Origin of the sequence: Campylobacter devanensis (genome assembly GCF_002139915.1) — a bacterium.
GTDB classification, from domain to species: Bacteria; Campylobacterota; Campylobacteria; order Campylobacterales; family Campylobacteraceae; genus Campylobacter; species Campylobacter devanensis.
Genome location: NZ_CP018788.1, coordinates 1,038,086 through 1,095,756 on the forward strand (window position 1 = coordinate 1,038,086; position 57,671 = coordinate 1,095,756).

Below are 57,671 nucleotides of genomic sequence, written 5' to 3' on the forward strand. Positions count from 1 at the left end.
ATGAGCCCCTTTGGCTCAATGAAGATTGATTCTAGCAAGCTAGAAAAGCTATCAATAATTGTAAAAAAAATCAATGATAATCTTAGTCTAAATATGGAAGAAAACTCGCAAATTCAAGCTATTATAAATATCTCTGAGAAACTACTAAATAGCACCAAGCTACAAAGCGGAGCAAAAAATAATAATAAAGATGATTTTACAAAACTTTATAATGATGAATTAAATGATATTTTAACAGATAATTATAATGATGCGCAATTTGGTGCTTTATACGGCCAACTATTGAATAATCAAACCTATATAGATGAAATTTTCATACCATTTAGAGATAATATTTATGATATTTTAGAAAAAAGATAGGTGAAAATTTGGCATAAATGGCGGATTTTCATCGGCTCTTAGCCTTGCTTGCGGTTATGAAATTTGAGTTAAATCGCATTAGAAAAGTTATTTGAAATTTGATTTTAAGAGAAAAACGGCCTTAAAATCAGCGTTTAAAGTATTTAAAGCATTATAAAAAGAGATTTTAAAAATTAAAGAAAATTTAAAAAATTAAAAATATTTTAAGAATTTAAAAAAGAAATTTAAGTGGTGGGTTTACCAGGACTCGAACCTGGGACCATCCGGTTATGAGCCGGATGCTCTAACCAACTGAGCTATAAACCCACTTGAAATAAGAGTTGAAATTATACAGAATAATTCCTTAAATCTATATAAAACAACTCTAAAAATTAAAATTAGACTAGATAAATTTATCTTTAAAGCTGACTTTGTTTATCTCTCATTTTATTAAATTCATCATCGATAACAGATGAATTTGGCTCTTGCGACATTCTTTCTAACATATTGTTATAGCGATTTACCAGCCAGATTACAAGAGATGATAGCAAGAATGCAGGCAATAATTCATAAACTATACTTGAAAGACCAAATAATATCCATAAAAGTACCGTTACACCACCGATTATAATTCCAGCAAGCGCAGATAAGGCGCTCATATGACGTGAATATAGACTAAATAATAAAACAGGTCCGAAGCTCGCACCAAATCCAGCCCATGCATTACCCACAACTCCAAGTACTGTATCGCTAGAATTAAATCCAATAATTGTAGCAATCACAGCTACAATTATAACCGAAATTCGCCCCGTCAATACCTGAGTTCTATCGCTTACATCATGTTTATAAAAAGCAAAGATAAAATCCCTAGTAACAGAACTAGCGCTAACTAAAAGCTGAGATGATATAGTACTCATAATGGCTGCTAAAACTGCTGAAATAATCACACCTACAATAAATGGGTGAAATAAAGTGTCACCAAGCTTTAAAAATACAGTCTCTGGATCGGATAAAGGATTGCCATTTTGCGAAAAATATACAAAACCAATAAGCCCACTAGCCATTGCACCAACTAAGCCAATAACCATCCATGAAATTCCAATGCGTCTAGCCGAGCTAAGCTCTTTAGCATCTCTAATAGCCATAAACCGCACAATAATATGCGGCTGACCAAAATAACCAAATCCCCAAGCCAAAAGCCCTAAAATACCTAAAAATGTCTGTCCGGCAAAGATATTTAAATGGTCATAATTTGCTGCGTGACTATACTCATTTAAAAGCGCAAAAAAGCTTGAGCCTTCTGGAATATCAATACTAAAATATGCTAATAATGGGATACAGACCAACACTAAAAACATTAAAATACCTTGGAATGCATCAGTTAGACACACAGCCTTAAATCCGCCAAAAAATGTATAAAATACCACTATAAATAGAGTTACTGCGGCACCAAGAGTAAAATCTAAACCAAAAAAGCTCTCAAATGTCTTGCCTCCTGCGATGATACCACTACTTACATAAAGTGTGTAGAATACCAAAATAAAAATTCCTGAAATTATGCGTAAGACTTTTGTTTTATCCTTAAATCTATTTTCTAAATAATCAGGAATAGTAATGCTATCGCCAGAAATTTCAGTATATACCCTAAGCCTACTGGCTAAATACTTATAATTCGCCCACGCACCAATGCTAAGTCCTATAGCAATCCATGCATTACAAATTCCACTTAGATACAACGCTCCAGGCAATCCAAGAAGCATCCAACCACTCATATCGCTAGCACCAGCACTTAATGCGGTCATAAATGGCCCTAAAGAGCGATTATCTAGCAAGTACTCATTTAAATTTGACTTTTTATTATAAGCTAGGCGACCAATCACCAAAAGCACCGCAAAATATAGCCCAATAGCTAAATAGGTAGTAAAATCCAAATTCTCTCCTTATTTACTGTTTTTTTTCTTTAAATATTTTTCATCTATATAACCCATATCTGCAAGCTTGTCAAAAATTCTAGCAAGTATCGGTCCAGCCGCACCTCCACCGCTTGCACCATGCTCTACTAATACAGTTACTATATATCTAGGATTCTCGTATGGAGCATATCCTGTCATCCATGCATGTGAGCGCTCATAGTATTCCATATCAACCTCTTTTATGCGCACCTTATCTTCTTGACTAATTCCTACTACTTGAGCAGTACCTGATTTAGCCGCTATGGTAACCTTTGATGGGCTTAATACTCTAAATCCTGTACCGCCTGGAATATTAGCTACTGCATGCATTCCTTCCCTTATATATTTTAGAGCTGATTTTTCTTTTTGGCTTAAAATATCTCTAGCATGCCACTCTTGAGGCACTCCATTGATACTACCAATAAAATGCGGTGTAACATCATGCCCCATTGCAAAAATTGCCGTATCTCTAGCTACTTGCATAGGAGTTGCTAAGAAGCTACCCTGACCTATACTAGTATTAATAGTATCACCTTGATACCATGGCTGATTTAATCTCATCTTTTTCCACTGAGCATCTGGAACAATTCCTATATACTCATTTGGCAAATCAACTCCAGTTTTAACTCCAAAGCCATAGCGTCTAAGAACTGGCGCCATAATATCAATTCCTACATTATATGCTCCACGATAAAAATATGTATCACAGCTATCACGCAAAGCCTCGACTATAGTCATCATCTCAGAGCCATAATTTTTCCAATTTCTAAATTTTCTATCACCTAGCTCAAGATATGGATCACAAAGTATCCGTGATGTTGGCGCATATTTTCCACTCTCAAAAAATGCCATACCCATCGCCATCTTTACAACACTTCCAGGTGGATATAGGGCATTTATTAATTTATTAGTAAATGGATGATCTGGATTATTCATCATCTCATTCCAATCGCTTTGACTAATACCAGTTACAAATTGATTCAAATCATACTCTGGCAAGCTTGCTGCTGCTAAAATAGATCCATCAATTCCATCCATAACTACTACCGCACCAGCTGGACGATCAAAAGCTTGATATAAGTACTTTTGTAATTCCAAATCAATAGTTAAAGATATATCAGTACTGCTTGGCTTAATATAACCAATCTCTTCTACAACCTTATTTAGTGCAGTAACCTTGGTAGTTCTTTGACCTTCTACTCCTTGTAAAATTTCATTATAATAGCGCTCAATTCCACTACGACCTGTATAGTTAGTCAGTTTTGAAAGCGGATTTGCCTCTATATCTTTTAAATTTGCCCTACCAACATATCCAATAACATGGCTAGCTAACTCACCTAATGGATAATGACGGATAGAAACTGGATTTACCGAGGTATTTTCACGCAAATTTAGCCTAGCAAAATGTGGTAAAACTCTATCATAATCTAAAAAATTTACAACATTTACAAAATCTTGTGAATAGGGAGAGTCGTTTTTGATATACTCTCTTTTTAGCTTTGTAGCATTTAAATCTGGAAACACTGAGATTATAAAGTTTATCTCATCATCTAATACTTTTAAATTTCGTCTTAAATGTGGCTTAATAGAGATCTCAAATCCTAATTTATTTACTGCTAAAGGCTGGCCATTTTTATCTAAAATTTGACCACGAACCGGAGCAATATCTTCAGTTTTTATTGCATTTTTTTCGGCAATCTGCTCATAATACTCATTTGATTTAATACTTAAATAATAGATACGAGTAAGCAAAATAATCCATACAAGAACGATAATTCCATATACAATAGTTAGCCTCATAGCACCCGCCCTCTAAATATTACAAGTGCTATTAGTGATTCTATCGCAGCATATAGCAAATACTCATAGCTTAGCTCAAGACGAGGCTGATTAAGTATATAAAGTGCAATATTACTCATAACCAAAGTAAGAATATAGCCTGAAAATACATATATAGTTATTAATAGCTTTCTCCATTTGATATTTGTCTTTAGCCAATCATCAAAAAGATAGTAAAATAACAACCATGCTAAAAGCACCGAGCAAAACTCAAATCCATTTAATTGTTCAGCAAAAAATAAAAAGGCTACAGTTAGATACCATCTTTTATCTTTTACCCCAAGCGTTCGCTCAATCTCATCACTAAGTATTATTAAATAAGCAAAAAATATCCCTATAAGAGATGGTAAAAATAGCGATGTTAAACTAAATATCTCATAGCCTATAACAGATATACAAAAAAGGCTAAATCTTAGAGATTGTGAATTAGTGCTATTTCGTTGCATACTGGAAAGTGTTTGCATTTTATGCAATCGGCCCAAATTTTTTGCGCTGGAAGCTTCTCTTTAGAAATTTCTTCAAACCCTAAGTTTTTAAAAAATTCACTTCTATAAGTAAGAGTAAAAACTTGAGCAATCTCAAGCTCTCTAGCCTGAGCTAATAAGGCATTTACTAGTCCACTACCTACGCCTTTGCCTCTATAGGATCCATCAACTATCAAGCTTCTAACCTCAGCTAAATTTGCTGCGTGAATATGAAGAGCGCTATATCCAATGAGCCTATCATCATCAAAAGCCAATGTATATGAGCGAATATTAGTAGCTATCTCATCATCACTTCTAGGCAAAATCACCCCATTTTCAATCTCAGGACGAACCAAAATCTGCATACTAGCTATATCTTTTAATCTTGCTTTTTTATACTCTATCATTTTACACCAAATACTGCATTATATATCGCTTTTGTCGTTTTATCTATACCGGTTTTTTTACTACTTGAGACCAAAATCGCAGCTGGATCAATCTTTAAAACAGCTGACTTTTGACTCTGATTTAGTTTATCTGATTTTGTGTAAATATTTAATACATTCTGGTCAGGTCGGACAAATTCATTTAGATACAAACCAAGATTTTCATCTTTTTGCAGCCCCGCATGTCTAGAATCTATCAAATGGATAAAAGCCTTTATACTAATGCGTTCACGCAAATATTTATCTAGATTTTTTTGCCATGCATTATGCATACTTTTACTAACTTTAGCGTAACCAAACCCAGGTAAATCCACAAAAATCAATGGAACCTTATCCTCGCCATTATCGACTATAACCTCAAAATAGTTAATTAGCTGAGTTTTACCTGGTGTAGAGCTAGATTTAGCCAATCCATGGTGATTAGTTAGTGCATTAATAATAGAGCTTTTACCAACATTACTACGCCCTAAAAACGCCACTTCACTTATACCAAACTCAGGAGAATCATCAACTCCTTGAGCTGAGAGTAAAAACTTAGCACTTACGATTCTCATTTATCTTCTACCTGAAATATAAATTTAACTGGCTTTTTATCCTTGCTTTTGACACTATAAACACCTTTTAACTGATCTACTATAATTTCATCACCAAAAATTTTCTTATCACTATCAACTTCATGCAAAAATGCACTACCTTTTAAGGTGTAAATTTGCCCTTTTGGCTCATAGGTTAGTAAATCGCCACTACCATTATACTTTTTACCATCTAGTAAAATACTAAATTTGGCATCACTTATTGCCTCATATTTTTGCGGTTTTCGATTTTTATCAAAGTAAATTTTAACACGATTTGCAGTTAATGTATCGCTTTTACCTTTTTTAATTAATACATTACCTACAAGTTCTCCAAGTCCTACTTTCTCATCAGCATAGAAGCTATCAGCACTTACTTCGACCTGATTTGCACTTACTACACCATAAAAGAATGCAACAACTATAAAAGATTTAACTATTTGTAAAACCAACCTTTAACTCCTTTTGCAACGATATGATTACTATCAAGTGCATATATCACGCTTTTTCCTACTATTTTATCACTATTTTGCAATAATTCAAATGGGACACTGCTTAATAATGTTTTCTCCATCATTAGATACTGAATTTCACTAGAGTTGTATCGCAAATTGGTATCTAAATTTAGATATCTCACATCGCCAAAAAATGTTATATTATTATCTTTATAAATAGCCTCATTTGAGGTGATGTTGTGTCTATCTTTTTGGATAAAGGTAACATTTGGCTGAATAAATTCATTATAATCATCATAGGCTATAACACTTTTAGATGTAAATTTAGCATATGTATTTGTAGCATTTATCTCATAGCTTATTACTCCATCTGCTTGCATATTTGCTACCTTTATACTGTTACTTTGCAGGCTAGCTTCATATGGGTTTTGTAACATTAACGCCACTACGCTCATACTAAAAAGAGCCACAACAAAATAAAAAATTTTTATAGCCAACGCCCAATCCACTCATCACGTAAATTTTCTCTATCAATGATAATTTCTATCATCTCTCTAACTGCACCATAACCGCCATTTTTACTTAATTTTATATCTGGAGTAAGCGCTTCAAAAGCATCATTTGGTGCAAAACTAATAGCTACATTTTTTAACAATTTCATATCATTTAAATCATCGCCAATAGCAGCTGCATTTTCTAAACTTAGTCCTTCTAATTCTAAAATCTCCTTAGCCTTAGCAAGTTTATCGCTTACACCTTGAAAACAATACTTAATCTCTAGCTCTTTGGCTCTATCAGCTACGATTTGAGAGCTTTTACCTGTAATTATGGCCGAAATTTTACCCATACGATTCCACTGTTGTATGGCAAATCCATCTTTTACATCAAATCTTTTAAATTCATCAGATAAATTAGTCTTGTAAAGACCACCATCACTCATACATCCATCAACATCTAAAAATATTATCTCTATCATAATACGCCTTTGGTGCTTGGAATTCCTATCTTATCATTTTTAGCCACAGCCCTACGAAATGCCACAGCAAAAGCCTTAAATGTAGCTTCTGCTATATGGTGAGAGTTTGTGCCTCTTTGCTTGATTATGTGCAAGGTAATGCTTGAATTCATTGCAAGTGCTCTAAAAAACTCCTCTACAAGCTCACTATCAAAGTTCCCAATCTTTGGATTCATCTGCGATTCATAGACCAAAAAAGGTCTATTAGATAGATCCAAAGCACACTCCACAGCAGCCTCATCCATAACTACAACTGCATTGCCGTATCTCTCCACGCTACCAAGCGGATATAGAGCTTCCTTGATAGCTTGACCTAGTACGATACCGCAATCTTCTACGCTATGGTGATCATCTATATGTAAATCTCCTTTGCAATAAAGCTTAATATCCATTAAAGAGTGCTTTGCAAATGCAGTTAACATATGATCAAAAAATCCAATACCAGTATCTATATCGCCATTACCGCTTCCATAAATTTCAAGCTCTAAACTAATATCAGTCTCTTTTGTTTTTCTTTGTTTTTTTATCATTATATTTCCTAATCTCTAGCTATAAACGCACCTTTAAACTGACCACTAGATATGAAATCACGAGCTTCAGCTTCGCTTCTAAATCCTGTTAAAAATACCCTATAAATTGGCTCACCATTTAAACTATACTCACGAACTGTTGTTTTATAAATTCCGTTTGTATTATTATATTGAGTTTTATAGGTATTTGCTCCAGCAAGGCGTCTAAATGCACCAATTTGCACCATAAAATTACCGCCTGTATATGTGTGGGTTTTAGCCGTTTTATTAGCCGGAGTCTCAACCTGTCCGTAAAATCCTATAACTTCAAGCTTTACTGGAACTGTTCCATCAGCAATCATAGCAATTTCTAAAGCTGCGGCTTTAGATAAATCAATAACCCTACCAGCTACAAATGGTCCTCTGTCATTTATTCTTACTGTGGTTGTTTTGCCATTTTTTAAACTTGTAACTTTAACCATTGTATTCATTGGCAAGGTTTTATGAGCTGCAGTTAGAGTATGCATATTATATGTTTCGCCATTACTTGTTTTTTTGCCATGAAAATTTGGTCCATACCAGCTAGCAATACCTGTAGCTGTATCACCTACTTCTACTACTGTTGGGTAATATGTTTTACCATTTATTGTATATGGTCTCATTGTAGATTCTTGATTGCTAGCACCACCATTTGGTATAGTTTCAAAATCTGAACCTGAGTAGTTTGAACCATATCCTGAGCCTAAATAGCCACCTGAATACCCCGAACCTGAGTAGTGTGGGATACTCTTTGTAGAACATCCGCTAAATAATGCACCCGCTAGCGCTATGACTGATAATTTAGTGAGGTATGACAAGATTTTCTCCTATTGCTAATTTCATATTTGTTTTGCTATTTGCCTTTATAATTTCATCTACTTCTACGCCAAATTTACGTGAAATCATTCCAAGTGTATCACCCTTTTTAACCTGATACTCATAGATTGTTTTAGCATTTGCTGGGACGGCAAGTTTATAGTTTGATTTTATCTTACTTACATTATTATACTCTTTAATATCGCTTGCTTTAATATTTAACTTTTTAGCAATAATTTCAAAAGTATCACCTTTTTTAGTATTATAAATTTTACTCTTTGACCCCTCTTTATAATTAGCGACAAACTCCTCTTTTTTAATTGTTGGGATATAAATATAATAAGTCTCCCTATTTGGCGGAGTAAAGCTGTATCTTAAATGAGTATTATATTTGCTAAGATTTTCTAAACTAAATCCGATAGATACAGCCACATCTCTTAAGCTAGTTCCACCTGGAATTTCAACTCTTTTAATACCTATATATGTAGCTGAATTTAGCATTGAACTATCTTTTGAGATTAGAAAATCACTATCATTTGCCACATATGCCATCATTATAATTTTACGTAGATAATCTCTGCTTTCTAACGAAAGGTACTTTTTCTTTGGGTTTAAAAGCACCATTATATCATCACTTCCAGCTAATTTTATAGCTTTGCTTAATTTTCCCTCTCCTGCATTGTAAGCTAAAATAGCTAGATACCACTTGCCAAACCTATCTTTTAATCTTTCTAAATAATCAATAGCAGCGTGCGTCGCTTGAAGTGGATCTCGTCTCTCATCTACATATTTATCAACATTTAGATTATGTAATTTAGCGGTGCTTGGGATAAACTGCCAAATTCCAGCTGCTTTAGCTCCAGAGGTTGCTCTATTTGATAACTTAGATTCTACAATAGCTAAATATAATAAAAAATTTGGAGCATTTCGCTCTTTTAAGACATCTTTTATTATAGCAGCATGCTTATACTCTTTAGTTATTGTATTTATAAATTCTTTCTTTGTCATATCCATTCGAACATTTTTAAGTAGTAAAAAATGCTCATCGTTTATATATTTTGGGTCAATATCAAGCTCTTTTAATACCCTAATTTCTTTTTGAAAATTATCATCTGAAACCATAAACCCAAATGAGCAACTACAGCTTAAAAGTATAAATAAAACTATGGCAAATATTCTCATCTCTCTCCTTAAATTCCAAATAATCTATTTGCATTTTGCGTTGTAATACTCTCAACATCGCTCCTGCTAAGTCCTAAAATATCAGCCATTTTATCAGCTACATATGTCGTAAATGCTGGCTCATTTCTCTTACCTCTATGAGGTTCAGGAGTAAGATATGGAGCGTCAGTTTCAAGCACAAGTCTATCAAGCGGAATCTTAGGTAAAATTTCAACTAATTTTTTTCCATTTTTAAAAGTTAAAACACCACCTATTCCATAATAAAATTTACTGCTTAATTCAAGCAAGATAGGACTAGCATTAAAACAATGCAAAACTCCGCCAACTAGCCTACTTTCGTACTCTTTTAAAATTTTTAGACTATCCTCGTTTGCATCTCTAATATGCACAATAAGTGGCAAACCAAGTTCCACGGCTAATTCGATTTGACTGATAAAAGCCTCTTTTTGTTTGGCTTTATAACTATCTATATCTGTTGCTGGTAGTCTAAAATAGTCTAGTCCACACTCGCCTATAGCTATACATTTTGACTCTTTAGCAAATTTACGCAAAATATCTATATCATACCCATCGATTTCATATGGATGCACTCCAGCAGCAAAGTATATATTTTCATTTGAATTTGCTATTTCTAACGCTTTTGGCAGATCATTTATATCTGCTCCTGGAATTATAATCTTTTGCACTCCGCTATCAAATGCACTTTTTATTACGCTACTAATATCATCAAATCTAGCATCATCTAGATGACAATGTGTATCTATAATCATAAAATTTCTACCCTATTTTTACCATTTAATTTTGCTTTTGTTAAAGCTTTATATCCTATATTTATTGCTTGATCAATTTTGAGTGAATTATCAAAAAGACAAACTCCTACTGAAATAGTTGGGCGAATAGCTGAGGCGACTACTAAATTTGCAACCTTTGATCTAATTTGCGCCATAATTCTTACACTCTCATCAAAGCTAACTTTATCTAAAATCACACCAAATTCACCACCGCTAAGGCGCGCTACAATCATTCCTTTTAGCTCATTTCTAAGCATAGATGCCACATGCGCTATAACTCTATCGCATAGATCAAAGCCAAATTTAGCATTTATATCTCTTAATCCATCAATATCAATAATTGCGATGCTAAATTCTGCTTTTCGCTCTGCTAAATTTTTTACATAATTAAAAAAATAACGCCTATTAAATAACTTTGTTAATGGGTCATATTTTTTATATAGTTCGATATTAATCTCATCTTGCATAGCTTTTAGATTGCTATCTACTCTATATATAATCTCCTCTTTACTAAAAGGCACAGAGATAAAATCATTTGCACCATTTTTTAGAAATTTTGCCGCCACATCATTATCGCTAGCTGCTACTACGATTAAGCCTAGATGATTTTTATCCTTTGTTTGGCGAATTTGACGCATTAAGTCAAATCCATTGATAACTGGCATATTATAGGCTGTTAAAATTAGTTTAATATCTGGATTATCCTCTAAATAATTTAACGCCTCCTCGCCATGTGCTGCAGTAAAAACTTTATAAAGTTGCGAATTTAAAATCTCTTTTAGCTGATTTCTCACGCTCATAGACGGCTCGACTATCATAACCTTATAGCTACGATTTCTACATAGTCTATTAATTGTTTCAAAGATATAATTAATCGCATCAAGATTATCTTTTACTACATAATCAACAATATTTTTTTGCATAAAGAGCTTTTTTAAATTCTCATCTACACTACCAGTTAAAATAATAGCTAAGATATTTTTAGATAGTACATAATCAACCACTTCACCATCTGGTGCATCAGGTAAATTAATATCAAGTAAAGCAATAAAAAAGTCATCATTTTCCTCAATAGCCTCAATCGCCTCTGCGTAACTATGTGTTACTACGATATCCATATCAACATGTGCGTTCATCTTTTTGGCTATTAGCTTAGCTAAAGCTTTATTATCCTCGACTATAATGACTCTCTCACGCATGATAACCCCATCTTAATTTAATATTCAAAGTCTTGATTATACTCAAATTAGACTTTAACACTCATTAAAGCAATAACTTCTTAGCAAATTCAGTCGCCTCTTGCGTTATACTTTCACCACTTATCATACGCGATAACTCCATTACTCTTTCATCCATATTTAACTCTTTTGCAGTAGAGCCTTTTATATCTTTTTGTACTAAAAAGTGATGATGGGCTTTTGAGCTAAGTTGAGGCTGATGTGAAATAGCAAAAATTTGATATAAGCTTGATAGTTCTATCAATACATTTGCTATACTCATAGCCTCTTTGCCACTTAGATTAGCGTCTATTTCATCAAGGATTAACACTCCACCACCAAGACCGCTAATCTTAGCTTCACTAGCGATAAAAGCAAGTCTTAAACGATTTATCTCTCCACTACTTAGGGTTTTTAAATTTGAACTATTTAAATTTATATCTACTAAATCAGCACCATTAATATCTAAATTTTTACTATTTAAATCCATATCAATCTTATCCATATATAGATCTTTTAAATAGCTATTTATCATAGTTTCTAACTCTTTTATAGCTTTAAAACGCTCTTTTGTTATAGCTTCTGAAGAGCTTTTAAGCTCATTTGATAATTTTGTAAATTTAGATACTAAATCAGATTTTTGAAACTCTATATTTTCATAATGGGCTAATTCACTCTTTCTTCTTTTTAATATCTCTAGACACTCTTCTATACTTCCATATCGTTTTATTAAAGCATTTAGACTCTCTATGCGATCTAAAATCTCCTCAATGTCCAATCCTTCAAACTCATCAAAATCCACGCTACTTCTAGCTATTTTAAGCTCATTTAAAGCATCGCTAAAAAATCCACTATCAATCTCGCTAATATGCAAAGCATCCATTACTGCCTTTTCATAGGCAAATACCATCTCAGCCTTACTCCACGCCTCTTCTATCTTATCTTTTTTGCTAAGGCGTTTTTTAATAGCATTAAGCTCTTCAAATTCTCCTACCTTAGGAGAAACTTGCTCGATCTTTTCTATCTCAAATTTAGCAAATTCTCTAAGCTCATCTATCTTTTTTTCCTCTTCATTAATATTATCAAGCTCTTTTTTTATAGATATAAATTTGCTAAATTTTTCCTTAAATTCAGCCAAATTTTGGCTATAATTTTTAGATTTTTTACTAGCTAAAATATCCAAAAGCCCAAGCAATCTAGCATTTTCAAACTCGCTAATCTCTTTAGCGCTTAGATATTTTAAGTGGCGATTAGCTATTAAATTTAGATTTTTTTTAGATATTGATTGATTGTTTATAAAATATCTTGTACTCTTATCTTTTAAGAGTTTAAAGCAGTTTATACTCTCTTCTTCAATCCCAAACTCATCAAGCCCAAGCCTACACTCCACATCGGCTTCAATAAGCCTAGCATCACTATCTTTGTAGCCAAAAACGCTTAATATCGCCCCCATCAAAACGCTCTTTCCAGCACCACTCACACCAGTAAATACACTAAGCCCAGAGCCAAATTTAAGCTCTAATTCATTAAAACTTAAATAATCTTTAAGATAAATTCTCTCTATCACTGCTGACCCCATCTTAATTTCTCTTTTAATACACCAAAATAGTCCCGCCCCTTTTGCCTTAGCAAATTTACTCTAATATCACTCACACCGATATCCACACTATCAAATTCAATCAAATCAAATCTATCTTGCCCATCTATTAGCACCACCACATCATCATTGCTTCTAAACTCCAGCCTAAACTCCCTAGGCAAGACAAGCGGCCTTTGAGTAAGGCTATGAGAGCATATCGGCGTAACGCTATAAGCATCACACAAAGGATGGATAATAGGCCCTCCAGCGCTCATATTATACGCAGTTGAACCCATCGCAGAGCTAATTATCACCCCATCACCAAAATATGAATTAAAATGCTTTGAATTTAAAAACGCATCAATATGCGAAGTGGTATCTATTTTTTTACGCATTAAAACAATATCATTAAAGGCTAATTTTGTAGTTATTTTGCCATTTTTATTAAAATTTGCTCTAAGCATATATGGACGCTCAACATCATAAATTCCAGCCAAAAATTGATCTAAAAATCCACCAAATCCATCCAAGGTAGAATCAGTCAAAAATCCCAAATGCCCAGTATGCACACCATATACATAAACTTCACTTCTAGCTGCCTTGCGACATGTAGCAATAAAATTACCATCGCCACCTAAAGAGATAATAACTCTAGCTCTTTTAGTTAGCTCATCAAACTCATATCCCTGCACGCCAAGACTACTAGCTACATGAGATTCAAATATCACATCAATTGAGCGACTTTTTATAATCTTTATAATCTTTAATAACGCATCTTTTTGCTCTATTGGATCTCTAGTTGTAATTGCTATAGTATTTAAATTTTTATGAATTTTAGACATAACTCTCCCCTAAAAGCCAAATTCTACACAAAAAAATATAATATAAAGTATAATAATAAAATGAAATTTAACTTTACACGCTCACTAGTCAAAATTTCTAATAAAAGTTTTATAAAATTTAATGTATAATTGCCACTTTTTACAAACGAAAGGATTAATATGCGGAGTCATTACTGCACCGACTTAGACGCACAAGATATCGGTAAAAGCGTCAGTCTATGTGGTTGGGCAAATTCATACCGAGACCACGGCGGCGTTATATTTATAGATCTTCGTGATAGAAGTGGAATTATCCAGCTTGTATGCGATCCAGCAGACAGCAAATCAGCACACGAAATAGCATCAAAAGTTAGAGATGAATATGTCCTAAGAGCCAAAGGCAAGATCAGAGCTAGGGGTGAGGGACTAGTAAATCCAAAGCTAAAAACCGGCGAGATTGAAGTCATAATAGATGAGCTAATCATTGAAAATGAGAGCGCTCCACTACCTTTTGTAATCGGCGATAACAGCGTTGGTGAAGATATCAGGCTTAAATATCGCTTTTTGGATTTAAGAAATGAAGATAGCCTAAGCAAATTTCAACTTCGCTCAAAAGCTAGCATAGCGTGTAGAAATGCCCTTGATAGACTAGGATTTTTAGAGGTTGAAACCCCTATGCTAACTCGTGCTACACCTGAGGGCGCAAGGGATTATCTAGTGCCTAGCCGTGTTCATCCTGGCGAATTCTACGCCCTACCACAAAGCCCACAGCTCTTTAAACAGCTATTAATGTGTGCTGGATTTGATAAATACTTTCAAATCGCAAGGTGCTTTAGAGATGAAGATTTAAGAGCTGATCGCCAACCTGAATTTACTCAAATTGATGTTGAAATGAGCTTTTGCGATCAAGAAGATGTGATAAAAGTCGGCGAAGAGGTGTTAAAAGATATATTTGCAGCTTGTGGGCATAATATCCAAATTCCATTTAAAAGAATGAGTTATAAAGATGCTATGGAGCTTTATGGTAGCGATAAGCCTGATCTTAGATTTGATCTAGCTATGGTTGATGTAATCGATATCTTCGCTAAATCAAATAATCAAATTTTCAGCACTCCAGCACAAGATCCAAAGAAAAATAGAGCCAAAGCTATAAAAGTCCCAAATGGAGATAATATATTTAGCAAACGCCAAATGCAAAGATTTGAAGAATTTGTCCGTAAATTTGGCGCTAAGGGCTTAGCATTTATCCAAATAAAAGACCCAAAAGATACAGCCGGACAAGATAACTGCGTAAATTTTGATGGACTTAGCCTAAAAGGGCCACTAGTTAGATTTTTTGATCCAAGCGATCTAAAAGAGCTAGTTTCTAGAATAGATCTTAAAATCGGCGATGTCGTATTTTTCGGTATCGGAGAGAAAAAAACTGTGCTTGATTATATGGGGCGATTTAGAATTTTCTTAGCTAATGAGCTTGGTATAATAGATCAAAAATCATTAGAATTTTTATGGGTTGTAGATTTCCCTATGTTTGAGCAAAATGATGATGGTAGCTACTCAGCGATGCACCATCCATTTACAATGCCAAATAACCCAGATGAGCCAAATTTAGAAGATATCACGAGCATAGCTTATGATGTTGTCTTAAATGGTGTTGAGCTTGGTGGTGGAAGCATTAGAATTCACAAAAATGATATCCAACAAAAGGTCTTTAAACTTCTTAAAATAGATGAAAACGAACAAAGAGAGAAATTTGGATTTTTACTTGATGCGCTTAGTTTTGGTGCGCCTCCGCATGGTGGATTTGCCATAGGCTTAGATAGACTTATTATGCTAGTTACAAACTCATCAAGTATAAGAGATGTTATAGCATTCCCTAAAACTCAAAAAGCCTCATGTCTAATGACTCAAGCCCCAAGTAGCGTAGATACTCATCAGTTAAGAGATTTAGGATTAAGATTAAGAGAAAAGGAAAAATAATGAAAAAGCTATTTTTAATAATAGGCGCCCCAGGCAGCGGAAAGACTACAGACGCTAGCATAATAGCTAAAAACGACTCTAAATTTAGCCACTACTCAACAGGCGATCTATTAAGAGCTGAAGTCGCTAGTGGTAGCGATCTTGGTCGCTTGATAGATAGCTTCATCTCTAAAGGCAATCTAGTCCCACTAGATGTAGTTGTAAATACCATAGTTAGTGCTATCAAATCCAGCCCTACAGAGTATATTTTAATAGATGGCTATCCACGAAGTGTAGAGCAAATGTTAGAGCTTGATAAGGTCTTATCAAATACAAATGATGTTAAACTAAGTGGCGTTATAGAAGTAGATGTAAGCGAACAAGTCGCAAGAGAGAGAGTCTTAGGTAGAGCTAGGGGCGCTGATGATAATGATGAAGTCTTTAATAATAGAATGAAAGTCTATCTAGCCCCACTTAAAGAGATTAGAGATTTTTATAGTAGCAAATCCCTACTTCGCAATATCAATGGCGAACGAACCATCGAAGAGATCGTAAGCGATATGGCAAATTTATTAAACACTATGATAAAGGAGTAAATTATGGATATAAGCAAAATCAAAGCTGGCAGTAATCCAGATAAACTAAACGCAGTAATCGAGATCCCATATGGATCAAATATCAAATACGAAATAGACAAAGATAGCGGTGCTGTCGTAGTAGATCGCGTGCTATACTCAGCTATGTTTTATCCAGCTAATTATGGATTTATCCCATCAACTCTAGCTGATGATGGTGATCCAGCTGATGTTTTAGTCTTAAACGAATATCCACTTCAAGCCGGTAGCGTGATACCTTGTCGCTTAATTGGCGTTTTGGTAATGGAAGATGAGAGCGGTATGGATGAAAAGCTCTTAGCAGTCCCAGTAACCAAAATCGACCCTAGATATGATGGTATCAAAAGCATAGATGACCTACCAAAAGCCACGCTTGATAAGATCAAAAATTTCTTTGAAACTTACAAAATGCTTGAACCAAATAAATGGGTAAAAGTCAAAGGTTTTGAAGATGCTAAAAAAGCTCAAGATATCTTAGACAAAGCTATCAAAGCTTACAAATAACCTTAATGTGGCAAAATCTTGCCACATTAATTAAATTTAAATTATCAACTAAAGGATTAAAATGATAATCTGCGAAGAGTCCTATCCAGAGATTTTAGACATTATCGCCTCCAAGCTCACAACTGCTGATATAGAGCTTTTATTAGTTGATAGCGATGCTATGCATCAAATAAATTTAAAAGAGCGCAAAATAGATAAAACAACAGATGTTTTAAGCTTTCCGCTCCACTATATCCCACATTTTCCAATCGGCTCAATAGTTATAAATACAGACCTAGCAATGACTAAAGCCAATGAACTAGGACACACAATAGATGAAGAGATAGCTCTACTTTTTATTCACGGATTGCTACATATTTTAGGATTTGACCACGAAAATGATGATGGCCAGATGAGAAGAAAAGAGATAGAGATTATCACAGAATTAAATTTACCAAGTAGCCTAATAGTGCGAACTTTGGATGAGTAGGGACTAGCCCTACTATCTTTTAGAATCTACCATTTAGTGATAGATAGTATCTTCTACCTTCATCTACTCTATCATATGTATTTACATATGCATCTTTACCTTTGTTTTTATAAGTTTCAAATCCATCTGTAAAATCTTTATCAAATAGATTATATACTCCAGCATTTAGGCTCCAATTTTTATTTATCTCATATGAAGCACCCAAAGAGGCTAAAAATACATTTTGATAATACTCTCTATTTATATTATCATTCCCCATATATCTATCTATCTGCCACTCACCTTTTATCCATGGAGTGATTTTTTTAGTTATAGAGTAGTCAGCTTTAGCTACTATATTATGCTTTAAGCTTCCCTCTTCTGGTTTGCCTATGCTATCTTTAGTAGCGCTATCTTTAATCTCAGTATCTAGATATGTATAGGATAAATTTAAATTCATATCACTAATAGGTCTAAGTCCAGCGCTAACTTCTACACCCATATACTGCACTTCACCATGATTTATAGCTTGAGAGCATGAGCTACCTCCAGTAGCACTTGCATTACAATTTCCTATATTAGGTATAGCTTCGCCTTGATTGTATGATGTGCTTGAAATTTTATCTTTAAAATCAGTAATAAATCCAGTTACAGCCATATCAAATATATCATCACTATAGCCCATGCCTAGCTCATAGTTTATCGATGTCTCCTCTTTTAGATCTGGATTACCGTATGTTGGGGTTTTGCCTTGACCGCTATAGTTATACTCTCCAGCTATTAGCTTATTTGCTGTAGGAGCTTTAAAACCTGTTGATACACCACCTTTAAATGTGAAGTTATCATTTAGATTATAGACTAGATACGCTCTTGGAGAGATATTATTACCAAATGTCTCATGGTAGTTATATCTAGCACCTAGTGTTAATCTTAAATTTTCTAATATCGAATACTCATCTTCAGCAAATGTCGCTATAGCATACTGGCTAAATCTGCTTGGACTAGCTATCTTATCTTGCATTTTTTCTAGTTTATACTCAGCCCCAACGCTTAATATATTACTTTGACCAATTGGAATCACAGCCTTAGTATCAGCTATATAGTCTTGAGCTAAGATATCTCTATTTTGTCCTTTATATGGATTTTGTGCTACAACTAATCTACTATCATTAGTTACGCGGTTATACTGAATACCTGAATTTATAGTAAATCCATCATACACACCCTCATGCGTTAGATAGGTTACTAACTTTTCTACATCCATAGTTGGTTCATAGCCGCCTTTTGCTCCTACTGTACCAAGCTGCCCCTCTCTATTATCATAGTAATTTCTAGCATAATCTATATCAAATGTAAATATATTTGCATCATCATGCATATAGTTTAATCTTGTGCCTATATTATAGTTATTAGCCTTTGTTGGGCTTTCACCTTGACTTCTATCTAATTCTTTACCATGTTCATTTCTATATATTACATTTGATTGCTCTCTATAGCTTTGTGCATATCTAAATGTAGCGCCTAGTTTATTCTCTATTAATGGACCATCGGCATAGATATTAAATCCATATAAATTTCCCCACTGATTATCCTCATTTATTAAGGTATTTAATCCAAATGAAGCGCCCCACTCATCGCTAACCTTTTTAGTGATGATATTTACCACGCCACCTAATGCCTCTGAGCCATATAGGGTACTCATAGGTCCTTTTATAACCTCTATTCTTTCAATACTAGAAAGTGGCGGCAAAAATGCGTTCATCACCTCACCAAATCCATTTGGTCCTATATCGCCACTAATACCTTGACGTCTTCCATCGACTAAGATTAGTACATATCCATTACCTAAACCGCGTATAGATATATTATTCGCACCAGTTTTGCCAGGTGCTGATATATCAACTCCTGGTATATCAGATATAGCCTCAGCTACATCTCTATATGGCTTTCTTTCCAAATCTTTTTTGGTAATGACATTCATTGTTGCTGGAGCTTCTTTAATCTCTTGAGAGAATCCCGAAGCCGTAACAACCACCTCATCTAATGCATATTTATCGCTGGCTAGAGCACAATTTGATATATATGCGATTGCAGCTACAGAAAGTAAATATTTTTTATTCATAAATTCACCTTTAAAAAATTAATAGTGAAATTATATGATAATAATTATTAAAATAGATTTAAAAGCAAGCCAAATTTAACTAAATTTAAATATCAAATAAATCAAAATATTATCTAAGTTATTATTTAAAATTCGATTCAAAAGCCTAAAAATAGATACTTTTGATTATAATTTAATAGATGAATTTAATAATATATCAAGTTTAGCTAATGTATAATTACAAATTATCCGTCTAAATTTCAAATTATAAGGGGAGCTTATGAGTAAGCAAATCGAAGGGTTTCTTGGTATAAGCGAGGATCGCAAGAAAAGTAGAATTCCTGCAAAACTCGATCTTATTCAAAGTGGAACTGGGCTATTCCTAGGACTATTTATGTGGGCACATATGCTGTTTGTATCTACCATACTATTTGGTGAAGATGTTTATAACCAAGTTGTGCATATTTTAGAGCTTAGATTTATGTATGATAGCCCAAATATGAGCTATGTTACTAGCTTTTTGGCAGCCTGTGTGCTTGTAATCTTTTTTGTCCATGCTGCGCTTGGTATGAGAAAAATGCCTATCAATTTTAGACAATGGCAAATTTATCGTGCTCACGCAACTCGTATGAAACACGAAGATACAACACTTTGGTGGATTCAGGCTTGTACTGGGTTTATTATGTTTTTCCTTGGGTCAGCGCACCTAATCATCATCATCACAAATTCAGATCAAATCGCCCTACTAGCTGATGGCACACTTGGATCAGCTGAGCGTGTTTATAGCCATTTTATGTGGTTATTTTATCTAGTATTGCTTTTTGCTGTTGAACTTCACGGAAGTATCGGTCTATACAGACTATGCGTGAAATGGGGATGGTTTGAGGGCAAAGATGCCAAAGCAACTCGTAAAAATCTAAAAAAAGCTAAATGGATTTTAAGCGTATTCTTTATAGCTCTTGGACTATTAAGCCTTGGGGCATTTCTTAAAATCGCTATGAACTAGGAGTATAGTATGAATGTAAAATATTATGATGCATTAGTAATCGGCGGTGGTCTAGCTGGTTTAAGAGCTGCTGTAGCCGCTGCTGATAAGGGTCTTAGCACTGTAGTTTTAAGCCTATGTCCTGTCAAAAGAAGCCACTCTGCTGCCGCTCAAGGCGGTATGCAAGCAAGCCTTGGTAACTCAAAAATGAGTGAAGGCGATAATGAAGATGTGCATTTTGCTGATACTGTCAAAGGTAGCGACTGGGGATGCGATCAAGAAGTTGCTAGAATGTTTGTCCAAACCGCACCTAAAGCAATTCGTGAGCTTGCTAGTTGGGGCGTGCCTTGGACTAGAATCACAAAAGGCAAAAGAAGCGCTATCATAAACGCACAAAAAACTACAATTGATGAAAAAGAGAGCGTACATGGTCTAATCCATAGCCGTGACTTTGGCGGTACCAAAAAATGGAGAACTTGCTTTACTGCTGATGCTACTGGCCATACAATGCTATTTGGTGTAGCAAATGAAGCTTTAAAACGCAATGTAGAAATTCATGACCGCAAAGAAGCTATAGCTCTTATACATGAAAATAACCGCTGCTATGGTGCGATTGTACGTGATCTAGTAACTGGTGAAATCACAGCTTATGTGGCCAAAGGCACCCTAATCGCAACTGGTGGCTATGGCAGAATTTACAAACACACTACAAATGCCGTAATCTGTGAAGGTACAGGCGCTGCTATCGCTCTTGAGACTGGTATTGCTAGACTTGGCAATATGGAAGCCGTCCAATTCCACCCAACTCCAATTGTCCCAAGCGGTATATTACTAACTGAAGGCTGCCGTGGTGATGGTGGGATATTAAGAGATGTTGATGGATATCGCTTTATGCCTGATTATGAACCAGAGAAAAAAGAGCTAGCTAGCCGTGATGTCGTTAGTCGCCGTATAATGGAGCATATCAGAAATGGCAAAGGGGTTAAAAGCCCTTATGGCGAGCATGTCTGGCTAGATATTAGCATTCTTGGTAGAGAGCATATAGAGAAAAACTTGCGTGATGTCCAAGAAATTTGCCAAATTTTCAATGGTATAGATCCAGCTGATGAAGGTCCAAAAGGTTGGGCACCTATTCTACCAATGCAACACTACTCAATGGGTGGAATTCGTGTCAAACCAACTGGTGAGAGCCAAACCTTAAAAGGGTTATTTAGTTGTGGTGAAGCAGCTTGTTGGGATATGCATGGATTTAACCGCCTTGGTGGAAATAGCGTTGCTGAAACCGTAGTAAGTGGTATGATTATCGGGGATTATTTCGCTGAGTATTGCGATAAAAATGAAGTAGATATCCAAACCAAAACAATAGAAAGCTTTATCAATAAAAGCAAAGAATATCTAAATGAACTCATCAACAAAGATGGCAAGTACAATGTATTTGAAATCAAAAATAAGATGAAAGATATAATGTGGGAACATGTGGCTATCTTTAGAACTGGCGATGGTCTAGCCAAAGCTGTAAAAGAGCTAGAAGAGCTATACAAAGAGAGCACAAATGTCAAATTAGAAAATAAAGAGCTATATGGTAATCCTGAGCTTGAAGAGGCTTATCGTGTGCCTAAAATGCTTAAACTAGCTCTATGTGTGGCTTATGGCGCACTTCAAAGAACTGAAAGTCGTGGCGCACACTATAGAGAGGACTATCCAAAAAGAGATGACGCTAACTGGTGTAAGAGAACTTTGGCATATTGGAAAGAAGGCGATACACTCCCAACACTAGAGTATGAAGAGCTAGATATTATGAAAATGGAGATGCCACCAGCATTCCGTGGATATGGCGCTAAAGGCAATATCATAGAAAATCCACTATCAGCTAAACGCCAAGCCGAAGTTGATGAGATCCGCTCTAAAATGGAAGCTGAAGGCAAAAATAGACATGAAATTCAAGATGCTTTAATGCACTATGAACTTCAACCAAAATACAAAGCATTAAACGAAAGAGCAGGTATAGGCTATGAGTAGAAAAATAAAAATTAGAGCATTTAAATACAATCCTCAAAGTAAAGTTAGCAAACCGCACTTTGCTGAGTATGAACTAGAAGAAACCGATGGTATGACACTTTTCATCGCATTAAATCAAATTCGTGAAAAATTTGATCCGGGTCTTAGCTTTGACTTTGTCTGTCGTGCTGGTATATGTGGAAGCTGCGGTATGGTTGTAAATGGTCGCCCACAACTAGCTTGTAGAACTCTTACAAAAGACTATCCAAGTGGCGTTATCGAGCTTATGCCACTACCTGCATTTAAACTACTTAAAGACTTAAGCGTTGATACAGGTAACTGGATGAATAATATGAGTAAAAGAGTTGAGAGTTGGATACACTCAAATCACACTACTGATATTAGCAAAATGGAAGAAAAAGTAGATCCAGACGCAGCTCAAGAGACCTTTGAGCTTGATCGTTGTATCGAGTGTGGTATCTGCGTAGCAAGTTGCGGAACGGCTCTTATGAGACCTGACTTTATCGGTGCTGTGGGGCTTAACCGTGTGGCTAGGTTTAAAGTTGATCCACTAGATAATAGAACAGATGAAGATTTCTATGAGCTTGTAGGTGATGATAATGGGGTCTTTGGTTGTATGAGTCTTTTAGGTTGTGAAGACAACTGCCCTAAACACTTGCCACTTCAAAGCAAAATCGCATATATGAGACGCAAATTAGCTACTGTAAAATAATTATACACTCCCTAAGAGTTTCTCTTAGGGAGCTTGCATTTGAAACAAATTTAAATTTGAAGTAATTTATCTAGGATTTTTAAACAGAGAGATAAATAGACTAAAAAGTCTATTTATAAAATTAATTAAATAAACTATCTAGTAGTTTATCAGAGACCTTATCTATCATATCTGAACTCTTATCAACGACTTTATCGCTCATTTTATCAACGATTTTATCTACTTTTGAGTCCTCTTTTTTCTCTGATTGAGCCATCAGTGATGTAGAAAACAAAGTAGCTACAACCATTATACTAATTACAATTTTTTTCATCTATACTCCTAATGATATTTAAGTTATATGAACATTGTACCCCCCCCCAATAACAATAAGTAAATAAAATATAGATAAAGTATAAATATAAAAATTTAATTCAATTTAATCGTTAATGTTGAAAAAATTATAAAATTGATCTTTGAATTTTTATTATTATCATTTTTATCACCAAATCTATATTTTATACATAATATTTAATTAAATTTTATTTGAGTATTAAATTCGATATTTTTCAAATTTAAGCTTAGATTAATCTCTATTACATTGCTTCTAATTGACTATATTTAGCCATTGCTAAACTCTTAAAAATTAAATTTAACTAAAATATTAATTTTATTGATAAAATATATAAATGCTTAAGTTCAAATTCACTACAATTAATTCTTAAAATACTACATTAAAATGAAAAATCATGAAAAAAATCGCCATAATCATTATGCTGCTTTTTAGCATAGGTGTAGCTAAAGATTCTAATCTCAATCCAAAAGAACTAGAAATTAATTGCAATAAAGGCGACATGGCATCTTGTATTCTTCTTGGTGGTTTATATTATCAAGGTCAAGGTGTAAGGCAAGATTATAATAAAGCTGTTCAGCTCTTACAAAAAGCCTGCGATGATGGAAATGCTGCGGGTTGCGGTATGCTTGGAGTTTTATATGAAGTAGGTTACGGGGTAAGACAGAATAGTATTACGGCTAAAGATCTTTATGGCAAAGCTTGTGATATGGGTTTACAAAAGGGTTGCGATGATTACGCAAGATTAAATCAATAAAGATATATAAATGGGTATCGGTGCTATATTAATACTATTTAGTTTTGTGCTAGTTTATCTAGTGCAAAAGTTTAAAATAGGAGTTGCTAGGATTTATATCTATATTGGGTATTATTTTATAATGAGCTTAGTTCTACCGTGGAGTGTTGCTAAAGAGTTAGGCGTAGAAAGTGAGTATATCATCAATCTAACCCAAGGACAGGGATTTTCTATGCTGGTAATAGGATTTACTTTAGGGTTTAGTTTGGTTGCTAGTGGTATTTTAATGTTAATATTTAGGCTTTTTAAGCGTAATATAGAGATGAATTTTGGCAGTTTGTTTAGTTATGTTTTTTGGTATTTGAGTTCTATAATACATAATATTTTTGCATTTATTATATGCATAATAATTTATGCGGTTAGCCAAATGCGAAAAAATAAACCTAAATTTAAAACTTACTTAACTGAGTATATACCAAATGTGGCATTCATTATATTAGTATTGAGCTTTTATGGTAATTTTACAAATATAGTTAGATAAATTTTTAAATTATAAAAGATTGTCAAGGCGCTACGAATAATGCCTTGACAATGACAAACACCTACGGCCAATTAAATTAACACAACACTACTTAAAATGCCCTTTGGTATGAGAAGTCTATAATCTCATTTTTCCCTTCACTTGCAGCTGCGTATAGAGCGAAATTTGGATTGCGTAAAAGCTCCCTACCATATGCTACTATATCGCAGTATCCGCCCTCTATCATCTGCTCGCCCTGCTCTTTTGTAGTGATTAATCCTACTCCAATAACTGGTATATTTACCACCTCTTTAATAGCCTTTGCATAATCTGCTTGATACATAGGCTTAAGTTCTGGAACTAGGCTTGGCTTAGATACCACGCCACCGGCCGATACACTAATATAGCAAGCACCTAGTTCAGCGCATTTTTTGGCTATGATTTTGCTATCTTCTATGGTATTTCCGCCCACCTCCCAATCATCAGCACTAATGCGAACACCAAATGGGATAATAGGTGAAATCTCTTGAGCAATCAAGCTTAGAAGTCGCATTCTATTATCTATACTTCCGCCAAATTCATCATCTCGCTTATTGGTTAATGGGCTTAAAAACTCGCTAATCAAATACCCATGCGCTGCGTGTATCTCTACAATATCATAATTAGCAGCCTTGGCTCTTATAGCGGCATCTTTAAATTTAGTTATGATTTCATAAATTTCTTGAGTGTTTAGCGTCTTTGGATGCTGGTATTCAGGGCTAAAGCATATTCCGCTAGGACTTAATATATTACCACAAGTTCCCTTAGCTCCGGCGTGTCCTAGCTGTATGGCTGTAGTTTGGCAAGTGTATTTTTTGATTTCGTAATTTAATTTTGCGTGTGCTTCTATTTGATTATCACTCCATAAGCCTAAATCATTTTTAGATATACAACCCTCTGGTGATACCGCTGTGGCTTCAACGATGATAAATCCAACTCCACCAAGCGATCTAGCCGGATAGTGTAATCTATGAAAACATCGTGGCAATCCGCTATAATCCCTAGCCTTATAAACACACATTGGCGGCATAGCTATACGGTTTGGAAGTGTGAAATTACCAACTTTAATAGATTCAAATAATATAGACATTAGTTCTCCTTTAAACATTTTTCTATCGGTATTATTATACCGTTTTGGTCTTTAGAGACAAAGCTACTGGTGCCAAATTCATAATTAAATTTCGCACTCGTAACATTATAATCTCCGCATTTTATAATCTCTTTTGAGTTAAATTTATACAAAAGCTCATTTATATCAATGCTTCTTTGATTATCCATCTCATTGTATAAAAACCCAACAAAAAATATAGCACTACAAAGCGCTAAAATAGATATCTTGGATTTTAAATTTAATTTATCATTAAACACAGCAAGAAAGATCAAAATAGCAAGGATAAAAACTAAAAAAAGCAAAATTCTCATCTCTCGCCTCTTAGCTGATAGCTGATATCTCCAGCACCAAAACCAATCACAAGGCCACTAGCTAAGCTATGTTTAACGCCAAAATTATCAAAAAATTCAATACTATTGCCGTTGCGTTTAATGTTATCAGCAAATAAAGCGCCCTTAAACTCGCTCTTTAAATCTATATTATTTGGCTCTTCACCAGCGGCATAAACAGGCAATACCACAAGCTCATCAACATCGCTAAAACACTCTTTAAATCCATCTAAATTTGCCATCAATCTTGAGTATCTATGTGGTTGGAATATCGCTGTAATGCTCTCAAGTCCAAGCAGCTTTGCATACTCTTTAGCACTTTTTAGAGTCGCTTTAATCTCTGTAGGATGATGACCATAATCATCGATTAAGGCAAACTTTTCATTAGCAACTAAGATATCAAATCGCTTTTTTATCCCTTTAAATTTCTTAAGATTTTCCCTAACTTCTTCAAGTCCCATCATAGAATTAGCCGCCAAAATAGCAAGACTCGCATCCACAGCGATATGCTCTCCCATACCCCAAGCCTCGAATTTACCAAGTCCTTTGAGATGAAAGCTAGTATATGGCTCATAATTTCTAAGCACCATTTGAAGATTGGTTATATCACCCTTTTCTAATCTAATAGCGTCCATTTTAATAGTGCTTAAAAACTCATCTTCAGCATTAATAATACGAATCTTAGCTCTTTCTAAAAAGCCCTTATAAGCAGCATGAAATTTCTCAATATCATTATCATAATGCTCCATATGTTCAGGTTCAGCATTTGTTACAATAGCTAAAAATGGATTGGAATTTAAAAAGCTACTATCACTCTCATCAGCTTCAAATATCAAATTATCACTAGCTTCATACTTCATATTTGAGCCAAATTCTTTACTTATAGCACCAATTATAGCACTACCTTCCATAAGGGCTGCAAGCATAGCTGAAGTTGTGCTTTTACCATGTGCTCCAGCTACAGCAAAGACTCTTTTACCCTCTAAAATAAACGGCAAAGCCTCCTTCCTTGATAGGCACTCAATGCCACGCTTTCTAGCCTCTAAAAGTTCTACATTATCACCTTTAATTGCAGCACTATATACGACAAAATCAGGATCTTCAATAGCACTTTTACAGTGTGGTACGGTGATTTTCATACCGCTGGCTCTAAGCTCTTTAGTAATAGCACTATCAGCAATATCTGAGCCACTGATTATAAAATCACGTTCTTTTAAAAATCTAGCAATAGCTGAGATACCAATCCCACCAATACCGATGAAATGAACTTTTTTCATATATTTAATCCTAATAACGCTTCAGCTTTTTGACGGAATTTCCATATTGAGCGAGCTTGTGTAATTAGCTTTTTATCTATATCACACATTAGCATTCCTTCATTTGCATCTAGACTACTCTCGATCTCCCCATGTGGATTTATAAGCATAGTTTGCCCATAAAACTCACTCTCAACCTCGCCAAATTTAGTTTTGCCAAGACGATTTACACGAACGATATATATATTATTTGTAAGCGCTCTCATCTTTAAAAGTTCATTCCATCGCTCATTAGAATTTAGCGTACAAGCACTTGGCAATAACACGCAATCGACCTTTTTAGCTACAATCTCAGCCCAAATTCGATCAAAATGCGCCTCAAAGCCAAAAACAACCCCAAATTTAATCCTATCAACACTAAAACTCATTATACCAAAGCTATCTTTTTTAGAGTAGAATTTCGCTTCATTCCAGTGCGGATAGTCTATTAAGATATTTTGCTCTTCATATTTTGTGCTTTGTGGGCTGAATTTAGCTACGACCTTTTTACACTCTTTGCCTTTGATTTGTAAAAGTGGGGCTATTATCGTTAGATTATATCTATTTGCCATGGCTGAAAGGCTAGTCTTTTTGTGTTCGCTCTGCTCTTTTATCATAGATTTTGGCATCTTTATAACCTCATTAAAAAACGAATTTATCACATACTCGCCAAGCACTACTACGCTAGCGCCACCTTTAGCTGCTAAATTTAAATAATGATCGATTCTTGAATCGCTCATAGCCAAAGTATACAACTGTAAAGCTGCTACCTTACTCACTCTCTTCTCCTATTTGAGTAATCTCTAGCTTAGCATTTTCTAGCATAGCTCTAGCTTCATTTACTAGCTTTAGTCCATCTTTATATAGTTTTATACTATCACTAAGCGCTAAATTCTCATTATTTAAACTCTCTAAAAGCTTCTCAATTTTATCTATTTTATTTTCAAAACTCTCACTCATCTAATGCCTTTTTAATATGTTTTTCTATCTTATCTATCTCGACTAAAAATGCGTCATGTCCATAATCACTATCAACGCATATATAACTTCCTCTATGCCCTTGACCTATCTTAACTAGCGCTTCATACATCTCAAGCATCAAATTTGGCGGAAACAAAATATCCCCACTAAATGAGATAAATGTTAGCCTAGCACGAGTAAGCATCAAAGCTTCATTAAGTGAGCCATAGTGCCTAGTACAATCGAAATTATTCATCATCTTAACAACATATAAATATGATAATGGATCAAATCTTTTAGGGAAATTATTGCCATTATACTCCATATACCTATCTACTTCAAATCTACCTAAAAGCTCGTATAATCCATCAGTTTCTACATATTTTCTACCAAATTTTTTATCCATTGTAGCAGGGCTAAGAAAGCTAATATGCCCAGCCATTCTACCAAGCGCCATGCCTGTTAAGCCATTTGCCTCTATATCATCTTTATTATAGTAACCACCTTTGAAATTTGGATCATTTACTATCCCTTCAATAGCTATTTTATTAAAAGCAATAGCCCAAGCTTTAGTAGCGTAAGTAGTAGCTAGCATTATCACTCTTTTGGCGAAATTTGGAAACTCTATAGCAAAGCACAAAGCTTGCATTCCCCCAAGGCTACCACCTACTACTGCATATGCTTCTTTAATTCCTAGCCTATCAAATAGTCTCATTTGCGCCCTAACAACATCGCTAATTACAAGAACAGGGAATCGTAGTCTATACTCTTTTTTAGTACTTGGCTCTATACTTAGAGGATTTGTAGAGCCAAATGAACTTCCTAAAATATTTACACAGATAACAAAATATTTAGTAGTGTCAATAATCTTTCCATCACCTATTACACCATCCCACCAGCCAGCTTTTCTATCGCCTTCATAAATTCCAGCAGCATGAGCTGAACCAGTGAGTGCATGGCATACGACTATAGCATTGCTTTTATTCTCATTTAGTTTGCCATAGCACTCATAAGCTAAATCAAATTCGCTTAAAATTCGCCCGCTCTCTAAATGCAATGGCTCATCAAAATGCTCTACAGCTCTATATATTTCCACTAATTTACTCTATAATTTGGTGCTTCTTGAGTTATGATAACATCGTGAGCATGGCTCTCTTTTAATCCTGCACTTGTGATCTCTACAAACTCAGCCTTCTCTTGAAAAGTTTTAATATCATTGCTACCACAATATCCCATTGAACTTCTCAATCCGCCTACTAGCTGATGGATTACATCACGGATCGTCCCAGCATATGGCACACGGCCTTCGATCCCTTCAGGAACTAGCTTATCTTGAGCGGTGCCTTCTTGAAAATATCTATCGCTACTTCCTCTAGTCATCGCACCTATACTTCCCATACCTCTATAACTTTTATATTGACGCCCTTGGAATGTTACTAGCTCACCTGGACTCTCATCGCACCCTGCAAGCAAGCTACCTACCATAATGCAGCTAGCACCAGCTGCTAATGCTTTTGCAAAATCACCGCTATATTTAATACCACCATCAGCTATAATAGGCACATTAAATTCCTTAGCCGCCTCAGCACAATCGCTAATAGCTGTAATTTGTGGCACCCCAACTCCTGCTACAATTCTAGTAGTACATATCGAACCTGGCCCAATACCTACCTTCACTCCATCAGCTCCGGCTTTGATTAGATCAATTACCGCTTTTGGATTAGCTACATTACCTACTATGATATCTACTCCAGTTATTTGAGATTTAATCTCTTTTAAGGTATCTATAATCCCTTTGCTATGGCCATGAGCAGAATCCATCACCAAAGCATCAACCCCAGCTTCGGCTAAAGCTTTGGCTCTATCTATTTGACCAACGCCAATTGCTGCAGCAACTCTAAGGCGACCAAATTTATCTTTATTAGCGTTTGGATACTCTTTGCGTTTTTTAAGATCTTTAATGGTTATTAAACCTTCTAATTTACCATTTTTATCTACTATAGGTAGCTTTTCAACTTTATTTGTAGAAAATATCTTTTGTGCATCATCTAAAGTACATCCCGATGGAGCGGTGATGAGTGGGGTTTTTGTCATCACTTCGCCTACTTTTTTACTATAATTATGCTCAAATCTCAAATCACGATTTGTTAAAATCCCTATTAATACACTATTTTCATCAATTACTGGCACACCTGAAATTCTATAATCACTCATTAACTCCAAAGCATCTTTGATACTAGCATCAGCGGTGATTGATATAGGATCCATTATTACGCCACTTTCGCTTTTTTTGACCTTTTTTACCTCTTTTACTTGTGATTCTAGATCCATATTTTTATGTATAACCCCAATTCCACCAAGTCTAGCCATCATAATAGCCGTTCTATGCTCTGTAACTGTATCCATCGCTGCTGAGACTATAGGTATATTTAACTCGATATTTTTACTAAATTTAGATCTGATATCTACTTGTTTTGGTAAGATATCAGAGTATTGTGGGACTAATAAAACATCTTCAAATGTTAAGGCTCGTTTTATGATTTTCATACTATTTTCCTTTTATTATATTCTCTAAGCTTAAAGCTGCGTCTAAAACTGTCTGTTCTTGCCACGCTCCACCAATTAATTGAGCGGAAATATTTAATCCATTTTCATCATTTGATACTGGCACAGTGATAGCTGGAAGGCCTGCTAAATTCACTCCAATTGTATAAATATCACTCAAATACGCACTCAAAGGATCTTTTAATTCACCAAATTTATATGCCACAGATGGCGCAACTGGCATTAAAATTATATCTACTTCATTTAAAATCTCATCATATTCACGCTTGATAAATGCTCTTGCCTTTTGTGCTTTTATATAGTAATCATCATAGTAGCCGCTACTTAAAACAAATGTCCCAAGAAGCATTCTACGCTGAACTTCAGCTCCAAAGCCCTCACCCCTAGTATTCGCATACATCTGCCCTAAGCTATCAGCCTTGGCTCTATTGCCATATCTTACACCATCATAGCGACTCAAATTTGCACTAGCCTCAGCTGTAGCAATGATATAATATGCGGCAATATCATATTTAGAATTAGCTAACTCTTTATAGCAAATTTCATGACCGGCATTTTTTAACTTATCTATGGTTGAATTTAATGCATCTTTAACTGGAGCGCTTGCTTCATCAACATAGTTTTTAATTACAGCTATTTTTAATTTTCTATTTGGATTTAAATTTGGAGCCACTGGAGTAAAATCTACATTTGCACTAGTGCTATCTAGTTTATCATGTCCAGCAATAACATCATATAATATTGCAGCATCTTCTACATTTTGCGTAATTGGCCCAATCTGATCTAAGCTACTAGAATAGGCACTAAGTCCATATCGACTAACCCTACCATATGTAGGTTTAAAGCCCACACAACCGCAAAACGCCGCTGGTTGGCGTATGCTACCACCCGTATCACTACCAAGAGCCGCTATAGCTATACCGGCTGCTACGGCCGCTGCGCTTCCGCCACTACTTCCGCCTGGAACTCTAGAGTGATCAAGCGGATTTAGCGTTCTACCATAATATGAACTCTCAGTAGTGCTTCCCATAGCAAACTCATCCATATTTGTTCTACCAAATGGAGCTAAACCAGCTAAGATTAGCTTCTCAATTACAGTTGCGTTATATGGTGCTTTGTAGCCTTGTAAAATTTTTGAACAGCTTGTAATTGCCCAATTTTTTACTTGAATATTATCTTTTATAGCAATTGGCACACCAGCAAAACTCTCATCAATTGGACTATTTGTCAATTGCTCAACATATGCACCTATCTCTTTAGTTTTTTCTATTTTATTAATCAGCTCTTTACGAAGTAGCTCTAGATCGCTAGAACTTAACTTCATAGCCTCTTTTAGACTTATCACTCTTTCTCCTTATATATATTAACCAAAATTATTCCTACAGCAGTAACGGCTAGTAAAACCGCAATTGTAACAACTATAGTTATAACCCCAACTGGTTCAGTTAGCACTCATCACCTCAGCACATCTAGGACATAGACACTCATCACTTTGAGCACTAAATTTCCAGCATCTTGGGCATTTAAATTTAGCCGAACGAGCAATAACGAATCTATGATCATCTACTACAAACTCTGCTAAAATATCACTATCAACTCTAAATACTCCAAAATTACTTACCATATACCAATCAGCTACTTCATCTTTATCAAGAGCCAATATAGAATCACTGCTAGTTTGAATTTCTAATTCTAAAGTAGCTTTAATTAGCTTATCTTTTTTTAGATTGTCAATAATTTCATTAAATTTCTCTTTACTCTCTCTAAGCAATGTATCATCGATTGCACTATCAAATTTAATTGGTTCATAAACTAGATCAAAAACATCGCTTTTGCCATCTTTAATTATACTAGGTGCATACTCCATAACCTCATCTATTGTATATGTAAGAGTCGGTGCAATAAGCGGTAAAAGCGCCTTAGTTATTAAAGCCATAGCGGTTTGCGAACTTGCTCTTTTAGTGCTATTTGCAGCATCACAGTATAATCTATCCTTGCATATATCTAGATAAATACCACTTAAATCGCCGCTTAAGAAATTTAATAAAATATTAAATCCTTTTGAATACTCATAATTTTTAAAACAGCTACTAACTTCATTAAAGCACGCACTTGCCTTACCTAAAATCCATCTATCTAGCAAGCCAAATTCATAATTAAATTCTTTTAAATCGCTAATATTGGCTAGTAAAAATCTTATAGTATTTCTAATCTTTCTATACTGTTCGGCTACTTGTTTTAAGATATCATTGCCTATTTTTAAATCACTTGAATAATCACTTAAACTAACCCATAGACGCAAGATCTCAACACCAAATTCCTTAGCAACTGCATCTGGAGCTATTACATTGCCTTTGGATTTACTCATCTTTTCGCCATTTTTATCTACAGTAAATCCATGAGTTAATACGCTTTTATATGGTGCTTTTTCATTTACAGCACAGCTTAATAGTAGAGAACTTTGGAACCACCCACGATGCTGGTCGCTTCCTTCAAGATACATACTAGCACTATATTCACCAGCGTCATAATCACTGCTATTTAACACAGCATTCCAAGTTGAGCCACTATCAAACCAAACATCTAAAATATCGCTAATTTTTTCTAATTCATCAGCCTTAAATTTAGATCCATTAGGTAATAGCTCTTCAATGCTCATACTCCACCACGCATCAGCACCTTTTTCATCAAAAATCTTAGCTATATGATCTAAAATTTCACTATCAAAAATAACTTCTTTAGTAGATTTAATTCTAAAAAATGCAATTGGCACACCCCAATCACGCTGACGACTAATACACCAATCTGGACGATTTTCTATCATTGATGATATTCTTTTAATCCCAGCTTCTGGATAAAATTTCACACTATTTAACGCCTCAAGAGCGGTCTGACGCAGAGTTTTGCCGCTTAATTTTGGCTCATCCATAGCAATAAACCACTGCTTTGTTGCTCTATAAATTACAGGCTTATGCGTTCTCCAGCAAAATGGATAGCTGTGAGTAAATTTACTTACTTTAACTACTGCATCGCCTAAAAGCTCTATAATTTTCTCATTAGCTTTAAATATATGCATACCTATAAACTCATCTACAACATCTGCTGGCAATAAACCATTATGTTTTAGCGTCTCATCATATAGCCCAGCCTCATCAACTGGCATTATAACCTCTATACCATATCTAAGACTAGCAAAATAATCATCTTCTCCATGACCAGGTGCAGTATGGACTAATCCTGTACCGCCATCCATTAAGACATGCTCGCCAAGAATAAATTTAGACTCTCTGCCATTAAGTGGATTTATAGCGTGTAAATTTTCTAATTTTTGCGAATTAAACTCACTGATAATCTCTCCACTTGTAATGCCTTGAGCTACTAAAACCTCAAGTAAAGGCTTAGCAAAAATTAATTTCTCTTTTGTAATGCAGTAAATTTCATTTGGATTTAAACTAATTGCTTGATTAGCTACTAATGTCCATGGAGTAGTAGTCCATATTACTGCTTTAGCATCTTCAACTCCTATTGCTTTAGATGCTGATTTTGATAATTCAAAAGCTACATATAGACTATAATCTTCTTTATCAGCATACTCTACTTCAGCCTCAGCAAGCGCGCTCTTAGCCGCCCAGCTCCAAAATACAGGCTTACTTCTTTCTATTAAAAGACCTTTTTTAGCCACTTCGCATAGGGTTCTATATATATTTGCTTCAAATTTAAATTTCATCGTCATATATGGATCTTCCCAATCCCCTATGACGCCAAGAGATTTAAACTCAGCTTTTTGAATCTCTATAAATTCACTAGCCCAGTCTCTACACTCACTTCTAATAGCTGCGGTACTCATACTCTTTTTTTTATCACCAAGTTTCATCTCTACTTGTTGTTCAATTGGCAATCCATGACAATCCCATCCTGGAGTAAATCTAACACTCTCTCCAAAAAAGTAGTGAGTTTTAACTATTATATCTTTTAAAATTTTATTTAATGCGTGACCTATGTGAAGGTGACCATTTGCATATGGTGGGCCATCATGAATATTAAAACTCACAGATGCATTTTGACGAGCTTTTTTCATCTTATCATAGACTCTATTTTTATCCCATTTTGCGTATCTTGCTGGTTCATTTTGTGGCAAATTGCCTCTCATTGCAAAATCAGTAACCGGCAACAAAAGAGTATCTTTATAATCCATATAACACCTTTAATAATAAAAAATTTTTTGATTTTAGCAAAAAGTATATAAAACTTAAGTAAAAATTGCTAAATTTAATCTATATAAATTTTTATAATTCAAATTTAACCTATCAAATACTATTTTTAAGCAAACTTTTTGATTATTATGATATAATCACCGCTCGATTTTATATACCGCTCAGGAGGTCAAATATGGCTTTAGATACGGCTAAAAAAGCTCAAATAGTTGCAAAATTTGCTAGAAAAAGTGGAGACACAGGCTCTTCAGAAGTTCAAATTGCACTGCTAAGTACAAGAATAGCAGAACTAACAGAACACCTAAAAGTAAATAAAAAAGACTTTAGCTCAAGATTAGGTCTATTAAAACTAGTTGGTCGTCGCAAAAGACTATTAAAATACCTAAAAGCTACTAAATATGAAACTTATACTAAATTAATAGCTGAACTAGGTCTAAGAGATAAATAATTCATAAGCCCTTTTTGGGGCTTTTTACTTCTATACACTATAAAATCAATATCTATTAAGCAAAAAAATTGTAGAATACTAGCTTAAATTTAAATTTAGGAATTTTTATGCTAGGAATGGGAATCGGTGAAATATTAATAGTCGCCATTATTGCTGTAATAGTCTTAGGTCCTGATAAACTACCAAGTGCGATGGTTAATATAGCAAAATTTTTTAAGATATTTAAACAAACTATAAATGGAGCTAAAAGCACATTTGAACAAGAGATAAAAATAGCTGAATTAAAAGAGGATGCTAAAAAGTATAAAGATAGCTTAACTAGCGGCATAGATGGAGTAAGAAAAAAGCTAACATTTGAAGAGCTTGATGAGTTAAAAAGCAATGTAACTAATATAGCAGGTTCAACACAAAAATCACTAGCTGATATCCAAAATGAGATATCAAATTTAAATCCTATAAATAAATTAAATGCTGGTTTTGACTTTAATGATGAAGAAGATCAATCACAACAACCTAAAAATACAATAACTGATAATCCAGCAAATATAAGCAATCTTCCAAAACCAAATTTAAGCTCATTAAATAGCATAAATAGCAACCTAAATTCCAACCAAAAAGAGCTAAAAAATGAAATTCAAAACACAAAAGAGGCATAATGTTTGAAGATTTAAGACCGCATTTAATCGAGCTTAGAAAGCGTTTGTTAATTAGTGCATTATCAGTTATAGTATGTTTTATCATATGTTTTAATTTTTGGGCGCCTTTGCTTGATTTTATGACTGCGCCACTTAAGGCTGTATTGCCAGATAATAGCAACATCATATTTACTCAAGTAGCTGAACCATTTTTTACAGCGATGAAAGTAGCATTTTTTGCTGGACTTTTGCTTGCATTGCCTATAATCTTTTGGCAATTTTGGCTATTTGTAGCTCCAGGACTATATGAAAATGAGAAAAAATATGTGATTCCATTTGTGCTAAGTGCTACAGTAATGTTTGCCGTAGGAGCTGCATTTTGTTACTATTTTGTAGTGCCTGTTGGCTTTGCTTTTCTTATAAATTTTGGTGGGACACTATTTCAAGCACTTCCTAGCATTGGTGATTATGTAGGATTTTTTACTAAAATCGTAGTTGCGTTTGGAATTAGCTTTGAGCTACCAGTTGTCACATTTTTTTTAGCTAAGATTGGTATGATTACTGATGAGAGTTTAAAGGGATTTTTTAGATATGCGATTGTTGGGATATTTATTTTTGCAGCGATTATGACTCCACCAGATGTGCTTAGTCAATTTATGCTAGCTATTCCATTAATTGGACTATATTCTTTATCAATTTTAATAGCTAAAATGGTAAATCCAGCACCAAAAGATGAAGATGAAGAAGAAATTGATGATGAAAAATAATATATTTGATCTAGATAGTTATGATTATGAGCTTCCCTCTAGCTTAATTGCATCATCTCCAGCTAATCCAAAAGAGAGTGCTAATCTATTAGTGTATCAACGCTCTAACAATAAAATAACGCATACAAAATTTGGTAATTTGATGGAATTTTTACCAGATTGTGATATTATTTTTAATGATACTAAAGTTATCAAAGCTAGAATCTATGGCAAAAAATCAAGCGGCGGAGCTGTAGAGTTATTATTAAATCAACCTTTAGGCCAAGGTAAATTTAGCACTTTAATTAAAGGTCGAGTAAAAGCTGGGACAATTTTAGAATTTGATAATGGGCTAAGTTGTGAAGTTATAGAGCTTTTAGATGAGTATAGAATTGTTAAATTTAATCAAAATGGTAATGAAATTAAAACAGAAAATTTATACCAAATTCTAAATCAAATAGGACATATCCCACTCCCTCCATATATCAAAAGAGCTGATCAAAAAAGCGATGAGATATGGTATCAAAGTATATTTGCTAAAAATGATGGAGCAGTAGCTGCGCCAACTGCTAGTTTGCATTTTAGCCAACAAATGATACAAGATATAAAAAACAAACACAACATCTCATATATTACTCTACACGTAGGAGCTGGAACATTTAAAGGTGTTGAAGTTAGCGATATTAGAGAGCATAAAATGCATAGCGAGATCTATACTATAAGCGATGAGGCAATAAATACTATAAATAGCAATAAGCCTATTCTTGGCGTAGGAACGACAGTTACAAGATGTATTGAATACTTTTATAGAACCAGAGTAAAAGATGGACTATGCGATCTATTTTTACATCCAGCTAATCCACCACAAAGACAAAACTATCTATTAACTAATTTCCACTTACCAAAATCTACACTAATTATGTTAGTAGCAAGCTTTGTGGGCTTAGAAAATGTCAAACAAATTTACAAACAAGCTATAGAAAAAGAGTATAAATTTTACTCCTATGGTGATGCGATGTTGGTGATATGATGAGAATTTTATTTTTACTTTTAATGGCTGAATTTGCAATGGCAAATAGCGTAGATATTAAGGAATATGTCGCTTTTAGCGTACTATTTTTCTTTGTAATGCTACTAATCGTAATTAGCAGGAAACCAGTACAAAATAGAAATCAAAAACTAATCCGTACATCAGATAAAAGATTAGCTAAACTAAATTTAAGATTTTTCCATAATAGGCTTGAAAATGGTGATATTATCGAGCGCTTGGGGTTATTTTTTAGAGTACTTCATGATAAAGCTGCGCAAAACCAAAATATCATAATCTTTAACTACCCTCCAAGACAAGCTAGGTATTTTAGTGCAAATTTTAAAGCTATCACAAATGCAACTCATAATATTCTTTGCTTTGTAAATAAAAGCATAAAAAATAGCTCAATTTTATTTACTATAAAACCAACCAAAAATCCAGATGAATATCAAATTTCAATTAAAACTTCAGCTCAAATGAATACTAGTGAGATTATAAGCGCATTAGAATATAAAAATAGAAATATAAATTATAAATTTCTCTCTATCGCTTCAAGCTATGCTGAACAAATCGGTTCAAAGATTGAATTTAGCGTAAAATCCAATAGCTCAATCTTTTCATTTAACGCTACAATGCATCAGCTAAAAGAGCCGCAAATCAGCGAACCAAATGAGCAAAAAAGTGCCTTAGTAGCCTATGAGAGTCAGACTGGATTTTTTGCTCTTGTAGCTGGACTTAGTATTTTTGGGATATATATCCAACCAGAATCAAGCTGGGAGAGTGTGAAAAACCATATAACAGATATGCTTTATAAACCTGATTTTTTATTTATTCAAGCAAAAATTGTTAAAAAACTTCCATATAATGAGTTGAATTTAATCAAAGAGTGGCAAAAGATTAAGGGCTTTAAGATTATTATAATAAGTGATAATTCTCATTTTGATGATGTCGCAAGTAGCTTTGGCGATACAAAACTATACCAACCATATACTATAGATGAGTTAGCTAGCGTAATTTGCTAGCTATTCCATCTCTAGACGCATTAGATACATATCTTCACCGCTAATAACATCTAGCGAATTTGAACCACATTTTGGACAAAGAAACTCATTTTCTAAAAGCACACTTTGAGCACCGCACTCGTTACATTTAATCGTAATATCTTTTGGATGAATTATAAGCTTAGCGTCTGAACAGATTGTATCTGCTTTAAAAGCATCAAAAGCACTTTGTAAATAGTGTGCTTCTACTCCGCTTAATCTTCCTATCTCAATCTCTACTTTATTTATCTTTGTAGCATTATGCTTCATAGCATTTGTCTCGCACAATTTAAATAGATCTTGGACTATAGCTAGTTCATGCATTGACTCTCCTTTTAGCAAATTCTAGGTAGTAACTCACCCTTTGGTGGCTCCATAAATCTAGATGCTCCATAGCTATTTTGTATAATCACATTACCTTTATTACTATCTAAAATCTCGCCAATAGTATTTGCACTTGAGTCAAATTCTCTTAAAATCTCAAGCGCTTTAATCTCATCTTTAGGATCAATAGCTAAAACAAAGGTTCCCTCATTAGCAAGCTCATAAGGCTCAAAACCAAGAATTTCACAAATTCCCATCACCTCATCACTCACAGCGATACTCTCTTCGCTAATTTTGATATCTCGCCCACAAGCCTTCGCCCACTCATTTAACACAGCTGAGAGTCCGCCACGAGTCGCATCTCTCATAGCAAGAGGAGCGATACTAGCATTTAAAAGCGCTTCAACTACATTATTTAAAGGCTTACAATCGCTTTGCAAATCCAAATTTAGCTCATTTCTATTTGCTAAAATCACAGCACCATGTCTGCCCACATCACCACTTAAAAGGATTTTCGCACCACTTTTTAAATTCTCCACTCTAGACTCTTTGATAATCTCTCCAATACCTGAAGTATTGATAAAAATCTTATCACAACTCCCCTTACTAACCACCTTAGTATCACCGCAAACTATGCTAGCTCCAGCCTCATCAGCTGTGCTTTTCATACTATTTAAGATCTCTTTAAGCTCATCAATACCAAGCCCCTCTTCTATAATCAAAGCACAACTAATATATCTAGGCTTTGCCCCTACCATTGCTAGGTCATTTATCGTCCCACAAACTGCGATTTTACCGATATCGCCACCTGGGAATTTAGTAGGGCTTACTACGAAGCTATCGGTGCTAAAGGCTATTTTGCCACTTAAATTTAAAATCGCACTATCATTACCTTGGGCTAAAATTTCATTATCAAAAATCCTAAAAATCAACCCATTTATGAGTTCATTCATCTCTTGCCCACCACCACCATGAGCTAATAATATCTTTTTCATCTATCCTCTTTTGCTATATTTATAATACGCCGCACAAGCGCCCTCGCCACTTACCATACAGCTACCAATAGGATTTTGTGGATTACACACCTTGCCAAAGACTTTACAATCATACGGCTTAGCCTTACCACGCAAAATCTCACCGCAGATACAGGCCTTAGACTCCTTAGATTCACCAACTTCTACATTAAAATATTTTTTAGCATCCAAGTAGCTAAACTCATCTCTTAGTCTTAATCCGCTATCTTTGATAACGCCTAGCCCTCTCCACTCAAAATCACACGGCTGAAAATATCTATCTATTAGCTCTTTGGCCTTTAAATTACCATCTTTGCTAACCACTCTAGCATACTCATTATAGACCTTATGGGTGCCATTTTCATGCTGATTGACTAAATTTAATATACTATCCATAAGATCCAAAGGCTCAAATCCGCTCACCGCAATTGGCGTTTTAAACTCATTTGCTAGCTCTTCATAAATTTTACTACCAGTAATCACGCTCACATGCGATGGACCCAAAAACGCATCGATTTTCACATCTTTATCACTCATTATAGCCCTTACTGGTGCTGGGACTGTGACATGATTCATATGTATAAATAGATTTTGTAAATTCAACTCAACAGCTTGTTTTACCACCACTGCGCTCATAGGCGTGGTGGTCTCAAATCCAATAGCAAAAAATACAACCTTTTTATCTGGATTTTCTTTGGCTATTGTGATTGTATCAAGTGGCGAGTATAAAGCCCTAATATCAGCCCCATCAGCCCTAAGCATAGCCAAAGAGCCTTTACTTCCTGGCACCCTTAGCATATCAGCTAAGGTACAAAATATCACCCCATCTATACTAGCAATCGCTATAGCCTCATCAATGCGACTTCTAGGCATTATACACACAGGACAGCCTGGGCCGTGGATGAAATTGATATTCTCTCCTACTAATTGTGGTAAGCCAAATTTCATTATACTATGAGTATGACCGCCGCAAATCTCCATGATATTTAATGGCTTTTTGCTTCTTTGCTTGATTATCTGGCTTAAGGCTAAAATCTTATCTTTATCTCTAAAACTATTTATCAAATCCATAATTTACCTAATTTTCAATTTAATTTTTCAACGCTGCTAAGCCCATATCGCCTTCATCGGCTGATATTTTGCCACTATTCATATCATCTGCGATCTGCTTATAAATCTCTAAGCTCTCTAAAGCGTATTTGGTATCTATCTTCTCCATCGCAAATCCCACATGTATCAGCACATAATCCCCCACCGATATAGGCTCAGCTATCAAGTCCAAGCTCACCCCACGCTTAACACCGAGAGTTTCAACAATGGCAAAATTATTCTCATCTATTGATATCACTTTTGAAGGTATGCTAAGGCACATTATTTTAATTCCTTTTTCATTTTTAAATAATTTATCCACTTATCTATGCCAAGGCCCGTTTTGCTATCGACTTCTATTATATCAACTTTTGGATTTAGCTTTTTGGCCTCTTTTTTTACCTCATTGATATCAAAATCAAAATGCTCTAATAGCGAAGTTTTCGTTATCACCACTATATCAGCCGCCCTAAACATAACAGGATATTTAGCCACCTTATCGCTCCCTTCTGGCACACTGATTAAGACAGCATTAAGGTGAGCACCCACATCATAACTAGCTGGGCAAACTAAATTTCCAACATTTTCTATAAATACCAAATCAAGCTCTTTAAGCGGCAAATGGTGTAAGCCATTATGCACCATAAAAGCATCTAAATGACAAGTTTGGCCGGTGCTAATCTGATGAGCCTTGCCACCTGCGTTTATAATGCGATTAGCATCCATATTGGTCTCTAAATCCCCCTCAACTACCCCAACTCTTAGGCCACTTGATTTTATAGTAGCTTCTAAAAGCGTGGTTTTCCCAGCTCCTGGGCTACTCATCAAATTCACACACAATAGCCCATATTCGTCTAAATGCGCTCTATTGTGAGCAGCTTCGCGATCATTATCTTTTAATATTTTCTCTACTACTTCAATAGTCTTTTTTTCATTTAACACCGGATGGTCATGATGACCGTGATGGTGATGATTATGATGATCATCGTGACTATGATGATGCGATCCACCCATACTGCAACCACAATCTTTACACATAATATCTCCTTAATTTTAAAACAATTAATAATCTTATATATTAAATCTTAGTATTATATCTAAGCAGATTTAAGCCAAAGTAAATCTGCCCCATAGCAATACCAGAATCATTCATAGGCTCATTAATTGGCAAATAATATTTAATATCATGGCGTCTAAACTCAGATATAGTTCTTTTTAACAAAGCTCTATTTTGCCATACTCCACCGCATAAAACAACTGGAAGGCTATGCATTTTAGCAATCTTTAGAGCTAAATTTGAAATTCCATTTATAAAAGCAGTAGCTGCTACTTTCATAGGATCATTTAAAGCACCTATAAATGCATTTTTATAATTAATTACATCTCCATCTATTTCAAATTCATAGGCCGCATTTATATTTTCATCATATAAAGCCTCAAGCATCATAGGGGCTTGCGCATCATAGGTAATAACTGGCAAAGTTAGCACAATTGCAGCAAATGCATCAAAAATTCTACCAAGCGAACTAGTATCTACTATATTTAATCTATTTTGTAAGATTTTATCTAGATTAGATCTTTGAATTTGAGGCACTATGGCATCTATTTTTGGTGAGTTTAGATTGTATTTTTTTGCTATTGCGTAAGCTAGATAGTAGATATTTTTTATCCCTTTATCTGCTCCAATAAGCTCAAAATTATCAAAATGCATAACTCTTTTAAACTCATTATCTTTGCATCTTAGCACTTCGCCACCCCATATAGTAGCGTCCTGGCCATATCCAGTTCCATCAAAGCTAAGAGCTAAAACTTCACAATCTAAGCCGTTTTCTAACATTACACTAAGAGCATGAGCATGATGATGATAGACCTTATAAATCTCTTTATCTTTAAAATTATTTACAAATCCAAAATGTGGATGAGCATCACCAATGATAAAATCAAACTCAAACCCATAAATACTCTTAAAACTCTCTAGCAGCTCATCAAATCTTTTAATCACTGCTAAAGAGCCCATATCACCAATATATGGAGAGCTAAAGATAAGGCCATCTTTATAGATAGCAAATTGATTTTTCATCAAACTCCCAAGCGCTAAAAAACACCCTTTTGGCACATCTTTTAATCCTAAATTTAAAGGTGTAATATTAGGCTTTAATCCACGAGAAGTTCGAATATAAATTGGCTTTGACAATAGCTCAAAACAGATGCTATCATCGCTTGGATTTACAATATCTCTATCATTATCAAGAGCATAATCACACACACTACCAAGTCTGCTAGCAAGCTCATCAAAGTTTGTTAAAATAGGCTCTTTGCTTGGGTTTGCGCTAGTGGCTATAATTGGAGAATTTAATCTATCTAATAGCATTATATGTAGTGGAGTTGGCGGTAAAAATATACCAACACTTCCTACGCCACTAGATATTGACTTAGGTAGATTATTTTTGGATTTTAATAAAACAATAGGTTTTAAATTCGAGTTTAAAATCTTAGCTTCACTCTCATTAATATAAGCATAATCACAAGCCATATCAAGATCTTTACACATTATGGCTAAAGGTTTATGCGGACGCCTTTTACGCTCTTTTAGAAATGATACAGCCTCACTATTTAGAGCATCGCAAACAAGATGAAATCCACCAACTCCTTTAATAGCTATGATTTTACCATCTTTTAAATCATCTATACATCTTTTAAGAGCCTCTTTATTATTTGCAAGAATTTTGCCATCTAAACTCTTATAGCTTAACTTTGGACCGCAGTTTTTACATGCTACTGGTTGAGCATGATAACGGCGATTGGTTGGGTCTTTATACTCATCTTGGCACTGTTTGCACATATTAAATTTGCCCATTGTAGTATTTATTCTATCATATGGCAAGCTTTTAATTAAAGAAAATCTAGGGCCGCAGTTTGTGCAGTTGATAAATGGATGATTGTATCGTCTATTTGTAGGATCTTTTAATTCGGATTTACACTCATTACATATAGCAAAATCAGGTAAAATCGGTGCAAATTTATAACTTTCTTGCGAGCTAATTATATTAAAATCATCATATTTTTTATCGCTATTGCTAATAATAATATTATCTATTCTAGCTAGTGGAGGCAAATTTATTTTAAGCTTAGATATAAACTCATCAATATTTTTCCCATCGCCACAAAGCTCAATTTTCACACCGCTAGAATCATTTAATACAGCTCCATTTAGCTCAAGATTTTTAGCTAATGAATAGACAAAAGGGCGAAATCCAACACCTTGAACCAGCCCAAAAACTTCAATCTTAATTGATCTCAAGTGGATAGTGTCCGCTAAATTTACTTTTATAATTTGAATTACAAAACTTTAAAGCCAAATTTGCAATTACAGGATTAGCAAAGAGATTTCCGCTAAATATCATACCTTCGCACTCTAGCTCATCTTTTAAAATATCACCAAAATCACTTAAAAAAAATGCCAAACTCTCCAAACAGCCAAAGCTAATATTCTTCGCATCTGCGCCAGCTAGCCTAAAACTCATCGTGCTTCTAATAGCTCTTACCCAATCAAATTTGCTCTTGCTACTCATCTTATAATCAATTCTTACCCCTTTTAAACCGCTATAATCCCTAGCGTAGTTTAAAATTTGGCCATTATATCCTAGAATTTGATCAATTATCATAAATAGCGAATAAAAATTATTAGGTAAATCTATAGTACCATTTGGTAGCTTGTACTCTTTTTGATAGTTTGCAAGTAACCTATCGCCACCATCGAATTCAGAAATTTTTTGCCAAATTTCTTCAAAGCTCTTTGGCAAATTAATTCTAAGCATATCAAATACATCTTCACCCTTATAAACTTTGATAAAATCGCTATATTTTTGACTTAAAAATACTCTAGCGATTGTAGAATTTGCTACACCTAACTCACTTACACAAAGACCAAAAAGAGCATAATTTTTATCATCAAATGAGTTTATAAACTCCATCTCTTTAGTTTTTATAAACTCTCCAGAACTAATAATTAAAATTCTCTCGTCTAAGATTGATACTTTCATATCATTTTTTAAACTTTTAATAGATAAAAAATTTATCCCATTTTCACTTAGGGCTTGAGTAATCTTATAAACATTGATATCCCAAGCGCTTCTAACATCAAAATATAGCGGTGCATCTTTGTGATTACTGCGATATATCGCATTAGTACGCAAATTTATAACCGGCTTTTCAAAACTAGCAAGAGCGATTAGAGATTTTTCATCGCATACAAAAATTTTAGCTGTATTTTTAAGATTTGTTGGTAGTATATAATCACAATCAAAACTACTAAATTTAGATATCTCATAACCATCATAATTTACAGTTTTACCAGCCATTATATCTTTTATAGCATTAGCTATAAATATATTATTACTTTTAAAGCCAAATTCATTTTCATCTGATTTTAAAGCATTTGGAGTAATATTTTTAAAACTAAAATCAAACTCGAATTCGCTATTTTTTGGTAATTCATCAGCTAAACTAACCTTGGACTCTTCAATAAAAACTGAATGCGGAACTAAATTTATATACTCATCGCTAAATTTAGCTAGCTCGTTTTCATTGCCTTCTACATATAATTTTATAGATCTATTTTGAGCTGTAATGGAGTATTTTAAAGCACTTTTTTTAGCCCAAAAATCTAAAAAAAACGCTAAAACCGAGCCATCATTTGCACAACTAAATTCAAAGCAAAGTATCAAAATTGCTCCTTTTTCCACTCATCAGCCATATCTTGCACACCTTTATCATCTATCCTTTCATAGCTAAAACCTAAATTTGAAAGCTCTTTTAAGATTATTTTTTCCATTAAATTCGTAGATTTTTTAATCTCATCGCTAAGCTCAAAACTCATTGGAACAATTCTTCTAGGTATTACACCTATTATTTTAGTTTGCGGTCTATCGCCTACTAAATCCATCATTTCAATAGTTTGAAGCATCTCTACTTCGTGTGCTGAACCAGACCAATTAATGCTCTTTGGCATATCTTCAAAATCAAAGAAATATACATCTCCTATCTGCCCACCATCAGCATCGATACAATCAACGACTATTAAATAATCGCTATCAGCCATTATCGGAGTTAAATGATTTGCTAAAGTACCGCCATCTACAAATTTTAAATTATGTTCTTTGGAGTTAAATTTAAAGTTATTCTCAATCATCTTAACAAAATGAACGCCGACACCTTCGTCGGCGAACATTACATTTCCTACTCCTAGGATTAAAACACGCATCTACTTCTCTTTTGGGAATTTGTAGCCGCTGATTATCGCATCCATAGCACCATCTTTGCCTTTTATAGCGTTAAATACAGCCATATAGATATGAACTACCATAAATATAAAGATAATCCACATAGCAATATGGTGAATTTGACGCACATTAGCAAGTCCTCCCATCCAAGCCTCAATAACTTTCATAGGCGTATAAAGCAACCCGCCAAGTCCTTCATGATATACATTGACATATAAAATCAAGCCAGTTAGGCAAATCACAAAAAGCACAATATAAAAGAATATATAAGAGGCAAATTGTAGTGGATTATAGGTTCCTTGAATATGGGGATGCTTACCTAAGAATAGATAATATTTAATTTGGGCAATCCAAACTTTAATATCTAAAAAATTCTTTACACTCACTCTTTCAATATGGCTTTGCTTATCAAAGAAAAATAGATATATCTTAAAGATAAAACAACCTATTAGTATAAATCCAGCTATTTGATGCACAGCACGCCATTTAGCGTTCATAAAATTTATAGGCTCACCTGTTATAGCAGGACTTACAAAGACATAAGCAAGATAAAATCCGCTCACACTCAAAACCACAATAGATATAGCTCTAATCCAGTGCGTAAGGCGTAATCCTATGCTAAATTCATAATCAGCGATATGTTTTTTACTATTTTTCATATCTGCTCCCTTAGATTAAATTCGGATTAACTTTATAGCTACTTAATTCATTGCCTTTTGTATCCATCACATGTACAGCACACGCTATACAAGGATCATAAGAGTGAATTTTGCGTATTATCTCTAAAGGCTGTTTTAAATCAGCGATTTTAAGACCAATCAAACAAGCCTCATAGCTACCCATTTGACCTTTAGCATCTTTTGGGCTAGCATTCCAAGTAGATGGAACAACAGCTTGCCAATTCTCAATCACTCCATTTTTAATCCTACACCAGTGGCTTAGCATACCACGAGGCACATTACCGATAAATCTACCTTTATACTCTTTTTTGCTATCTATTTGATATTTAGCACATGTGCTATCATCAACTTTTAAATTCTCAATTAGATTATTTAGTGCTTTTAAAGCATTATCAGCAATGATTTTTGCCTCAATCATTCTGCATGCAGTTCTACCTAAAGTAGATAAAACAGCACTTACTGGCAAGCCAGTTTCAGCTAGGAATTTATCCACCACTGGCACTACATTTTTATTGCCTTTAGCGTAATTTATAACTATATTTGCTAGTGGGCCAACTTGCATAGGCAAGCTATCATATCTTGGGGCTTTAATCCAGCTATATTTACCATCTAAATCAAAGACTTTAGAATCTTCCATTTCGCCCTTAGCATTTAGAGTTTTAGCATCTTTAAATCCTGTGTAATTTGGCGTAGTATCACCATCATAAGGGTGAAGTGGAGCGTCGTTTTTATACCATGAGCGAGTAGCTTCTTCGGTGATTTTGCTCTCATCTACTTCAAATACCTTAGATATATCGCCATTTAAGATATAACCACCATCAAATAGATACTCATTAGCACCAATTTGGAAATCTTGATATGTTAATAAATTTGGGGTTCCTACATCATTTACCACACTTGGTTCATTTGCATAGGCTTTAGCAGCCATTACAAGATCTGGCCAATAAGCACGATTGATAAAGTCAGCCATCTCTTGGAATTTCACCATATATTCACCTAATCTTGCTGGGCTTTGAAGATCCATAACGCATGTTACGCCGCCTACAGTTAGGCTTTGTGGGTGGGGCTGTTTAGCACCAAATACCGCCATAGCTTGAGCTATTGTTCTTTGAAGTCTTAAACACTCTAAATAATGACTTAGAGCAATTAGGTTTTGCTCTGGAGTAAATTTATAAGTAGAGTGACCCCAATAAGCATTAGCAAATGGCCCAAGGTTGCCTTTTTCTACGAATTTTTTTACTTTATCTTGAACTAATTTTAACTGATCTGCGCCACATGCATATGGAGTATCGCAATATTTAAATGCCTCTTCGCTAGCCTTTTTCGGATCAGCACTAAGAGCACTTACCACATCAACAAAATCAAGCGCATGAAGTTGATAAAAATGCACCGGATGATCATGTAAAAATAGAGCCGCATTCATAAGTGTTCTAGTGAGTTTGGCATTAAGTGGTGGGACGATACCAAGAGCATTTTCTACAGCTTCAATTCCCGCTCTATAGTGCGAAAATGTACAAACACCGCAAATTCTTTGTGTCATAAATCCAGCATCTCTGGGATCTCTACCTTTTACAATTACCTCAATACCACGCCAAAGAGTTGAGCCACTATAAGCCTCTTTAACTACATTATTTTCATCTACGATTACTTCTACACGAAGATGGCCTTCAATTCTTGTAATAGGATCTACTACTATTCTTTGTTCGCTCATATTTTACTCCTTCTCTTTTGTTGCAGTAGCGATAAGTGCGTGAGCTGCGACAGCTACACCTGTGATTGCTAATACACCTATACCAATTTTATCACTTATTGCATCAGCACCAAGCCCATCAAATACAGTATGATATAATCTATCGCCTAATGGCACTTCAAATGGCCCCATCTGATCCCAAAAATCTGGCTCAGAACAGCCGATACAGCCGTGACCTGCTTGGATTGGCCAACTAGTATGTTGATTAAATCTCTCACGAGAGCAGTTATTAAATGTATATGGACCTTTACAACCTACTTTATATAGACAATATCCATCTTTTGCACCTTGATCGCCAAATTCTTGTACAAATTCACCAGCATCAAATCTACCGCGTCTTTCGCATAGATCGTGAATTCTAAGCCCATAAGCCCATTTTGGTCTATTATATACATCAAGCGCTGGAAGTGTGCCAAATAGTAAGAAATTTAAGACATTACCAACGATATTTTTTTCACTTGGCGGACAGCCTGGGACATTGATTACTGGTTTATTTGTAATCTTATGAAGTGGTTTTGCGTTTGTAGGATTTGGAGCTGCAGCTTGAATACCGCCAAAACTAGAGCATGTACCAATAGCAAAGATAGCAAGAGCATTATCACTAGCGTGGATAGCGTGTTCTCTACCTGTCGTGCCTTTTGAGCCTACTGTTAAATAAAAGGCGCTATCACCATCTGGAATTCCCCCTTCTACCATTAAGACATATTTACCTTTATACTTTTGTATAGCTTGTTCTAAATTCTCTTCAGCTTGCCAACCAGAAGCTGCCATAACTGTCTCATGATACTCTAAGCTAATATAATCAAAAATTAAACTATCAATGGTTGGAGCATCACTTCTTAAAAGACTCTCGCTACAGCCGGTACATTCAGCCATATGGAGCCAAATCACAGGCAATCTATCGCTAAGCTCAGCTGCTTGAGCTACCATAGGTGCAAAACTAGCCGGCAAGGCCATAAGAGCAGTCATCGCTCCAGCCCATTTCATAAAATCTCTACGAGTAAAGCCATGTTCATTTAAAACATCCATAATAGAGCTATTTGCTTTCATTTTTGGAAGTTTGGCTAACTCTGATAGCCTATTTTGTATGGTGGTTATATTATGATTATCTACCATAAATTTCCCCTTTAATTGAGATTAAATTTATCTTAAAATAAATTCTTTACCTGTTATTTTACTATCATTTAACTTAATAAATTTGATAAATCAAAATTAAATTTTAATTTTAAAGTTAAATTAATACAAATGGGCTAAAATCGGCTATTTTGCTACAAATTTAGGACTAAATAGGCAGTTTTTATTGCAAATTTAAAAAAACAAAAAATTAATTATACAAACTTTATCCCAGTTAAATTGAAGTATTAAATTCACTATTTAAATTTTATATATTAATAAAATTAACAATACATATACATAAGATCATTGGTACTGTTATAATTATTAGGCTATTTTTCATCACATTTGTAAGACTGCATAAAACAAAAAACAAATCACTGTAAATATCTAAAGCCAAATATTATTAATTTCATACTTACTAAACATAGGTCATCAAAACTATTATTATAATTAGGCACACATAAATCTAAAAAATAATATAAAAGAAAGTTATTTAAAAATTAAAGAGAGCATAACCCTCTTTAATTTGGATAAATTCAAGCATAAATATCTAGCTTGCCAAGCTTTAAAGCCTCATTTTGAATAAATTGTGTAGGATTAGTTATTCTTGTAGGTGCTTCTATGTTTGGAGTTTGCATATTATCTGCTGTTTGACCAAACAGTTTTGCCATCATATTTTGTTCGACATCGATTGACTTTTTTAGCACCATTGTGCTAGCTACTAAACTAGCCTCTGCACTTCCACTCATACCTGCTAACATTTTTAACTCCTTAAAATTTAGATATATATAATATCGGATAAAAATTAAATTTTATTACTTTTTTGTTATTTTATATAAAAAATTTCCGCTACTTTGGATTATTTGAACCATTACTATCAAGATAATTACCGTATATGTCATAATATCTGGGCGAAATCTTTGAAATCCATATCTCATAGCTACATCGCCAAGGCCGCCACCGCCAACGGCGCCCGCCATAGCGGTAAATCCGATCACAACTATAAGAGTAAGCGTGATAGCATTTATAATGCTTGGCAACGCTTCTATAAATATAACCTTAAATATTATCTGCGTTTTGGTGGCTCCATAGCTTAATGCTGCTTCTATAATGCTACTATCTACTTCATTCATCGCATTTTCGATTAATCTAGCGATAAATGGCGCTGAGCCGATAGTGAGCGGGACTATGGCTGCTGTCGTGCCAATACTGGTGCCAACTATAAATTTAGTTAATGGAAACAAGACAATTATAAGAATTATAAATGGAAAGCTTCTAAGTGTATTGACTGCGATATCTAGAGTATTATAAATGGCTCTATTTGGTTTTAGGCCATTTATAGAGGTTATAACTAAGATTATAGCTAGTCCAAGTCCTATAATAAAAGCCAAAAGCGTAGATACAAAAGCCATATATAAGGTATCAATCGTGGCTTCAAAAAGCAATTTTGATATCATTTACTCTCCTTTATAATCTCATATAGAGCGCCTGAATTTTTGATGAATTCTTCTACTTTAAGCTCATATTTTGGTTCTACATTGATAACTAAGCTACCAAGAACGCTACCACCTAGCTTTTCTAATTTTCCCCAAACTATGTTAAAATCAATATCAAGCTCTCTAGCCATATTGGTTATGATACTATGCATCGCTACATTTGGCGGGAAAAAGATTTTGATATTTACGCCAGTATTTGGCAAAATCTCCTCTTCGCCTAGGAAGTTTTTCATATTTTTATTAGGATTTAAAAATAGCTCTACAATTGAGCCTGAATTTGTGATTAAGCCTTGTTCGAGTAAAATAGCTCGATTGGCTATGTTTTTTACAACCTCCATTTCGTGTGTGACTAGCACGATTGTGATGCCAAGGCGCTCATTTATCTCTTTAAGTAGGCTTAAAATTTGCTTTGTGGTGTTTGGATCTAGCGCACTTGTGGCTTCATCGCTTAATAATATTTTTGGACTAAGTGCCAAAGCCCTAGCTATAGCAACTCTTTGCTTTTGGCCGCCACTTAGCTGACTTGGATAGTTTCTAGATTTATCTTTTAATCCTATTAGCTCCAAAAGCTCATCAACACGGATTTTTATAGCTTTTTCATCATAGCCCCACACACGCAGTGGCATAGCGATATTATCAAAAACCGTTTTTCTACTCATTAAAGCAAAGTGTTGAAATATCATACCGATATCTTTTCTAAGCTCTCTAAGACCTTGCTCATTTAGTTGCGAAATTTCTTTATCAAATACTTTTAGACTGCCATCTTGATAATCTTCCAGCCCATTAATGCAGCGTAAAAGCGTGCTTTTTCCAGCTCCGCTATGACCGACGATAGCGAAGATTTCACCTTTTTTGATATGAGCTGAAATTCCACTTAAAACTTCATTTTTGCCGTAACTTTTGCTTAAATTATTTATTTCTATCATTAATTATCTCTTTTCATATAGGAACTATTGAGTTTTTTCTAGCTGTTTTTGTTAGTGAGTAAAGGCATAAAAGTAAAATTATAGAATACACAAGCGAGCTTGATTTTATTCCATTTACTAAATACTCTTGATAGTATTTTGTTACTTTTAGATTATTTATTGTGGTATTCAGCTCATTGTTGGCAATATTTATTTCTTTTAGATTTTGTTTTATTAGCTCTTTTGCGTTTATTATTTCTGCATTTGTTATGGTGTTTAAATCTATTATTTCTTTATGCACTTCTGTAAGATTTAAATCTGTGCTATTTTTTAACAAATTTGAAATTTTTATAATTTCACTAGCATTTAAATCATTTAGTTTTTTCTCAAAGTAGTTTTTTGATAGTATCTCATTGCTTTTAAATACACCTACAAAAGGATTTATCAGCTGTGGAGATAGATATAGCACAAAAGCGACAATAACCCAAGCAAGACATCTAAAAACCCAAACAAGATATTTAAAAACCGATAAGATCAAATTTTTATCTTTTATTTTACGCAGATATATTTCTTCTAATGAGTATGAAAAAAATATAGCTAAACAAAAATAAATAGAAATTATTAATGGTATAGTTATTTCATACAATAAAGCATAATTTTTGTATGTGTCTGAGAAAAAATAAAAGATTGATGATAATGCCGGAATTGTGAAAAAACAAAAAAACAAGAATGCAAACAGTATTCTTCCTTTATGTTCATTGTTATAAAAACATAAAGATAAAAGTAAAAATATAATTACTAATAATAGTAGCCATCTAGCTAAATTTAGATAATAAGGTTTTATAAATAATGTCGCAATAATAAATATAACAAAAGGAATAATATAAATTAGAGATTTGTATGTATACTTATAATATATTAAATTATAACCTATAACTATTATTGTCAAACAAATTAAAACAAGAGTTAGTCCTGAAAAAACATCCTGGCTAATGTTTTTGCTAATAAATCTAGATTCTCCAAAAAATGTAGCTGTATATATATCCACAAAAACAAAACTACAAACAGCATAGACAACTATACAAAACACAGTAAAATTTAAAATTTTTAAAAAATTCGTATGGTGGTCGCTAGTAATTCTATAAATTTTTAAAAGCAAGCTATCTATAAAAGTAGAAAAATTCTTATTTTCTTTTTCTAATTCTAACTCCTTACAATATAACTCAGCTTTGTGAAATTTCTGTGCGTCTAGTTGATCGTTTTTTTGTATTAAAACATTTTTGATAGCACGAAAAGAATCTTTTATATTTCTTATTGTTTCTAATTTTTCTTCTTCTGTTTTAATTTCGCTATAAACTTCATCTACTATTTTTTTTACATCTTCAAATTCTATATTGCCGTTTTCTCCCCAAGTAGCGTTGTTTATATTTAGAATTCCTTTAAAATCACCTGGGCTAAAATTTGGTATCACATTAAATTTTGTCCTATAAAAAGATGCTGTCTTTTCAAACACACAAAGATGAAAAGCCACAAATTCATTAAAATAGCTATCATCAAAATAAACATTATCTTTAAAATGTATCTCTGAAAAATCAAAAAAATCATCTCGACTAAGTCCATTGAACTCACAATTTTTAAAAGAAACTTTTTTTTCAAAAGTAGATTTGCTAAAATCAGCTTTATTATCAAATGTAAAATTATCAAAATTAACTTCTGCATCAAATACAGAATGTTTAAAAGTTATAACATCATGAAACTTTACTTCTTTAAAACTTAAACTATTATCAGTGGAAACTTTATTTTCAATAAATTTACAATTCTCAAAGTTAAGCTGTTTTTTAAACTCACATTCATAGCAACGAATATTTTTGTTAAATATAGAATGATTAAAATCTACTTTATCTTCAAATACCACTTTCTCAAAGTGGACTTCTTCCTCAAATATCTTTCCTATCAATTCCACTTTATTATTAAAAGTAAAATTTGATATTTTTATTTTATTTTGATATTTTTTTTCTTCATTTCCATAAAGTTGTAAATCTGATTTATAAAAACATTCTTTAAAAGTGTTATTACTAGCAAATTCTAAAAAATTATCTATATTTTCAAAGCTACATCCCAAAAATTGAGAACTAGACATTATGTTTAAATTATTATTATCAAATACGCAATTTTTAAACTCACAATATCCTAGAAGTCTTATTTTTTCAAAAAAAAATTTATTTTTAAAAGAACAGTTTTCAAACTTGCCGCCTACATTTAGAAAAATTTTTATATTATCTTCAAATAAAAGATGGAAATTATCAGGTATTTCTTTAACATCTACTCTGACTTTTATATAATATTTTATATTATCATGATCTCCACTTGGATATGTTACTTGAATTTCTTCAGTCGCTACCCCAAAAATATTAGCTAAATATTCTTGCTTTTCCATCTTACTTATATTCTTTTTATCCTAAATATTTTCCAAACTCTCTAGCTCACTACATACTTTTTCAAATTTAGCTTTTGCTGTGGCTAGGCCTTCTTGATTGGTTTTAAGCACACTTTCAGGGGCGTTGGCTACGAATTTTTCATTATTTAGCATATTTTCAAGCTTAGCTATCTCTTTTTCAAGCTTTGATTTTTGTGAGTTTAGTCGTGCTATAATGGCCGTTGTATCCATGCCAGCAAGCGGTATAAAGCTCTCTAAATTCTCGCTCACATCTCTAGCGGAATTAGGGATAATATCTTTTGTTATCTCTACATTTTCACATTTAGCAAGTAGTTTGATAAAGTTTAGGTAGTTAGCGATATCAAGATTGCTATTTAACTTTATAAAGGCTTTTGAGATTTTGGCGTTGCCTTGGTCTATCGTTGCTTTAGCACGGCGAATGCTTATTATGGCTTCGATTATTAGCTCAAATTTAGATATGATAGCTTCATCTATTTTGCTAGCTTTTGGGTATTTAGAGATCATTATGGAGGTAGAATTTTCTAAATTTGTCCCACTTAATTCATGATATAGATACTCGCTGATAAAAGGCATAAATGGGCTTAGTAATTTCATACTCTCTTTGAAAATAGAGCCAAGCTCGCTAATTGCGCTCTTATCGGCTTTTGATAGCTCAATCCCCCAATCACAAAATTCATCCCATAGGAATTTATACACCCTATCTGCTGCATCATTGAATCTATAGCTATCAAGTGCTTTTCTTGTTTCGTTTATAGCGATTTTAAAGCGATTTAGTATATATTTGCCTAGCTCTGTATGCACGGCATTTTCATCAAGATCGCTGAATTTATCTACATTCATACGCAAGAATTTAGTAGCGTTATATAATTTGTTGGTGAAATTTCGGCTTAAAACCATCTGCTCATCGCTCATTCTGACATCACGACCTTGAGCGCATAAGATAGTTAGCGTAAAGCGAAGTATATCGGCTGAATACTCATCGATCATATCTAGTGGGTCTATTATATTTCCACTTGATTTGCTCATCTTTTTGCCATCTTTGTCTTTGACAAGAGCGTGTAGATATATATCTTTAAAAGGTAGCTCTCCTAAGGCGTTGTTGCTTTGAAACATCATTCTAGCCACCCAGAAAAATAGTATATCAAAGCCAGTAATTAGCATGGAATTTGGATAAAATTCGCTTAAATCACTCTCAAGCCACTTCTCATTTTTCAGCGCATTACCATTTCCCCAGCCAAGTGTGCTAAAAGGCCAAAGCCCACTAGAAAACCAAGTATCAAGCACATCGGGGTCTTGGGTGAATTTATCTCCACCACATTTTGGGCATTTGAGTGGTTTTTCACTCTCATCAGCCCACTCATGTCCGCACTCGCAGTAAAATACAGGAATTCGATGCCCCCACCATAATTGACGGCTTATACACCAATCTTTTAACTCTCTCATCCAAGCATTAAAGCTATTTATCCAATGTGATGGGTAGAATTTTGCTCCGCCTTCATTTACGCTTTTGATAGCTTCATCGGCGATTTCAGATTTTACAAACCATTGCTTGCTAATATAAGGCTCTACCACATTTTTACAGCGGTAGCAGTAGCCTACTTGATTTTCATAGTCTTCGATTTTTTCTACAAAGCCCTTGCTTTCTAGCTTCCCAGCTATTTTATCTCTGGCTTCAAGCCTTTCAAGCCCTTTAAACTCTCCACAATGCTCATTTAAAATTCCCTTTTCATCAAAGATTGTTATAAACTCTAAATTATGCCTATTTCCTACTTCATAGTCGTTTGTATCGTGCGCAGGGGTGACTTTCACACAGCCTGTTCCAAAGCTCATATCCACATGCTCATCAGCGATGATTTTTATTTTTCGCCCAAGCAAAGGCAACTCAACAAACTTGCCTATTAAATCTTTATATCTTTCATCATTTGGATTTACCATGACAGCAGTGTCGCCAAAGTAAGTCTCAGGGCGTGTAGTAGCAACCACTATATAGGGACGCTTGCTCGCATCTTTAGCGGAGTTTGAATTTTGCTCGCTTGATGAATTATTTATTCTATCTGCACTCGCAAAATTCTGCGCAACCCCCAAATCTGCTTCGCCACCTATCTGGCTATGGTTTGAAGAGCTATTTTCACATAAAAAATATCTCAAATGATATAATTTGCCTTTATTTGCTTTATGCTCGAC

The 57,671-nt window shown here is 34.3% G+C and carries 56 protein-coding genes, 1 tRNA gene and 1 pseudogene (2 of these 58 running past the window's edge); 15 read left to right on the forward strand and 43 right to left on the reverse strand.

Annotated elements, in window-relative coordinates:
• Positions 1-360, forward strand: the 3' end of a protein-coding gene (locus CIGN_RS05150; RefSeq protein ID WP_086302613.1) for a DEAD/DEAH box helicase family protein. It extends 2,493 nt beyond the left edge of the window; only the last 360 of its 2,853 coding nucleotides appear in the window; its start codon lies beyond the left edge, outside the window; its stop codon occupies positions 358-360.
• A gap of 229 nt (positions 361-589) precedes the next feature.
• Here CIGN_RS05150 and CIGN_RS05155 read toward each other — a convergent pair.
• The 16 genes from CIGN_RS05155 to CIGN_RS05230 form a co-directional block, all read right to left on the reverse strand.
• Positions 590-666: transfer RNA gene (locus CIGN_RS05155), tRNA-Ile, on the reverse strand.
• Positions 667-758: 92 nt separating this feature from the next.
• Positions 759-2,270: a sodium/proline symporter PutP gene (gene putP, locus CIGN_RS05160; protein WP_086302615.1), complete on the reverse strand. Its 1,512-nt coding sequence runs from the start codon at positions 2,268-2,270 to the stop codon at positions 759-761.
• 9 nt (positions 2,271-2,279) lie between these two features.
• Positions 2,280-4,091 carry a penicillin-binding protein 2 gene (mrdA, locus tag CIGN_RS05165; protein ID WP_086227843.1) on the reverse strand — a complete coding sequence of 604 codons (1,812 nt, stop codon included), beginning with the start codon at positions 4,089-4,091 and terminating at the stop codon, positions 2,280-2,282.
• Positions 4,088-4,576, reverse strand: a complete 489-nt coding sequence (locus tag CIGN_RS05170; protein ID WP_236844742.1) for a hypothetical protein — start codon at positions 4,574-4,576, stop codon at positions 4,088-4,090. The genes mrdA and CIGN_RS05170 overlap by 4 nt, the downstream gene beginning before the upstream one ends.
• Positions 4,543-5,001, reverse strand: coding sequence for an N-acetyltransferase (locus CIGN_RS05175; protein ID WP_086302617.1), 459 nt, complete (start codon positions 4,999-5,001; stop codon positions 4,543-4,545). Before CIGN_RS05175 ends, CIGN_RS05170 begins: the two co-directional genes overlap by 34 nt.
• Positions 4,998-5,594, reverse strand: coding sequence for a ribosome biogenesis GTP-binding protein YihA/YsxC (yihA, locus tag CIGN_RS05180; protein ID WP_086302619.1), 597 nt, complete (start codon positions 5,592-5,594; stop codon positions 4,998-5,000). Before yihA ends, CIGN_RS05175 begins: the two co-directional genes overlap by 4 nt.
• A complete protein-coding gene (locus tag CIGN_RS05185) occupies positions 5,591-6,064 on the reverse strand; it encodes an LptA/OstA family protein (protein WP_236844743.1) in 474 nt (157 codons plus the stop codon). Before CIGN_RS05185 ends, yihA begins: the two co-directional genes overlap by 4 nt.
• On the reverse strand, positions 6,049-6,564 hold the full coding sequence (gene lptC, locus CIGN_RS05190) for an LPS export ABC transporter periplasmic protein LptC (RefSeq protein ID WP_086229459.1): 516 nt from the start codon (positions 6,562-6,564) through the stop codon (positions 6,049-6,051). Before lptC ends, CIGN_RS05185 begins: the two co-directional genes overlap by 16 nt.
• Positions 6,555-7,043, reverse strand: coding sequence for a KdsC family phosphatase (locus CIGN_RS05195; protein ID WP_086224188.1), 489 nt, complete (start codon positions 7,041-7,043; stop codon positions 6,555-6,557). The genes lptC and CIGN_RS05195 overlap by 10 nt, the downstream gene beginning before the upstream one ends.
• Positions 7,040-7,612, reverse strand: coding sequence for an imidazoleglycerol-phosphate dehydratase HisB (hisB, locus tag CIGN_RS05200; RefSeq protein ID WP_086302621.1), 573 nt, complete (start codon positions 7,610-7,612; stop codon positions 7,040-7,042). The genes CIGN_RS05195 and hisB overlap by 4 nt, the downstream gene beginning before the upstream one ends.
• An 8-nt stretch (positions 7,613-7,620) precedes the next feature.
• On the reverse strand, positions 7,621-8,448 hold the full coding sequence (locus CIGN_RS05205) for a septal ring lytic transglycosylase RlpA family protein (RefSeq protein WP_236844744.1): 828 nt from the start codon (positions 8,446-8,448) through the stop codon (positions 7,621-7,623).
• Positions 8,432-9,628, reverse strand: coding sequence for a lytic transglycosylase domain-containing protein (locus CIGN_RS05210; protein ID WP_086226442.1), 1,197 nt, complete (start codon positions 9,626-9,628; stop codon positions 8,432-8,434). Before CIGN_RS05210 ends, CIGN_RS05205 begins: the two co-directional genes overlap by 17 nt.
• An 8-nt stretch (positions 9,629-9,636) precedes the next feature.
• On the reverse strand, positions 9,637-10,398 hold the full coding sequence (locus CIGN_RS05215) for a TatD family hydrolase (protein ID WP_086226443.1): 762 nt from the start codon (positions 10,396-10,398) through the stop codon (positions 9,637-9,639).
• Positions 10,395-11,618, reverse strand: a complete 1,224-nt coding sequence (locus CIGN_RS05220) for a GGDEF domain-containing response regulator (protein ID WP_086302623.1) — start codon at positions 11,616-11,618, stop codon at positions 10,395-10,397. The genes CIGN_RS05215 and CIGN_RS05220 overlap by 4 nt, the downstream gene beginning before the upstream one ends.
• Before the next feature lie 64 nt (positions 11,619-11,682).
• Complete coding sequence (locus tag CIGN_RS05225) at positions 11,683-13,203, reverse strand: AAA family ATPase (protein ID WP_086302625.1); 1,521 nt, start codon at positions 13,201-13,203, stop codon at positions 11,683-11,685.
• Positions 13,200-14,057 carry an NAD(+) kinase gene (locus CIGN_RS05230; RefSeq protein WP_086302627.1) on the reverse strand — a complete coding sequence of 286 codons (858 nt, stop codon included), beginning with the start codon at positions 14,055-14,057 and terminating at the stop codon, positions 13,200-13,202. Before CIGN_RS05230 ends, CIGN_RS05225 begins: the two co-directional genes overlap by 4 nt.
• A 159-nt stretch (positions 14,058-14,216) precedes the next feature.
• Between CIGN_RS05230 and aspS the strand changes: the two genes are divergently transcribed.
• From aspS to ybeY, 4 genes are all read left to right on the forward strand, one after another.
• Positions 14,217-16,013, forward strand: coding sequence for an aspartate--tRNA ligase (gene aspS / locus CIGN_RS05235; protein ID WP_086241164.1), 1,797 nt, complete (start codon positions 14,217-14,219; stop codon positions 16,011-16,013).
• Positions 16,013-16,588: an adenylate kinase gene (locus CIGN_RS05240; protein WP_086224167.1), complete on the forward strand. Its 576-nt coding sequence runs from the start codon at positions 16,013-16,015 to the stop codon at positions 16,586-16,588. The genes aspS and CIGN_RS05240 overlap by 1 nt, the downstream gene beginning before the upstream one ends.
• 3 nt (positions 16,589-16,591) lie before the next feature.
• On the forward strand, positions 16,592-17,110 hold the full coding sequence (ppa, locus tag CIGN_RS05245) for an inorganic diphosphatase (protein WP_086227828.1): 519 nt from the start codon (positions 16,592-16,594) through the stop codon (positions 17,108-17,110).
• 61 nt (positions 17,111-17,171) lie between these two features.
• On the forward strand, positions 17,172-17,579 hold the full coding sequence (gene ybeY / locus CIGN_RS05250; protein ID WP_086302629.1) for an rRNA maturation RNase YbeY: 408 nt from the start codon (positions 17,172-17,174) through the stop codon (positions 17,577-17,579).
• A gap of 19 nt (positions 17,580-17,598) precedes the next feature.
• Here the strand turns inward: ybeY and CIGN_RS05255 are convergent, their stop codons facing one another.
• Positions 17,599-19,680, reverse strand: a complete 2,082-nt coding sequence (locus CIGN_RS05255; protein WP_086302631.1) for a TonB-dependent receptor domain-containing protein — start codon at positions 19,678-19,680, stop codon at positions 17,599-17,601.
• A gap of 259 nt (positions 19,681-19,939) precedes the next feature.
• Here CIGN_RS05255 and CIGN_RS05260 point away from each other — a divergent pair.
• The 3 genes and pseudogenes from CIGN_RS05260 to CIGN_RS05270 form a co-directional block, all read left to right on the forward strand.
• Positions 19,940-20,653, forward strand: a pseudogene (locus tag CIGN_RS05260) (fumarate reductase cytochrome b subunit); the annotation flags it as partial.
• A 21-nt stretch (positions 20,654-20,674) separates the two neighbouring features.
• A complete protein-coding gene (locus CIGN_RS05265) occupies positions 20,675-22,663 on the forward strand; it encodes a fumarate reductase flavoprotein subunit (RefSeq protein ID WP_086232438.1) in 1,989 nt (662 codons plus the stop codon).
• The gene (locus tag CIGN_RS05270; protein WP_086233341.1) at positions 22,656-23,375 is read left to right on the forward strand and encodes a fumarate reductase iron-sulfur subunit; all 720 of its coding nucleotides are present in this window, start codon (positions 22,656-22,658) and stop codon (positions 23,373-23,375) included. Before CIGN_RS05265 ends, CIGN_RS05270 begins: the two co-directional genes overlap by 8 nt.
• Before the next feature lie 121 nt (positions 23,376-23,496).
• On the opposite strand, the gene CIGN_RS05275 is transcribed toward CIGN_RS05270, so the two are convergent.
• Entirely contained in the window at positions 23,497-23,688 is a 192-nt protein-coding gene (locus CIGN_RS05275) for a hypothetical protein (RefSeq protein WP_086233342.1), read from the reverse strand.
• A 415-nt stretch (positions 23,689-24,103) separates the two neighbouring features.
• Between CIGN_RS05275 and CIGN_RS05280 the strand changes: the two genes are divergently transcribed.
• Both CIGN_RS05280 and CIGN_RS05285 read left to right on the forward strand, forming a co-directional pair.
• Entirely contained in the window at positions 24,104-24,463 is a 360-nt protein-coding gene (locus CIGN_RS05280) for a tetratricopeptide repeat protein (protein WP_086302633.1), read from the forward strand.
• Positions 24,464-24,524: 61 nt separating this feature from the next.
• Complete coding sequence (locus CIGN_RS05285; protein ID WP_143297688.1) at positions 24,525-24,983, forward strand: hypothetical protein; 459 nt, start codon at positions 24,525-24,527, stop codon at positions 24,981-24,983.
• Between the two features lie 91 nt (positions 24,984-25,074).
• On the opposite strand, the gene CIGN_RS05290 is transcribed toward CIGN_RS05285, so the two are convergent.
• The 9 genes from CIGN_RS05290 to ileS form a co-directional block, all read right to left on the reverse strand.
• Positions 25,075-26,091, reverse strand: a complete 1,017-nt coding sequence (locus CIGN_RS05290) for an oxidoreductase (protein WP_086302638.1) — start codon at positions 26,089-26,091, stop codon at positions 25,075-25,077.
• Positions 26,091-26,423 carry a hypothetical protein gene (locus CIGN_RS05295; RefSeq protein WP_086243045.1) on the reverse strand — a complete coding sequence of 111 codons (333 nt, stop codon included), beginning with the start codon at positions 26,421-26,423 and terminating at the stop codon, positions 26,091-26,093. Before CIGN_RS05295 ends, CIGN_RS05290 begins: the two co-directional genes overlap by 1 nt.
• On the reverse strand, positions 26,420-27,718 hold the full coding sequence (gene murC, locus CIGN_RS05300) for a UDP-N-acetylmuramate--L-alanine ligase (RefSeq protein WP_086302640.1): 1,299 nt from the start codon (positions 27,716-27,718) through the stop codon (positions 26,420-26,422). Before murC ends, CIGN_RS05295 begins: the two co-directional genes overlap by 4 nt.
• Positions 27,715-28,515, reverse strand: a complete 801-nt coding sequence (locus CIGN_RS05305; protein WP_086302642.1) for a carbon-nitrogen hydrolase family protein — start codon at positions 28,513-28,515, stop codon at positions 27,715-27,717. Before CIGN_RS05305 ends, murC begins: the two co-directional genes overlap by 4 nt.
• Entirely contained in the window at positions 28,508-28,696 is a 189-nt protein-coding gene (gene xseB, locus CIGN_RS05310) for an exodeoxyribonuclease VII small subunit (RefSeq protein WP_086253100.1), read from the reverse strand. The genes CIGN_RS05305 and xseB overlap by 8 nt, the downstream gene beginning before the upstream one ends.
• Positions 28,689-29,792 carry a homoserine O-acetyltransferase MetX gene (gene metX, locus CIGN_RS05315; protein ID WP_086302644.1) on the reverse strand — a complete coding sequence of 368 codons (1,104 nt, stop codon included), beginning with the start codon at positions 29,790-29,792 and terminating at the stop codon, positions 28,689-28,691. Before metX ends, xseB begins: the two co-directional genes overlap by 8 nt.
• The gene (gene guaB / locus CIGN_RS05320; RefSeq protein ID WP_086302646.1) at positions 29,792-31,243 is read right to left on the reverse strand and encodes an IMP dehydrogenase; all 1,452 of its coding nucleotides are present in this window, start codon (positions 31,241-31,243) and stop codon (positions 29,792-29,794) included. Before guaB ends, metX begins: the two co-directional genes overlap by 1 nt.
• Position 31,244: 1 nt before the next feature.
• Positions 31,245-32,606 (reverse strand): Asp-tRNA(Asn)/Glu-tRNA(Gln) amidotransferase subunit GatA, encoded by a 1,362-nt coding sequence (gene gatA / locus CIGN_RS05325; protein ID WP_086302648.1) that lies wholly within the window; start codon positions 32,604-32,606, stop codon positions 31,245-31,247.
• Positions 32,607-32,702: 96 nt separating this feature from the next.
• Positions 32,703-35,456 carry an isoleucine--tRNA ligase gene (ileS, locus tag CIGN_RS05330; protein WP_086302650.1) on the reverse strand — a complete coding sequence of 918 codons (2,754 nt, stop codon included), beginning with the start codon at positions 35,454-35,456 and terminating at the stop codon, positions 32,703-32,705.
• Between the two features lie 194 nt (positions 35,457-35,650).
• On the opposite strand from ileS, the gene rpsO reads away from it, so the two are divergent.
• The 5 genes from rpsO (at position 35,651) to CIGN_RS05355 (ending at position 39,356) form a co-directional block, all read left to right on the forward strand.
• On the forward strand, positions 35,651-35,923 hold the full coding sequence (rpsO, locus tag CIGN_RS05335; RefSeq protein ID WP_086224655.1) for a 30S ribosomal protein S15: 273 nt from the start codon (positions 35,651-35,653) through the stop codon (positions 35,921-35,923).
• Between the two features lie 107 nt (positions 35,924-36,030).
• Positions 36,031-36,579, forward strand: coding sequence for a Sec-independent protein translocase protein TatB (tatB, locus tag CIGN_RS05340; protein ID WP_086302652.1), 549 nt, complete (start codon positions 36,031-36,033; stop codon positions 36,577-36,579).
• Positions 36,579-37,325, forward strand: coding sequence for a twin-arginine translocase subunit TatC (gene tatC, locus CIGN_RS05345; RefSeq protein ID WP_086302654.1), 747 nt, complete (start codon positions 36,579-36,581; stop codon positions 37,323-37,325). Before tatB ends, tatC begins: the two co-directional genes overlap by 1 nt.
• A complete protein-coding gene (gene queA, locus CIGN_RS05350) occupies positions 37,315-38,334 on the forward strand; it encodes a tRNA preQ1(34) S-adenosylmethionine ribosyltransferase-isomerase QueA (RefSeq protein ID WP_086303211.1) in 1,020 nt (339 codons plus the stop codon). The genes tatC and queA overlap by 11 nt, the downstream gene beginning before the upstream one ends.
• Positions 38,334-39,356, forward strand: coding sequence for a hypothetical protein (locus CIGN_RS05355; RefSeq protein ID WP_086226474.1), 1,023 nt, complete (start codon positions 38,334-38,336; stop codon positions 39,354-39,356). The genes queA and CIGN_RS05355 overlap by 1 nt, the downstream gene beginning before the upstream one ends.
• Here CIGN_RS05355 and hypA read toward each other — a convergent pair whose 3' ends face one another.
• The 16 genes from hypA to CIGN_RS05435 all read right to left on the reverse strand — a co-directional run.
• Positions 39,357-39,698: a hydrogenase maturation nickel metallochaperone HypA gene (gene hypA / locus CIGN_RS05360; protein WP_086224132.1), complete on the reverse strand. Its 342-nt coding sequence runs from the start codon at positions 39,696-39,698 to the stop codon at positions 39,357-39,359.
• A gap of 11 nt (positions 39,699-39,709) precedes the next feature.
• Positions 39,710-40,693 carry a hydrogenase expression/formation protein HypE gene (gene hypE, locus CIGN_RS05365; RefSeq protein WP_086302656.1) on the reverse strand — a complete coding sequence of 328 codons (984 nt, stop codon included), beginning with the start codon at positions 40,691-40,693 and terminating at the stop codon, positions 39,710-39,712.
• Positions 40,694-41,782, reverse strand: a complete 1,089-nt coding sequence (gene hypD / locus CIGN_RS05370; RefSeq protein WP_086302658.1) for a hydrogenase formation protein HypD — start codon at positions 41,780-41,782, stop codon at positions 40,694-40,696. It lies immediately after the preceding gene.
• A gap of 19 nt (positions 41,783-41,801) precedes the next feature.
• Entirely contained in the window at positions 41,802-42,083 is a 282-nt protein-coding gene (locus tag CIGN_RS05375; RefSeq protein WP_086303212.1) for a HypC/HybG/HupF family hydrogenase formation chaperone, read from the reverse strand.
• Complete coding sequence (hypB, locus tag CIGN_RS05380; protein ID WP_086302660.1) at positions 42,083-42,838, reverse strand: hydrogenase nickel incorporation protein HypB; 756 nt, start codon at positions 42,836-42,838, stop codon at positions 42,083-42,085. The genes CIGN_RS05375 and hypB overlap by 1 nt, the downstream gene beginning before the upstream one ends.
• A 40-nt stretch (positions 42,839-42,878) precedes the next feature.
• A complete protein-coding gene (gene hypF / locus CIGN_RS05385) occupies positions 42,879-45,101 on the reverse strand; it encodes a carbamoyltransferase HypF (RefSeq protein ID WP_086302664.1) in 2,223 nt (740 codons plus the stop codon).
• A complete protein-coding gene (locus CIGN_RS05390; RefSeq protein ID WP_086302666.1) occupies positions 45,088-46,527 on the reverse strand; it encodes a hypothetical protein in 1,440 nt (479 codons plus the stop codon). The genes hypF and CIGN_RS05390 overlap by 14 nt, the downstream gene beginning before the upstream one ends.
• On the reverse strand, positions 46,524-47,063 hold the full coding sequence (locus CIGN_RS05395) for a HyaD/HybD family hydrogenase maturation endopeptidase (protein ID WP_086227802.1): 540 nt from the start codon (positions 47,061-47,063) through the stop codon (positions 46,524-46,526). The genes CIGN_RS05390 and CIGN_RS05395 overlap by 4 nt, the downstream gene beginning before the upstream one ends.
• Positions 47,064-47,741: a Ni/Fe-hydrogenase, b-type cytochrome subunit gene (gene cybH / locus CIGN_RS05400; protein ID WP_086238582.1), complete on the reverse strand. Its 678-nt coding sequence runs from the start codon at positions 47,739-47,741 to the stop codon at positions 47,064-47,066.
• A gap of 10 nt (positions 47,742-47,751) precedes the next feature.
• Entirely contained in the window at positions 47,752-49,473 is a 1,722-nt protein-coding gene (locus CIGN_RS05405; protein ID WP_086302669.1) for a nickel-dependent hydrogenase large subunit, read from the reverse strand.
• Positions 49,474-49,476: 3 nt separating this feature from the next.
• Positions 49,477-50,628, reverse strand: coding sequence for a hydrogenase small subunit (locus CIGN_RS05410; RefSeq protein WP_086302671.1), 1,152 nt, complete (start codon positions 50,626-50,628; stop codon positions 49,477-49,479).
• Positions 50,629-51,164: 536 nt separating this feature from the next.
• Positions 51,165-51,389, reverse strand: coding sequence for a hypothetical protein (locus CIGN_RS05415; protein ID WP_086234314.1), 225 nt, complete (start codon positions 51,387-51,389; stop codon positions 51,165-51,167).
• Positions 51,390-51,443: 54 nt separating this feature from the next.
• A complete protein-coding gene (locus tag CIGN_RS05420; protein WP_086302673.1) occupies positions 51,444-52,085 on the reverse strand; it encodes a methionine ABC transporter permease in 642 nt (213 codons plus the stop codon).
• Positions 52,082-53,050: a methionine ABC transporter ATP-binding protein gene (locus tag CIGN_RS05425; RefSeq protein ID WP_086302675.1), complete on the reverse strand. Its 969-nt coding sequence runs from the start codon at positions 53,048-53,050 to the stop codon at positions 52,082-52,084. Before CIGN_RS05425 ends, CIGN_RS05420 begins: the two co-directional genes overlap by 4 nt.
• Positions 53,051-53,063: 13 nt before the next feature.
• A complete protein-coding gene (locus tag CIGN_RS05430) occupies positions 53,064-55,466 on the reverse strand; it encodes a pentapeptide repeat-containing protein (RefSeq protein WP_086302677.1) in 2,403 nt (800 codons plus the stop codon).
• A 21-nt stretch (positions 55,467-55,487) separates the two neighbouring features.
• Positions 55,488-57,671, reverse strand: partial view of a valine--tRNA ligase gene (locus tag CIGN_RS05435; protein ID WP_086302679.1) — the 3' portion only. Its footprint extends 567 nt past the window's final position; only the last 2,184 of its 2,751 coding nucleotides appear in the window; its start codon lies beyond the right edge, outside the window; its stop codon occupies positions 55,488-55,490.

Excerpts from the sequence above, each read along its gene's own strand:
- CIGN_RS05195 (WP_086224188.1), bottom strand. The coding sequence starts at position 7,043 with ATGATAGAGATAATATTTTTAGATGTTGATGGATGTATGAGTGATGGT.
- CIGN_RS05375 (WP_086303212.1), bottom strand. The coding sequence starts at position 42,083 with ATGTGCCTTAGCATACCTTCAAAAGTGATATCAATAGATGAGAATAAT.
- hypD (WP_086302658.1), bottom strand. The coding sequence starts at position 41,782 with ATGGATTTGATAAATAGTTTTAGAGATAAAGATAAGATTTTAGCCTTA.
- murC (WP_086302640.1), bottom strand. The coding sequence starts at position 27,718 with ATGAAAAAAGTTCATTTCATCGGTATTGGTGGGATTGGTATCTCAGCT.
- CIGN_RS05280 (WP_086302633.1), top strand. The coding sequence starts at position 24,104 with ATGAAAAAAATCGCCATAATCATTATGCTGCTTTTTAGCATAGGTGTA.
- rpsO (WP_086224655.1), top strand. The coding sequence starts at position 35,651 with ATGGCTTTAGATACGGCTAAAAAAGCTCAAATAGTTGCAAAATTTGCT.
- CIGN_RS05215 (WP_086226443.1), bottom strand. The coding sequence starts at position 10,398 with ATGATTATAGATACACATTGTCATCTAGATGATGCTAGATTTGATGAT.
- ileS (WP_086302650.1), bottom strand. The coding sequence starts at position 35,456 with ATGGATTATAAAGATACTCTTTTGTTGCCGGTTACTGATTTTGCAATG.
- hypA (WP_086224132.1), bottom strand. The coding sequence starts at position 39,698 with ATGCATGAACTAGCTATAGTCCAAGATCTATTTAAATTGTGCGAGACA.
- hypB (WP_086302660.1), bottom strand. The coding sequence starts at position 42,838 with ATGTGTAAAGATTGTGGTTGCAGTATGGGTGGATCGCATCATCATAGT.
- yihA (WP_086302619.1), bottom strand. The coding sequence starts at position 5,594 with ATGAGAATCGTAAGTGCTAAGTTTTTACTCTCAGCTCAAGGAGTTGAT.
- hisB (WP_086302621.1), bottom strand. The coding sequence starts at position 7,612 with ATGATAAAAAAACAAAGAAAAACAAAAGAGACTGATATTAGTTTAGAG.
- CIGN_RS05255 (WP_086302631.1), bottom strand. The coding sequence starts at position 19,680 with ATGAATAAAAAATATTTACTTTCTGTAGCTGCAATCGCATATATATCA.
- CIGN_RS05270 (WP_086233341.1), top strand. The coding sequence starts at position 22,656 with ATGAGTAGAAAAATAAAAATTAGAGCATTTAAATACAATCCTCAAAGT.
- CIGN_RS05405 (WP_086302669.1), bottom strand. The coding sequence starts at position 49,473 with ATGAGCGAACAAAGAATAGTAGTAGATCCTATTACAAGAATTGAAGGC.
- mrdA (WP_086227843.1), bottom strand. The coding sequence starts at position 4,091 with ATGAGGCTAACTATTGTATATGGAATTATCGTTCTTGTATGGATTATT.
- CIGN_RS05420 (WP_086302673.1), bottom strand. The coding sequence starts at position 52,085 with ATGATATCAAAATTGCTTTTTGAAGCCACGATTGATACCTTATATATG.
- CIGN_RS05275 (WP_086233342.1), bottom strand. The coding sequence starts at position 23,688 with ATGAAAAAAATTGTAATTAGTATAATGGTTGTAGCTACTTTGTTTTCT.
- CIGN_RS05230 (WP_086302627.1), bottom strand. The coding sequence starts at position 14,057 with ATGTCTAAAATTCATAAAAATTTAAATACTATAGCAATTACAACTAGA.
- guaB (WP_086302646.1), bottom strand. The coding sequence starts at position 31,243 with ATGAAAATCATAAAACGAGCCTTAACATTTGAAGATGTTTTATTAGTC.
- ybeY (WP_086302629.1), top strand. The coding sequence starts at position 17,172 with ATGATAATCTGCGAAGAGTCCTATCCAGAGATTTTAGACATTATCGCC.
- CIGN_RS05220 (WP_086302623.1), bottom strand. The coding sequence starts at position 11,618 with ATGCGTGAGAGAGTCATTATAGTCGAGGATAATAAAGCTTTAGCTAAG.
- CIGN_RS05410 (WP_086302671.1), bottom strand. The coding sequence starts at position 50,628 with ATGGTAGATAATCATAATATAACCACCATACAAAATAGGCTATCAGAG.
- CIGN_RS05170 (WP_236844742.1), bottom strand. The coding sequence starts at position 4,576 with ATGCAACGAAATAGCACTAATTCACAATCTCTAAGATTTAGCCTTTTT.
- CIGN_RS05290 (WP_086302638.1), bottom strand. The coding sequence starts at position 26,091 with ATGTCTATATTATTTGAATCTATTAAAGTTGGTAATTTCACACTTCCA.
- xseB (WP_086253100.1), bottom strand. The coding sequence starts at position 28,696 with ATGAGTGAGAGTTTTGAAAATAAAATAGATAAAATTGAGAAGCTTTTA.
- CIGN_RS05425 (WP_086302675.1), bottom strand. The coding sequence starts at position 53,050 with ATGATAGAAATAAATAATTTAAGCAAAAGTTACGGCAAAAATGAAGTT.
- CIGN_RS05415 (WP_086234314.1), bottom strand. The coding sequence starts at position 51,389 with ATGTTAGCAGGTATGAGTGGAAGTGCAGAGGCTAGTTTAGTAGCTAGC.
- CIGN_RS05265 (WP_086232438.1), top strand. The coding sequence starts at position 20,675 with ATGAATGTAAAATATTATGATGCATTAGTAATCGGCGGTGGTCTAGCT.
- hypE (WP_086302656.1), bottom strand. The coding sequence starts at position 40,693 with ATGAAAAAGATATTATTAGCTCATGGTGGTGGTGGGCAAGAGATGAAT.
- CIGN_RS05355 (WP_086226474.1), top strand. The coding sequence starts at position 38,334 with ATGAGAATTTTATTTTTACTTTTAATGGCTGAATTTGCAATGGCAAAT.
- CIGN_RS05295 (WP_086243045.1), bottom strand. The coding sequence starts at position 26,423 with ATGAGAATTTTGCTTTTTTTAGTTTTTATCCTTGCTATTTTGATCTTT.
- cybH (WP_086238582.1), bottom strand. The coding sequence starts at position 47,741 with ATGAAAAATAGTAAAAAACATATCGCTGATTATGAATTTAGCATAGGA.
- CIGN_RS05430 (WP_086302677.1), bottom strand. The coding sequence starts at position 55,466 with ATGGAAAAGCAAGAATATTTAGCTAATATTTTTGGGGTAGCGACTGAA.
- CIGN_RS05210 (WP_086226442.1), bottom strand. The coding sequence starts at position 9,628 with ATGAGAATATTTGCCATAGTTTTATTTATACTTTTAAGCTGTAGTTGC.
- CIGN_RS05240 (WP_086224167.1), top strand. The coding sequence starts at position 16,013 with ATGAAAAAGCTATTTTTAATAATAGGCGCCCCAGGCAGCGGAAAGACT.
- CIGN_RS05175 (WP_086302617.1), bottom strand. The coding sequence starts at position 5,001 with ATGATAGAGTATAAAAAAGCAAGATTAAAAGATATAGCTAGTATGCAG.
- CIGN_RS05395 (WP_086227802.1), bottom strand. The coding sequence starts at position 47,063 with ATGCGTGTTTTAATCCTAGGAGTAGGAAATGTAATGTTCGCCGACGAA.
- tatC (WP_086302654.1), top strand. The coding sequence starts at position 36,579 with ATGTTTGAAGATTTAAGACCGCATTTAATCGAGCTTAGAAAGCGTTTG.
- ppa (WP_086227828.1), top strand. The coding sequence starts at position 16,592 with ATGGATATAAGCAAAATCAAAGCTGGCAGTAATCCAGATAAACTAAAC.
- tatB (WP_086302652.1), top strand. The coding sequence starts at position 36,031 with ATGCTAGGAATGGGAATCGGTGAAATATTAATAGTCGCCATTATTGCT.
- queA (WP_086303211.1), top strand. The coding sequence starts at position 37,315 with ATGAAAAATAATATATTTGATCTAGATAGTTATGATTATGAGCTTCCC.
- aspS (WP_086241164.1), top strand. The coding sequence starts at position 14,217 with ATGCGGAGTCATTACTGCACCGACTTAGACGCACAAGATATCGGTAAA.